Annotated in this window: 53 protein-coding genes and 1 pseudogene (2 of these 54 only partly in view); 30 read left to right on the top strand and 24 right to left on the bottom strand. The window is 61.5% G+C overall.

Annotated elements, in window-relative coordinates:
* The 6 genes from KSS91_RS03920 to KSS91_RS03895 form a co-directional block, all read left to right on the top strand.
* Positions 1-594: the 3' portion of a LysR family transcriptional regulator gene (locus KSS91_RS03920; RefSeq protein WP_015093347.1), read on the top strand. It extends 327 nt beyond the left edge of the window; only the last 594 of its 921 coding nucleotides appear in the window; its start codon lies beyond the left edge, outside the window; it ends in the stop codon at positions 592-594.
* A gap of 162 nt (positions 595-756) precedes the next feature.
* On the top strand, positions 757-1,407 hold the full coding sequence (locus KSS91_RS03915) for a TetR/AcrR family transcriptional regulator (RefSeq protein ID WP_217837118.1): 651 nt from the start codon (positions 757-759) through the stop codon (positions 1,405-1,407).
* A gap of 18 nt (positions 1,408-1,425) precedes the next feature.
* Complete coding sequence (locus KSS91_RS03910; RefSeq protein ID WP_015093345.1) at positions 1,426-2,007, top strand: IMPACT family protein; 582 nt, start codon at positions 1,426-1,428, stop codon at positions 2,005-2,007.
* A 581-nt stretch (positions 2,008-2,588) separates the two neighbouring features.
* Entirely contained in the window at positions 2,589-4,154 is a 1,566-nt protein-coding gene (locus KSS91_RS03905) for an ABC transporter ATP-binding protein (RefSeq protein ID WP_217837117.1), read from the top strand.
* A gap of 11 nt (positions 4,155-4,165) precedes the next feature.
* Positions 4,166-5,272: an ABC transporter permease gene (locus KSS91_RS03900; RefSeq protein WP_217837116.1), complete on the top strand. Its 1,107-nt coding sequence runs from the start codon at positions 4,166-4,168 to the stop codon at positions 5,270-5,272.
* Complete coding sequence (locus KSS91_RS03895; RefSeq protein WP_217837115.1) at positions 5,272-6,198, top strand: ABC transporter permease; 927 nt, start codon at positions 5,272-5,274, stop codon at positions 6,196-6,198. The genes KSS91_RS03900 and KSS91_RS03895 overlap by 1 nt, the downstream gene beginning before the upstream one ends.
* On the opposite strand, the gene KSS91_RS03890 is transcribed toward KSS91_RS03895, so the two are convergent.
* Positions 6,195-6,686, bottom strand: a complete 492-nt coding sequence (locus KSS91_RS03890; protein ID WP_217837114.1) for a hypothetical protein — start codon at positions 6,684-6,686, stop codon at positions 6,195-6,197. The two genes, KSS91_RS03895 and KSS91_RS03890, sit on opposite strands and share 4 nt — an antisense overlap.
* A 79-nt stretch (positions 6,687-6,765) precedes the next feature.
* Between KSS91_RS03890 and KSS91_RS03885 the strand changes: the two genes are divergently transcribed.
* The 3 genes from KSS91_RS03885 (at position 6,766) to KSS91_RS03875 (ending at position 9,251) form a co-directional block, all read left to right on the top strand.
* A complete protein-coding gene (locus tag KSS91_RS03885; RefSeq protein WP_217837113.1) occupies positions 6,766-6,924 on the top strand; it encodes a hypothetical protein in 159 nt (52 codons plus the stop codon).
* A 19-nt stretch (positions 6,925-6,943) separates the two neighbouring features.
* On the top strand, positions 6,944-7,633 hold the full coding sequence (locus KSS91_RS03880; RefSeq protein ID WP_217837112.1) for an SDR family oxidoreductase: 690 nt from the start codon (positions 6,944-6,946) through the stop codon (positions 7,631-7,633).
* Positions 7,634-7,892: 259 nt separating this feature from the next.
* On the top strand, positions 7,893-9,251 hold the full coding sequence (locus KSS91_RS03875) for an 8-oxoguanine deaminase (protein ID WP_126049096.1): 1,359 nt from the start codon (positions 7,893-7,895) through the stop codon (positions 9,249-9,251).
* A 124-nt stretch (positions 9,252-9,375) separates the two neighbouring features.
* Here KSS91_RS03875 and KSS91_RS03870 read toward each other — a convergent pair whose 3' ends face one another.
* Complete coding sequence (locus KSS91_RS03870) at positions 9,376-10,464, bottom strand: calcium:cation antiporter (protein WP_217837111.1); 1,089 nt, start codon at positions 10,462-10,464, stop codon at positions 9,376-9,378.
* 278 nt (positions 10,465-10,742) lie between these two features.
* Between KSS91_RS03870 and KSS91_RS03865 the strand changes: the two genes are divergently transcribed.
* The 3 genes from KSS91_RS03865 (at position 10,743) to KSS91_RS03855 (ending at position 13,971) form a co-directional block, all read left to right on the top strand.
* On the top strand, positions 10,743-11,825 hold the full coding sequence (locus KSS91_RS03865) for a BMP family ABC transporter substrate-binding protein (RefSeq protein WP_126049094.1): 1,083 nt from the start codon (positions 10,743-10,745) through the stop codon (positions 11,823-11,825).
* A gap of 144 nt (positions 11,826-11,969) precedes the next feature.
* The gene (locus tag KSS91_RS03860) at positions 11,970-12,935 is read left to right on the top strand and encodes an isopenicillin N synthase family dioxygenase (RefSeq protein ID WP_217837110.1); all 966 of its coding nucleotides are present in this window, start codon (positions 11,970-11,972) and stop codon (positions 12,933-12,935) included.
* A gap of 82 nt (positions 12,936-13,017) precedes the next feature.
* Entirely contained in the window at positions 13,018-13,971 is a 954-nt protein-coding gene (locus KSS91_RS03855; RefSeq protein WP_217837109.1) for an adenosine deaminase, read from the top strand.
* A 76-nt stretch (positions 13,972-14,047) separates the two neighbouring features.
* Here the strand turns inward: KSS91_RS03855 and KSS91_RS03850 are convergent, their stop codons facing one another.
* On the bottom strand, positions 14,048-14,782 hold the full coding sequence (locus KSS91_RS03850; protein WP_217837108.1) for an ArsR/SmtB family transcription factor: 735 nt from the start codon (positions 14,780-14,782) through the stop codon (positions 14,048-14,050).
* A 315-nt stretch (positions 14,783-15,097) separates the two neighbouring features.
* Positions 15,098-16,027: a transcription regulator VimR gene (vimR, locus tag KSS91_RS03845; protein ID WP_217837107.1), complete on the bottom strand. Its 930-nt coding sequence runs from the start codon at positions 16,025-16,027 to the stop codon at positions 15,098-15,100.
* Between the two features lie 125 nt (positions 16,028-16,152).
* On the opposite strand from vimR, the gene KSS91_RS03840 reads away from it, so the two are divergent.
* Together KSS91_RS03840 and KSS91_RS03835 are read left to right on the top strand one after the other, a co-directional pair.
* Positions 16,153-17,166: a zinc-binding alcohol dehydrogenase family protein gene (locus tag KSS91_RS03840; protein WP_217837106.1), complete on the top strand. Its 1,014-nt coding sequence runs from the start codon at positions 16,153-16,155 to the stop codon at positions 17,164-17,166.
* A 235-nt stretch (positions 17,167-17,401) separates the two neighbouring features.
* On the top strand, positions 17,402-17,575 hold the full coding sequence (locus KSS91_RS03835) for a hypothetical protein (protein ID WP_007971850.1): 174 nt from the start codon (positions 17,402-17,404) through the stop codon (positions 17,573-17,575).
* An 8-nt stretch (positions 17,576-17,583) separates the two neighbouring features.
* Here the strand turns inward: KSS91_RS03835 and KSS91_RS03830 are convergent, their stop codons facing one another.
* Positions 17,584-18,780 carry a multidrug effflux MFS transporter gene (locus tag KSS91_RS03830; protein ID WP_217837105.1) on the bottom strand — a complete coding sequence of 399 codons (1,197 nt, stop codon included), beginning with the start codon at positions 18,778-18,780 and terminating at the stop codon, positions 17,584-17,586.
* Positions 18,781-18,870: 90 nt separating this feature from the next.
* Positions 18,871-19,068 (bottom strand): cation transporter, encoded by a 198-nt coding sequence (locus tag KSS91_RS03825; protein WP_007996466.1) that lies wholly within the window; start codon positions 19,066-19,068, stop codon positions 18,871-18,873.
* A gap of 148 nt (positions 19,069-19,216) precedes the next feature.
* Between KSS91_RS03825 and KSS91_RS03820 the strand changes: the two genes are divergently transcribed.
* From KSS91_RS03820 to cueR, 3 genes are all read left to right on the top strand, one after another.
* On the top strand, positions 19,217-19,600 hold the full coding sequence (locus KSS91_RS03820; protein ID WP_102702253.1) for a hypothetical protein: 384 nt from the start codon (positions 19,217-19,219) through the stop codon (positions 19,598-19,600).
* 191 nt (positions 19,601-19,791) lie between these two features.
* Complete coding sequence (locus KSS91_RS03815; protein WP_217837104.1) at positions 19,792-22,185, top strand: heavy metal translocating P-type ATPase; 2,394 nt, start codon at positions 19,792-19,794, stop codon at positions 22,183-22,185.
* On the top strand, positions 22,182-22,595 hold the full coding sequence (gene cueR / locus KSS91_RS03810; RefSeq protein ID WP_015093328.1) for a Cu(I)-responsive transcriptional regulator: 414 nt from the start codon (positions 22,182-22,184) through the stop codon (positions 22,593-22,595). Before KSS91_RS03815 ends, cueR begins: the two co-directional genes overlap by 4 nt.
* A 182-nt stretch (positions 22,596-22,777) precedes the next feature.
* Here cueR and KSS91_RS03805 read toward each other — a convergent pair whose 3' ends face one another.
* Entirely contained in the window at positions 22,778-23,671 is an 894-nt protein-coding gene (locus KSS91_RS03805; protein WP_126049080.1) for a PA4780 family RIO1-like protein kinase, read from the bottom strand.
* A gap of 344 nt (positions 23,672-24,015) precedes the next feature.
* Here KSS91_RS03805 and KSS91_RS28695 point away from each other — a divergent pair.
* Positions 24,016-25,206, top strand: a pseudogene (locus KSS91_RS28695) (cache domain-containing protein); the annotation flags it as partial.
* Between the two features lie 90 nt (positions 25,207-25,296).
* Entirely contained in the window at positions 25,297-26,064 is a 768-nt protein-coding gene (locus KSS91_RS28690; protein WP_371319548.1) for a methyl-accepting chemotaxis protein, read from the top strand.
* Positions 26,065-26,188: 124 nt separating this feature from the next.
* On the opposite strand, the gene KSS91_RS03795 is transcribed toward KSS91_RS28690, so the two are convergent.
* Complete coding sequence (locus KSS91_RS03795) at positions 26,189-27,466, bottom strand: acetyl-CoA C-acetyltransferase (protein ID WP_217837102.1); 1,278 nt, start codon at positions 27,464-27,466, stop codon at positions 26,189-26,191.
* Between the two features lie 263 nt (positions 27,467-27,729).
* On the opposite strand from KSS91_RS03795, the gene KSS91_RS03790 reads away from it, so the two are divergent.
* Positions 27,730-29,082 (top strand): 3-oxoacyl-ACP reductase, encoded by a 1,353-nt coding sequence (locus KSS91_RS03790; RefSeq protein ID WP_217837101.1) that lies wholly within the window; start codon positions 27,730-27,732, stop codon positions 29,080-29,082.
* A gap of 2 nt (positions 29,083-29,084) precedes the next feature.
* The gene (locus tag KSS91_RS03785) at positions 29,085-29,939 is read left to right on the top strand and encodes a MaoC family dehydratase (protein ID WP_217837100.1); all 855 of its coding nucleotides are present in this window, start codon (positions 29,085-29,087) and stop codon (positions 29,937-29,939) included.
* A gap of 545 nt (positions 29,940-30,484) precedes the next feature.
* Here KSS91_RS03785 and KSS91_RS03780 read toward each other — a convergent pair.
* Together KSS91_RS03780 and KSS91_RS03775 are read right to left on the bottom strand one after the other, a co-directional pair.
* Positions 30,485-30,898: a response regulator gene (locus KSS91_RS03780; RefSeq protein ID WP_217837099.1), complete on the bottom strand. Its 414-nt coding sequence runs from the start codon at positions 30,896-30,898 to the stop codon at positions 30,485-30,487.
* Positions 30,899-30,960: 62 nt separating this feature from the next.
* A complete protein-coding gene (locus tag KSS91_RS03775; RefSeq protein ID WP_217837098.1) occupies positions 30,961-31,158 on the bottom strand; it encodes a Flp family type IVb pilin in 198 nt (65 codons plus the stop codon).
* Between the two features lie 323 nt (positions 31,159-31,481).
* Here KSS91_RS03775 and cpaB point away from each other — a divergent pair, with 323 nt between their 5' ends.
* The 5 genes from cpaB to KSS91_RS03750 all read left to right on the top strand — a co-directional run bounded on the left by cpaB (position 31,482) and on the right by KSS91_RS03750 (position 36,800).
* Entirely contained in the window at positions 31,482-32,426 is a 945-nt protein-coding gene (cpaB, locus tag KSS91_RS03770; protein ID WP_217837097.1) for a Flp pilus assembly protein CpaB, read from the top strand.
* Between the two features lie 119 nt (positions 32,427-32,545).
* Positions 32,546-33,736 (top strand): CpaE/TadZ family protein, encoded by a 1,191-nt coding sequence (locus KSS91_RS03765; RefSeq protein ID WP_217837096.1) that lies wholly within the window; start codon positions 32,546-32,548, stop codon positions 33,734-33,736.
* A complete protein-coding gene (locus KSS91_RS03760; protein ID WP_217837095.1) occupies positions 33,733-35,013 on the top strand; it encodes a TadA family conjugal transfer-associated ATPase in 1,281 nt (426 codons plus the stop codon). Before KSS91_RS03765 ends, KSS91_RS03760 begins: the two co-directional genes overlap by 4 nt.
* Positions 35,014-35,022: 9 nt before the next feature.
* Complete coding sequence (locus tag KSS91_RS03755; RefSeq protein ID WP_217837094.1) at positions 35,023-35,907, top strand: type II secretion system F family protein; 885 nt, start codon at positions 35,023-35,025, stop codon at positions 35,905-35,907.
* Positions 35,904-36,800: a type II secretion system F family protein gene (locus tag KSS91_RS03750; RefSeq protein WP_217837093.1), complete on the top strand. Its 897-nt coding sequence runs from the start codon at positions 35,904-35,906 to the stop codon at positions 36,798-36,800. Before KSS91_RS03755 ends, KSS91_RS03750 begins: the two co-directional genes overlap by 4 nt.
* Here the strand turns inward: KSS91_RS03750 and KSS91_RS03745 are convergent.
* The 3 genes from KSS91_RS03745 to KSS91_RS03735 all read right to left on the bottom strand — a co-directional run bounded on the left by KSS91_RS03745 (position 36,797) and on the right by KSS91_RS03735 (position 40,076).
* Entirely contained in the window at positions 36,797-37,060 is a 264-nt protein-coding gene (locus KSS91_RS03745; RefSeq protein WP_217837092.1) for a DUF6124 family protein, read from the bottom strand. The genes KSS91_RS03750 and KSS91_RS03745 overlap by 4 nt on opposite strands.
* A gap of 1,648 nt (positions 37,061-38,708) precedes the next feature.
* A complete protein-coding gene (locus KSS91_RS03740; RefSeq protein WP_126049055.1) occupies positions 38,709-39,491 on the bottom strand; it encodes a response regulator transcription factor in 783 nt (260 codons plus the stop codon).
* Positions 39,492-39,605: 114 nt separating this feature from the next.
* Positions 39,606-40,076, bottom strand: a complete 471-nt coding sequence (locus KSS91_RS03735; RefSeq protein WP_217837091.1) for a prepilin peptidase — start codon at positions 40,074-40,076, stop codon at positions 39,606-39,608.
* 75 nt (positions 40,077-40,151) lie between these two features.
* Between KSS91_RS03735 and KSS91_RS03730 the strand changes: the two genes are divergently transcribed.
* Complete coding sequence (locus KSS91_RS03730; RefSeq protein WP_217837090.1) at positions 40,152-40,592, top strand: TadE/TadG family type IV pilus assembly protein; 441 nt, start codon at positions 40,152-40,154, stop codon at positions 40,590-40,592.
* Positions 40,589-43,330 carry a PAS domain-containing sensor histidine kinase gene (locus KSS91_RS03725; RefSeq protein ID WP_217837089.1) on the top strand — a complete coding sequence of 914 codons (2,742 nt, stop codon included), beginning with the start codon at positions 40,589-40,591 and terminating at the stop codon, positions 43,328-43,330. The genes KSS91_RS03730 and KSS91_RS03725 overlap by 4 nt, the downstream gene beginning before the upstream one ends.
* Here the strand turns inward: KSS91_RS03725 and KSS91_RS03720 are convergent.
* The 5 genes from KSS91_RS03720 to KSS91_RS03700 form a co-directional block, all read right to left on the bottom strand.
* Positions 43,327-45,309, bottom strand: a complete 1,983-nt coding sequence (locus tag KSS91_RS03720; RefSeq protein ID WP_217837088.1) for a pilus assembly protein TadG-related protein — start codon at positions 45,307-45,309, stop codon at positions 43,327-43,329. The genes KSS91_RS03725 and KSS91_RS03720 overlap by 4 nt on opposite strands.
* Positions 45,310-45,458: 149 nt before the next feature.
* The gene (locus KSS91_RS03715) at positions 45,459-46,022 is read right to left on the bottom strand and encodes a DUF4136 domain-containing protein (protein ID WP_217837087.1); all 564 of its coding nucleotides are present in this window, start codon (positions 46,020-46,022) and stop codon (positions 45,459-45,461) included.
* Positions 46,023-46,059: 37 nt separating this feature from the next.
* The gene (locus KSS91_RS03710) at positions 46,060-46,662 is read right to left on the bottom strand and encodes a DUF4136 domain-containing protein (protein ID WP_217837086.1); all 603 of its coding nucleotides are present in this window, start codon (positions 46,660-46,662) and stop codon (positions 46,060-46,062) included.
* 12 nt (positions 46,663-46,674) lie between these two features.
* Positions 46,675-47,424, bottom strand: a complete 750-nt coding sequence (locus KSS91_RS03705; RefSeq protein WP_217837085.1) for a methyltransferase domain-containing protein — start codon at positions 47,422-47,424, stop codon at positions 46,675-46,677.
* The gene (locus tag KSS91_RS03700; protein ID WP_015093317.1) at positions 47,424-47,726 is read right to left on the bottom strand and encodes a MazG-like family protein; all 303 of its coding nucleotides are present in this window, start codon (positions 47,724-47,726) and stop codon (positions 47,424-47,426) included. Before KSS91_RS03700 ends, KSS91_RS03705 begins: the two co-directional genes overlap by 1 nt.
* A 260-nt stretch (positions 47,727-47,986) precedes the next feature.
* On the opposite strand from KSS91_RS03700, the gene KSS91_RS03695 reads away from it, so the two are divergent.
* Positions 47,987-48,280, top strand: a complete 294-nt coding sequence (locus tag KSS91_RS03695; protein ID WP_217837084.1) for a hypothetical protein — start codon at positions 47,987-47,989, stop codon at positions 48,278-48,280.
* Between the two features lie 176 nt (positions 48,281-48,456).
* Positions 48,457-49,806, top strand: coding sequence for an MATE family efflux transporter (locus KSS91_RS03690; RefSeq protein ID WP_217837083.1), 1,350 nt, complete (start codon positions 48,457-48,459; stop codon positions 49,804-49,806).
* Positions 49,807-49,817: 11 nt separating this feature from the next.
* Here the strand turns inward: KSS91_RS03690 and KSS91_RS03685 are convergent, their stop codons facing one another.
* From KSS91_RS03685 to KSS91_RS03660, 6 genes are all read right to left on the bottom strand, one after another.
* On the bottom strand, positions 49,818-50,618 hold the full coding sequence (locus tag KSS91_RS03685; protein WP_217837082.1) for a DUF4123 domain-containing protein: 801 nt from the start codon (positions 50,616-50,618) through the stop codon (positions 49,818-49,820).
* Positions 50,615-51,934 carry a type VI secretion system Vgr family protein gene (locus KSS91_RS03680; RefSeq protein WP_217837081.1) on the bottom strand — a complete coding sequence of 440 codons (1,320 nt, stop codon included), beginning with the start codon at positions 51,932-51,934 and terminating at the stop codon, positions 50,615-50,617. Before KSS91_RS03680 ends, KSS91_RS03685 begins: the two co-directional genes overlap by 4 nt.
* 231 nt (positions 51,935-52,165) lie before the next feature.
* Positions 52,166-54,079 carry an arginine decarboxylase gene (gene speA, locus KSS91_RS03675; protein WP_095964774.1) on the bottom strand — a complete coding sequence of 638 codons (1,914 nt, stop codon included), beginning with the start codon at positions 54,077-54,079 and terminating at the stop codon, positions 52,166-52,168.
* A 219-nt stretch (positions 54,080-54,298) separates the two neighbouring features.
* Positions 54,299-54,670, bottom strand: a complete 372-nt coding sequence (locus KSS91_RS03670) for a translation initiation factor Sui1 (RefSeq protein WP_007991289.1) — start codon at positions 54,668-54,670, stop codon at positions 54,299-54,301.
* Positions 54,671-54,996: 326 nt separating this feature from the next.
* Positions 54,997-55,530 carry an NUDIX hydrolase gene (locus KSS91_RS03665; protein WP_217837080.1) on the bottom strand — a complete coding sequence of 178 codons (534 nt, stop codon included), beginning with the start codon at positions 55,528-55,530 and terminating at the stop codon, positions 54,997-54,999.
* A gap of 3 nt (positions 55,531-55,533) precedes the next feature.
* Positions 55,534-56,309, bottom strand: the 3' portion of a protein-coding gene (locus KSS91_RS03660) for a DUF2333 family protein (RefSeq protein ID WP_217837079.1). It continues 292 nt past the right edge of the window; the window shows 776 of its 1,068 coding nt (coding positions 293-1,068); its start codon lies beyond the right edge, outside the window; the stop codon is at positions 55,534-55,536.

Here is a 56,309-nt window from a genome sequence, read left to right as displayed (position 1 = left end):
GGTCTGACGGACAACCTGGTCACCCTGCCCCACATGCGCATCACCCATGCCCTCGCGCAATTGAAAGAGCGCGGCCCGGACGTGCAGATCCAGATCCGCATGATCGCGCCCAACGAGGTCGAACAAGGCGTGCTCGACGGTCGTTTGCACGTCGGCGTGGTGCCGCAGGCAAGCGCACTGTCGGGGCTGGAGTACCAACCGTTGTATAGCGAACGCTCGCTGCTGTATTGCGCGGTCGGCCATCCGCTGTTTTATGTCGACGACAAACAACTGGACGACGAACGCCTGAACAGTCAGGACGCCATCGCACCCACCTTTCGATTGCCAGCGGAGATCCAGGCCCACTACCAGGCGCTCAATTGCACCGCCAGCGCCTCGGACCGCGAAGGCATGGCCTTCCTGATCCTGACCGGACGCTATATCGGTTATCTGCCGGATCACTATGCGAGTCTTTGGGTACAGCAGGGCCGGTTGCGAGCGTTGAAAGCCAAAACGCGCTTCTATGACCTGAGCCTGGCCTCGGTCACACGCAAGGGGCGTCGCCCGCATCTGGTGCTGGAGAGTTTTCTCGAGAGCCTGGCCGCGACGCGTTGAACAATTACCCCCCTGTAGGAGCTGCCGAAGGCTGCGATCTTTTGATCCTGAAAATCAAGATCAAAAGATCGCAGCCTTCGGCAGCTCCTACAGGGTTGTGGTGGTTTCGGTTTTACGCTATCAACGCACTGGCTGCACCCACCTACCAGTTCGGAAGTGCTTATGACCTTTGAAGTCCCAGCCCACGGCGCAAAACCCGTCAGCCGCATTCGTCAGAAGAACGAAGAGACCATCATCAAAGCCGCCGAAGACGAGTTCGCCCGTCACGGGTACAAAGGCACGAGCATGAACACCATCGCCCAGAACGCCGGGCTGCCCAAGGCAAACCTGCATTACTACTTCACCAACAAGCTCGGTTTGTACGTGGCGGTGCTGAGCAACATCATCGAGTTGTGGGACAGCACCTTCAACACCCTCACCGCCGAGGATGATCCGACCGAGGCCTTGACCCGTTACATTCGCGCGAAAATGGAGTTCTCCCGCCGCCAGCCGCAAGCCTCGCGGATTTTCGCCATGGAAGTCATCAGTGGCGGTGAATGCCTGACCGAGTATTTCAACCAGGACTATCGCGCCTGGTTCCAGGGCCGTGCGGGTGTGTTCCAGGCCTGGATCGACGCCGGTAAAATGGACCCGGTCGATCCGGTGCACCTGATCTTCCTGCTGTGGGGCAGCACCCAGCATTACGCCGACTTCGCCACGCAGATCTGCCGCGTCACCGGGCGCACCAGGTTGACCAGGCAAGACATGGAAGACGCCGGGGACAACCTGATCCGCATCATTCTCAAGGGCTGCGGCCTGAAACCTGCCATTTAAGTAGCCATTCAGGTACGTATGCCTTTTACCCTCAGCGGTTTTTGCGAATACCGCGAAGAGATTCGCAAGAGCCGCTTCATCACCTTCGCCGCGCCGATCTCCAGCCCGGCCGAGGCCCAGGCGTTCATTGAACAGCACAGCGACTTGAATGCCTCGCACAACTGCTGGGCGTGGAAGCTCGGCGATCAATATCGCAGCACCGATGATGGCGAACCCGGTGGCACGGCAGGTCGGCCGATTCTGGCGGCGATAGAGGCACAGGATTGCGATCAGGTCGCGGTGCTGGTGATTCGCTGGTACGGCGGCATCCAACTGGGCACCGGTGGTCTCGCCCGGGCCTATGGCGGCGGTGCGAACAAATGCCTGCAAGCGGCGCCAAAGGTTGAGTTGATCAGCCGGGTGCCGTTGCGATGCGCTTGCGGGTTTGCCGAGCTGGCGTTGGTCAAGCTGCGGGTGGCGGAGGCAGGTGGACTGGTTGTGGATGAAAGCTTCACCGCCAATGGTGTCGAGTTGCAGTTGGCGGTAGGCGATGCGCAGATCGATACCTTGCAGTCACAGCTGGCCGATTTGAGTCGTGGACGTATTCTCCTGCAGCGCTGAAAACAAGCGCAAAAGATCGCAGCCTTCGGCAGTTCCTACACGGAATCGTGCTGCGATCTTTTGGGGCACGCCGCTTTTCCACTTATTCCATATTTGCCCACATCTGCTGTGCACCCGGCTGTGGATAACCTGAGCACATACCGCTGTAACCCTTCTGTCATGCGGCTTTGCGGACTTTGCTCAATTTTCGTCCAATCTGCCATCAAGCGCATCAAATTCAAGCAAAAACAAACAGTTACGGCGATTTATCACCTTTAGAAGAAAGCCACCCAGTGCTTATGCCCATGCCTTGAGCTTGCGCACAAATACTGTGGAGCAATCTGTGGATAACCCGTTCATGGCCGTCTCGGCACCCTGCACGGTATGGCTTGTGGTCGATTGATCATTTTTTGAGCAAAATCCCACGAGCAAAATCGGGGCTTGATTTGCACCCTTGCCCCCATGTGGTGCCGGGCTCTGCTTGGCACATCTGAAAGCTGCGTACTCAACGCCCCGGCTCACAGGAGTCCGAAGTTTTTCTGACCGAGTGGCCAGAAAATTGCTTTATCCACAGGCACAAGTCCAACAGCACCGAGCCTGTCATGCCCAATCACGCTCCAATCCCGGATCCGGTTCCGCGCCTGCAACTGCGCAAAATCAGCAAACGCTACCCCGGCTGCCTGGCCAACGATGCCATCGACCTGACCATTGCCCCTGGCGAGATCCATGCCCTGCTTGGCGAAAACGGCGCGGGCAAAAGCACGCTGATGAAAATCATCTACGGCGTCACCCAGGCCGATTCGGGCGAGGTGGTCTGGCAAGGTCAGCGAGTAAGCCTGCGCAACCCGGCCCAGGCGCGAGGCCTGGGCATCGGCATGGTGTTCCAGCACTTCTCGCTGTTCGAAACCTTGAGCGTGGCGCAGAACATCGCCCTGGCCATGGGCGCAGCGGCAGGCACACCCAGACAACTTGAGCCGAAGATTCGCGAGGTGTCGCGACGCTATGGCATGGCGCTGGAGCCGGAGCGACTTGTCCACAGTCTGTCGATCGGAGAACGGCAACGGGTGGAAATCATTCGCTGCCTGATGCAGGACATCCGCCTGTTGATTCTCGATGAACCGACTTCGGTGCTGACGCCGCAAGAGGCCGACGACTTGTTCGTCACCCTGCGCCGGCTCGCCGCCGAGGGCTGCAGCATTTTGTTCATCAGCCACAAGCTCGGGGAAGTCCGCGCGTTGTGTCAGAGCGCGACGGTACTGCGCGGCGGGCGCGTGACCGGACATTGCGTGCCAGCCGACTGTACGGATCAGCAACTGGCGCGCCTGATGGTCGGTGAGGCGGCGCAGTTGAACGCAAACTATCCGAAGGTGACCGGGGGTGATGCGTTCCTTGATGTACGCGGATTGTCCTGGCACAACCCGGACCCGTTCGGGTGCTCGCTCAAGGACATCAATCTTGAAGTGCGAAGCGGTGAAATCGTCGGCATCGCCGGTGTCGCGGGCAATGGCCAGGACGAGCTGCTGGCCTTGCTCAGCGGCGAACAACGCCTCAATCGCAACGAAGGCGCAACCCTGTGCTTTGGCCAGGAACCGGTTGCCCACTTACACCCCGACGCACGTCGCAGACTTGGCCTGAGCTTCGTCCCTGCCGAACGCCTGGGCCATGGCGCGGTGCCAGAGTTGAGCCTGGCAGACAACGCACTATTGACCGCTTTCCAGCAAGGATTGGTGAGTAAGGGTCTGATCCGGCGCAGTAGAGTCGAAGTGTTGGCCGAGGAAATCATCCGCCGTTTCGGGGTCAAGACACCCGATAGCCAGACCCCGGCCCGCAGCCTGTCCGGCGGCAACCTGCAGAAATTCATCCTCGGCCGGGAAATCCTTCAGCAACCCAAACTCCTGATCGCCGCGCACCCGACCTGGGGTGTGGACGTCGGCGCGGCCGCCACCATTCACCGCGCCTTGATTGCCTTGCGCGATGCCGGCGCGGCGATCCTGGTGATTTCCGAAGACCTCGACGAACTGTTCCAGATCTGCGACCGCCTTGGCGCCTTGTGCAGCGGTCGCCTGTCGGCACTGAACGCCACGGTCGATACGCGCCTGAGCGATGTCGGCGGCTGGATGGCCGGCCAGTTCGCTGCCCCTCAATCACTCGCATCCGCCACGCGCTAACGGAGTGTCACATGCTGCTTTCTCTTGAACCCCGTGGCCAGCAATCGCAGCTGATGCTGTGGTGCTCGCCGTTGCTGGCGGCTGCGCTGACCCTGGGCTGTGGATCATTGTTGTTCATCGCGCTCGGGCATGACCCGCTGTTGACCTTGCACACGCTGCTGATCGCGCCGGTCAGCGACCTGTATGGCGTCTCTGAATTGTTGGTCAAAGCCCTGCCTATTCTGCTGTGCGCATTGGGCCTGGCCGTCGCCTACCAGGCGCGCATCTGGAACATCGGTGCCGAAGGTCAACTGCTGCTCGGTGCATTGGCCGGCAGTGCGCTGGCGGTCAACATCATCGATCTGCAAAGCCGCTGGGCGCTGGTGGCGATCCTGCTCACCGGCACCCTGGCCGGTGCTGCCTGGGCCGGCCTGACGGCGTGGTTGCGCACACGCTTCAACGCCAATGAAATCCTGACCAGCATCATGCTCAACTACATCGCGCTGAACCTGTTGCTGTTCTGCGTTCACGGTCCGTTGAAGGATCCCGCCGGGTTCAACTTCCCCGAGTCAGCGATGTTCGGGGATGCCAGCCGCTTGCCGCTCTTGATGGAGGATGGACGGGTTCACGCCGGGGTGTATTTCGCCCTGCTCGCCTTAGTGGCGGTGTGGGTGCTGTTGCAGAAAAGCTTTGTCGGCTTCCAGATCAAAGTGCTCGGGCTGGATAAGCGGGCCGCCGGTTTCGTCGGTTTTCGCGAGAAGCGCCTGATCTGGCTCGCGCTATTGATCAGCGGCGGTCTGGCCGGCCTTGCCGGTGTGTGCGAAGTCACCGGGCCGATCGGTCAGTTGGTGCCGCAGGTCTCGCCGGGCTACGGCTATGCGGCGATCACCGTGGCGTTTCTCGGCCGCCTGAATCCGCTCGGGATCCTGTTTTCCAGCCTGTTGATGGCGCTGCTGTACATCGGCGGTGAAAGCGCACAAATGAGCCTGAACCTGCCGCAAGCGATCACCCAATTGTTCCAGGGCATGATGCTGTTTTTCCTGCTGGCCAGTGACGTGCTGATTCTCTACCGGCCACGCTTGAACCTGCGCTGGAACCGTCGTGCCCAAGCCACCGCCGTACACGCAGGAGCGTTGTGATGGATATCGATCTGCTGAGCAATATTTTCTACGCCATGGTCCGCTGCGGTACGCCGTTGTTGTTGGTGGCGCTGGGGGAACTGATCTGCGAGAAAAGCGGCGTCCTCAACCTGGGCCAGGAAGGCATGATGCTGTTTGGCGCGGTGATCGGTTTCATCGTCGCGTTCAACACCGGGCACCTGTGGCTCGGCGTATTGCTGGCGATGTTCGCCGGGATGCTTCTGTCATCGCTGTTTGCTCTGGTGGCGCTGGTATTCAATGCCAATCAGGTGGCCAGCGGTCTGGCCCTCACGATTTTCGGCGTGGGCCTGTCGACTTTTGTCGGTGCGGCCTGGGTCGGCAAGCCGCTGGCAGGTTTCGAACCCTTGGCGATTCCCTATCTGAGCCAGATCCCGCTGATCGGGCGGATGCTGTTTGCCCAGGACCTGTTGGTCTATCTGTCGTTCGCACTGTTTGCGCTGGTGGCCTGGGTCATTCTGAAAAGCCGTGTCGGGCTGATCATTCAAGCCGTCGGGGAAAATCCCGCTGCCGCCAGTGCCATGGGTTTGCCGGTGTTGTCAGTGCGTACGTTGGCGGTGTTGTTTGGTGGCGCGATGGCCGGGTTGGCCGGGGCCTATCTGTCCCTGGCGTACACGCCGATGTGGGCGGAGAACATGAGCGCCGGGCGCGGCTGGATTGCCCTGGCGCTGGTGGTGTTCGCCAGTTGGCGGGTGTGGCGCCTGCTGCTCGGCGCGTACCTGTTCGGGCTCGCCAGCATCCTGCACCTGGTGGCGCAGGGATTGGGGCTGGCGATTCCGTCGAGCCTGCTGGCGATGCTGCCGTATGTCGCGACCATAGTAGTGCTGGTGCTGTTGTCACGGGATGCGCTGCGGACACGGTTGTATGCGCCGGTGTCGTTGGGGCAGCCGTGGCAGGCTGGGCATTAGGCTGTGCCTGTTCGGTCCCCTTCGCGAGCAGGCTCGCTCCCACATTTGACCGAGTTCACACCCATCCCATGTGGGAGCGGGCTTGCCCGCGAAGGGGCCCGAACAGGCAACACCTGAGCCACGCCCCACGCCAATTCAAACACCAGAAAAACCACAAGCAATGAACTCGCCCCCTGGATCAGGGCATAAGCCTGCCAGGCCGAGAACAGGAATCTGGCCACGGCGTCATACCGTCCGAAAACCTGCTGCGGATCACGAATCCGCAGCACCGCCCACACGCAGACGATCGAGCCCAACAGGTTCGCCATCAACATGTGCACCGGTTCGAACGGTGGCAGCTCACCCGGCAAACTCAACGCCTGGCTCAGCGCAGTCAAAACCCCATGCAACGCCGCAAAACTCCACGGCGTGACAAACGCCATCGTCACGATCAGGTCGTACCAGGCACTGCCTTGCACCAACCGGCGATATTGCGTTGTAGTCCACATCGTCATTGCTCCATCAATTCAGGGAGCAACAAGGCTAAAGCCTGGAGTATGCTCCAAGGTCAAGCCCCTTCGAGACGTCATGATACGCATCGTTGAATTAGCCCGGGCCAGCGCCGTCACGCAACGGCTGCAAGACAAACTCAAACTGATCGAAGCCCGCATGGCCGAACTCGGCGCGTTACGCGAAGAGTTGCAACAACGGCTCGGGCAACAGTGTCCATTGAATCCACGATCCTGAATTTTCAAGGAAGCCACTCATGTCCAAGGCAAAAACCGCACTCATTATCGGCGCCTCCCGGGGGCTTGGTCTCGGGCTGGTGAAAACCCTGCTGGCCGATGGCTGGCAAGTCACCGCCACCGTGCGCGACCCGCAAAAAGCCGAGGCCTTGCAGGCCCTGGGCAAGGTGCGGATCGAACAGCTCGACATGGACGATCAGCCCGCGGTGTCCGCCCTGAGCCAACAACTCAAGGGTGAGGTGTTTGACCTGTTGTTCGTCAATGCCGGGGTCAAGGGGCCGGATGTCCAGACACCCAACGGTGGCGCGACGATGGCCGAGGTCGGCCAGCTGTTTTTCACCAACGCCGTGGCGCCGATCAACCTGGCCCAGCGTTTTGTCGAACAGATCCGTCCGGACAGCGGCGTGCTGGCGTTCATGAGTTCGGTGCTGGGCAGCGTGACCATGCCCGATGCGCCGGAGCTGGCGCTGTACAAGGCCAGCAAGGCGGCGCTGAATTCCATGACCAACAGCTTCGTCACTCAGTTGGGCGATACAACGCTCACTGTCCTGTCGCTGCACCCGGGCTGGGTGAAGACCGACATGGGCGGTGAAGGCGCGGACATCGACGTCGAAACCAGCACGCGCGGCCTGGTTGATCAGGTGAATGCGTATGTCGGCAAGGGCGGACATCACTTCATCAATTACCGGGGTGAGACCATTCCCTGGTAATCACCGCCAACACACTACCCTGTGGGAGCGGGCTTGCCCGCGATGACGGCGGCACAACCAACAACGATTTGACTGACACACCGCTATCGCGAGCAAGCTCGCTCCCACAGGGTTTTTTGTTGTCCTGTCGGGCCGGGCTTGCCCATAACGGTATTTTGATCGACACTGCCCACCTCGCCTCCCCGGCGAACCTGGATCAGCAGACAGGGCAACACTGAGCTGGCAACCCTGAACCCAACTTTCAGAGGAGCCGGCCAACATGCCTGCGACCCGTACCTGGTTAAAAAATCCCCTCGCTATTTTCACCTCCAACGGTCTCGATGCCCGTGGCGGCCTGGTGCTGCAAGACGGCTTGATCGTCGAGGTACTCGGCGCCGGTCAACAACCATCCGCGCCGTGCAATGAAGTGTTTGATGCCCGCGAGCATGTGATCCTGCCGGGCCTGATCAACACCCATCACCACTTCTATCAAACCCTGACCCGCGCCTGGGCGCCGGTGGTCAATCAGCCGCTGTTTCCATGGCTGAAAACCCTGTACCCGGTCTGGGCACGCCTGACCCCGGAAAAACTCGCCCTCGCCACCAAGGTCGCACTGGCCGAATTGCTGCTGTCCGGCTGCACCACCGCCGCCGACCATCACTACCTGTTTCCGGAAGGTCTGGAAAATGCCATCGACGTGCAAGTCGAGAGCGTTCGCGAACTGGGCATGCGCGCCATGCTCACCCGCGGCTCCATGAGCCTCGGCGAAAAGGACGGTGGCCTGCCGCCGCAACAGACGGTGCAGGAAGGCGAAGTGATCCTCGCCGACAGCCAGAGACTGATCGCCGAGTACCACGAACGCGGTGACGGTGCACAAATCCAGATCGCCCTGGCACCGTGCTCGCCGTTCTCGGTGACCCCGGAAATCATGTCGGCCAGCGCCGAACTGGCGAACCAACTCGACGTGCGCCTGCACACCCATCTGGCAGAAACCCTCGACGAAGAAGATTTCTGCCTGCAACGCTTCGGCCTGCGCACCGTGGATTATCTGGACAGCGTCGGCTGGCTCGGCCCGCGTACCTGGCTGGCCCATGGCATCCACTTCAACCCGGACGAGATCGCCCGCCTCGGCGCCGCCGGCACCGGTATCTGCCATTGCCCGAGCTCGAACATGCGCCTGGCCTCGGGCATCTGCCCGAGCATCGATTTGACTGACGCCGGCGCCCTGCTGGGCCTGGGTGTGGACGGTTCGGCCTCCAACGATGCCTCGAACATGATGCTCGAAGCGCGCCAGGCCCTGTACATCCAGCGCCTGCGCTACGGCGCCGAGAAGATCACCCCGGAACGCGTGCTCGGCTGGGCGACCAAAGGTTCGGCCAGCCTGTTGGGCCGTACCGATATCGGTGAACTGGCGGTGGGCAAGCAGGCCGACCTGGCGCTGTTCAAGCTCGATGAACTGCGCTTCTCCGGTAGCCATGATCCGGTCTCGGCCCTGCTGCTGTGCGGCGCCGATCGCGCGGACCGGGTGATGGTCGGCGGCAAGTGGCGGGTGATTGACGGGCAGGTCGAGGGGCTGGATCTGAAGGGCTTGATTGCCGATCACAGCCAGGCGGCGCGACAGTTGATTGCAGGGACCTGATACAACGCCGATTGACACTGTGGGAGCGGGCTTGCTCGCGAAGGCGTTGGATCAGTCGATATTCATGTGACTGACACACCGCCTTCGCGAGCAAGCCCGCTCCCACATTGGTTTTGCGGTGCTCTTAGAGTCCCAGCAGCGACAACATGATAAACGTCGCAAACAACACGAAATGAGTCATGCCTTCGATGGCGTTGGTTTCGCCGTCGTTGAGATTGATCGCGCTGACGATCAGGGTGAGAAACACCATCACGGTCTGCACCGGGGTCATGGCCATCTGGAATGGCTGGCCGGTATAGAGCGCCATCGCCTCCATCACCGGCACCGTCAGGATCACCGTCGACAGTGACGCGCCCATGGCGATGTTGACCACCGACTGCATGCGATTGGCCAGTGCCGCGCGCAACGCGGTCAAGATCTCCGGCGCCGCAGAGATCGCCGCCACCAGGATCGCCGTAATCACCGGCGGTGCCCCCGTCCCTTCCAGCCCCAGATCGAGGGTACTGGACATCACTTCGGCCAGTGCGCCAATCACCACCACCCCGAACACCAAGGTGCCGATACTCAGCACCAGATTGACCGGCCGCGGCTCTGCGCCAGGCTCCTTCCGGCGGCGCTTGTCCGGGTAGCTGTAGCTGAAAAAATAACTGTGCGGCCCGACCTGCATGCGCAGGAACAAGGCGTAGAGCAGCACCATCGTGCCGATGGTAAAGGCCGAATAGAGCTTCCATCGCGCTTCGGGAATGAACTCCGGCACCACCATCGAGACACCCATGGCGGTGAGAATCATCACGCTGTAACTGCGCGCTGAATCGTCGTTATAGGACTGTTCGCCATGCTTGAGCCCGCCTATCAACGCTGCGAGGCCAAGGATGCCATTGATGTCGAGCATCACCGCCGAGTAGATCGTATCGCGCACCAGCGTGGCCGAGGCTTCGTTGCTCATCATGATCGCCAGGATCACCACTTCCACCAGCACGGCGGCCAGGGTCAGGATCATCGTGCCGTAGGGATCACCGACCTTCTCCGCCAGCAATTCGGCCTGATGGGCAACGCGCATGGAGGCGGCGACGATGAAGGCGATCAACACCAGCCCGCTGATCAATGCGATGACCTGGCCGCTGTGCAGCATCCAGTGCTCCAGCGGATAGGCCACGCACGCGGCGATCAAGGCCAACAGCAGGAAGCCTTCTTGCTTGAGGGTGGTGAGCATGGCGAGCCTTTTTGCCGAGTGGTGCCGATGAGCTACTGACTGCAGGGTGGCATTAACGTTTCGTTTTACCTTAGCGCACCAGAGGGTGGCGTGAGGTTGGTCAGATGCACTGCGTTGGTTCTGGTGTTGAAAAAGATCGCAGCCTTCGGCCACTCCTACAGAGCTACGCGAAGCCATGCAGGCGCTGCCGAAGGCTGCGATCTTTTGATTTTGTTGTCCGGTTGGTCAGCCATTTGCATTGCCCCTGCCAACCACAGAACAAAATGGAGCTCCAATTCATGCACAACCGTCCGTTGAAGAAGCTGCTTTGCGCCGTTACCGCCGCCATCGGCCTGAGCGCCAGCCTGAGTGCCAGCGCCAACGACCCGCTGAAAGTCGGCTTCGTTTACATCGGCCCGATCGGCGACCACGGCTGGACGTATCAGCATGAACAGGGACGCAAGGAGCTCGCGGAAAAATTCGGCCCGCAGATCACCACCAACTATGTAGAGAACGTCGCCGAAGGTGCCGACGCCGAGCGGGTGATCCGCAACATGGCCAAGGACAAATACGACCTGATCTTCACCACCTCCTTCGGCTACATGAACCCGACCGTGAAAGTCGCCAAACAGTTTCCTCAGGTGACCTTCGAACACGCCACCGGCTACAAGCAGGACAAGAACCTCGGCACCTACCTGGCACGCACCTACGAGGGTCGCTACGTCGGTGGCTTCCTCGCTGCGAAGATGACCAAGACCAGGAAGATCGGCTATGTCGCCTCGTTCCCGATCCCGGAAGTGATCCGCGACATCAACGCCATCCAGCTGGCCTTGAACAAGTACAACCCCGGTACCGAAATCAAGGTCGTGTGGGTCAATTCCTGGTTCGATCCGGGCAAGGAAGCGGATGCCGCCAACGCACTGATCGACCAGGGTGTCGACGTGGTGTTCCAGCACACCGACAGCCCGGCGCCAATCCAGGCCGCCGAACGTCGCGGCGTGTATGCGGTGGGCTACGCTTCGGACATGGCGCACTTCGGGCCGAAGGCGGTGCTGACCTCCATCGTCAACGACTGGGGCCCGCACTACATTCAGGCAGCCCAAAGCCTGCTTGATCATGACTGGAAGTCCCAGGACTACTGGGGCGGCCTGAAAGAAGGCACGGTTGAGCTGCCGATCAGCGACCTGGTGCCGGCTGCGGTGAAAAGCGAAGCCGAACAGCTCATCGCCAATATCAAGAGCGGTACGCTGCAGCCGTTCACCGGGCCGATCAAGGATCAGGCCGGCGTCGAAAAAATCCCGGCGGGCGTGAGCGCGACTACCGCGGAGCTGGCGTCGATGAATTACTACGTGGAAGGCATGAAGGCGGAAATACCGAAGTAACACTTCAACCACCACACAACCCCCTGTGGGAGCGGGCTTGCTCGCGAATGCGGTCTGTCAGACAACGGAGATGTTGGATGTACCTGCCTTTTCGCGAGCAAGCCCGCTCCCACATTGGAACCATAGTGTTTTCAAGGATTGCGCATGACCAGCCTCCCCATCATCGACATCGCCCCGCTCTACAGCGACGACCAGAACGCCTGGCCAGCCGTGGCCGCACAAATCGACCACGCCTGCCGCGAGTGGGGTTTCTTCTACATCAAGGGCCATCCAATCAGTGTCGCGCGCATCGACGCCCTGCTCGACCACGCCAAACGCTTCTTCGCCCAACCCACCGCCGAAAAACTCAAGATCGACATCACCCAGACCCGTCACCATCGCGGCTACGGCGCCATCGCCACCGAACAGTTGGACCCGAGCAAACCCAGCGACCTCAAGGAAACCTTTGACATGGGCCTGCACCTGCCGGCCGACCACCCCGACGTACTGGCGGAAAAACCCTTGCGCGGCCCCAATCGCCATCCCTCCCTGCCCGGTTGGGAAGCGCTGATGGAGCAACACTACGTCGACATGCAGGCCCTCGCACAAACGCTGTTGCGGGCAATGACCATTGCGCTGGGCATTGAGCGCGATTTCTTCGACACTCGCTTCAATGACCCGGTCAGTGTGTTGCGCCTGATCCACTACCCGCCGCGTCACACGGCCAGTTCCACCGAGCAGCAAGGCGCCGGCGCCCATACCGACTACGGCTGCATCACCCTGCTCTATCAGGACGCCGCCGGTGGCTTGCAGGTACGCAACGTCAAAGGTGAATGGATCGACGCGCCCCCCATTGACGGTACGTTCGTGGTCAACCTCGGCGACATGATGGCGCGCTGGAGCAACGACCGTTACCTGTCGACGCCGCACCGGGTGATCAGCCCCCTGGGCGTGGATCGTTATTCGATGCCGTTCTTCGCCGAGCCGCACCCGGATACCCGCATCGAATGCCTGCCCGGTTGTCAGGATGCACTGCACCCGGCGAAATACCCGGCCACCACCTGCGCCGGGTTTCTGCTCTCGCGCTTCGCCGATACCTACGCCTATCGACGGGAACAGGAAGCGGGGTGATGAACCGCCTGGTCAGGTTTTACCAATTGTTGCGGCAACCCTCTGTAGAATGGCGACCATTGCACCTGATGAGAAAAGAATCATGTATGACTGGCTGAACGCCCTGCCCAAGGCAGAATTGCATCTGCACCTGGAAGGCTCGCTGGAGCCCGAGCTGTTGTTCGCCCTGGCCGAGCGCAACAAGATTGCCTTGCCATGGAGCGACGTCGAAACTTTGCGCAAGGCGTATGCCTTCAACAACCTGCAAGAGTTCCTCGACCTGTATTACCGAGGTGCCGATGTACTGCGCACCTCCCAGGATTTCTATGACCTGACGTGGGCGTACCTGCTGCGCTGCAAAGAGCAGAACGTGATTCACACCGAACCGTTCTTCGACCCGCAGACCCACACCGACCGTGGCATCCCGTTCGAAGTGGTGCTCAACGGCATCGCCGCCGCGCTGAAGGATGGCGAGCAGCAGCTGGGTATCACCAGCGGTTTGATCCTGAGCTTCCTGCGCCATCTGAGCGAAGACGAAGCACAGAAAACCCTCGACCAGGCGCTACCGTACCGCGATGCGTTCGTCGCCGTGGGCCTGGACAGTTCCGAGATGGGCCACCCGCCAAGCAAGTTCCAGCGCGTGTTCGACCGTGCCCGTCACGAAGGCTTCCTGACCGTCGCCCACGCCGGTGAAGAAGGCCCGCCCGAGTACATCTGGGAAGCCATCGACCTGCTGAAAATCCAGCGCATCGACCATGGCGTACGCGCCATCGAGGACGAGCGCCTGATGCAGCGGATCATTGACGAGCAGATCCCGCTGACCGTATGCCCTCTGTCGAACACCAAGTTGTGCGTGTTCGATCACATGTCGCAGCACAACATTCTCGACATGCTAGAACGCGGTGTGAAAGTGACCGTGAACTCCGATGATCCGGCGTACTTCGGCGGTTATGTCACGGAGAACTTCCATGCCCTGCACACCCACCTGGGCATGACCCAGGACCAGGCCAGACGCCTGGCGCAGAACAGCCTCGATGCGCGCTTGGTGAAACCCTGAAGGCAAACGCAAACCTTGTAGGAGCTGGCTGCCAGCGATGCTGAATGGGAGGCCACCATCGCCAGCAAGCCGACGACTACAGTGCCATTTCCAACTCGGTTTCCAGGGCAAAGCGATGAATTTCGCGCTGCCCGGAGGCCGTCACCTGCAAGGCTCGGGAATCGTTGGGCAGGCTCAGCCACCCCGACTGCATGAACAACTGCAACAAGGCGGCCCCCAGCGAGCCGCCCATGTGCGGGCGTCTTTCGCTCCAGTCAGGGCACGCGCAGGCAACCCTGCCGTTGCGATGGGCCAGCGCCTGGATGAACACTCCCCGTGCCGCCAACTCCGTCGCGCCCTTGAGCGTGACCGTGACCCGCTGATCCGAATGCTCGATCCAGCCCGCTTCCAGCAGTCGCTGATACAGGTCGGCGGACAGAGTCCCCCCCAAGTGATCGTTGCACAGCCGGGCACTCAGCAGTGACGAGCGCACTGCCCGGGGTTTGACCAGTGGCGCATTGCGCTTGAACACCTCCGGAATATCCTGGTGCGCGCTGGCGAAGGTCGCGCTGGCCAGCGCTTCGATTGCCGCCCCTACCTCGGGGGCAGCCAGGCGGAAGAAGCGTTTGCGGCCGCGGCTTTCAACCTTTAACAGACCTCCAGCGGACAAACGTCCCAGGTGTGCACTGGCCGAAGACGGTGACAGGCCGGCCAGTAATGCCAACTCTTCGGTTGCTCGCGCCGAACCATCCATCAAGGCCCACATCATTGCGCTGCGCTTTGGGTCAGCCAGCAATGTGGCGATCTGGCTGATGCAAGGTGCATGTTCCATGTATTCACTCCCTGTTGAATCGTTTCGTCTTCTGACCAGAAACATCTTGACCAGTAATGTGTCGTCGGCCAATCCGTGGAAACTGCCATGAATCCGGCAACGCCTTGCTCACCCATTGGCGCTGCCTGGCCGATGCCGCGAAGGTCAGAAGGATGACCGTGCTGCCGGGCCGACTCGAACGTGGACCCGCCATTGGGGCTCGACGCTACTTACATGATGAGGGCGCTAGTATATGCGGGTTGGTCGGCGGATCCTGTCCTCCGCCCGGCATAGGTGGTGATAGTTCCTGAGGGAAATTTCTCTTTTTTTGTACGACTAATGATCGATATCCGAAAAGCCCGGAAATTGACTGCTCAACAGGGCGCATCGGCTGACAAGCATTTCGCGCAACAGGTTCACCGGCTTACTCAATTGCGCGCGATGGGCGCACAACAGATTCAACGGTGCGCGCTCGCAGAGCAGTTCCGGCATCAGCACCTTCAAGCGCCCGGCCAGTACATCGGCGGCGACATCGAGCCAGGATTTGTAGGCGATCCCGGCACCGGCCACGGCCCAAAGGCGAACGACGTCGGCATCGTCACTGAAGCGATCGCCGCTGACGGTCAGGCTGACTTCGCGTTTGCCGTCGTGAAAACTCCAGTGATCGTGGACCCTGCTGCCGAGCATGTACAACAGGCAATTGTGCTGTGCCAGTTGCTCCAGATGCCGCGGTTCGCCGTGGCGAGCCAGATAGTCGGGAGCGGCGCACAACACCCGGCGGTTCTGCGGGGCGATGGGCAGCGCCACCAGGCTGGAGTCCTCCGGTTCACCGTAGCGCAGGGCAACGTCTACCGGCTGGCGGAACAGGTCGGCGATGCGGTCCCCCAGCAGCAGGCGCACGGTCAGTTTCGGATGCTCGCGCTGAAACTGGTCAAGCCAGGGCAACAGCAGATTGCGGCCAAAGTCCGACGGCGCCGACAGTTGCAGAACCCCGCTGACCTGGTCCTGACCGCTGGCCAGTAATCGCCGGCCCTCGTCGAGATTGCTCAAGGCCGCGCGGGCGTATTCGAGAAAGCCCTCGCCCTCGGCGGTCAGGCGCAAGCTGCGGGTCGAACGGGCCAGTAGACGGGCGCCGAGTTGTTGTTCGATGCGCTTGAGCGCTGCACTGGCCACCGCCGCCGACATGTCCATGCCCCGCGCGGCGGCGGACAGACTGCCCAGGTCCGCCGCCCGCACGAACAACTGCAAGTCATCGAAACGCAGCATCAAGAACACCTATTATCAAAAAAACATTGAAAGAGACTGCTCTTTTAGCCGGTTTTATCTTCAGGAGAAATAGCCAATCATCTCCCCCCATCGAATCACTTCTTTATTAGTGTTCAGGAGTCCCCATGAAAGCCATTGCCTACTACGCCTCGTTACCGATCAGTGATGACAAAGCCCTGCAAGACATCGAGTTGCCGGAGCCGGTTGCCGGCCCTCGCGACTTGCTGGTGGAAGTCAAAGCCATCTCGGTCAACCCGGTAGACACCAAGGTGCGCCAGAACGTCCAACCCGAAGGCGGCGCGGCCAAGGTGCTGGGCTGGGACGTGGCTGGCGTGGTCAAGGCTGTGGGCAGTGAGGTGACGCTGTTCTCGGTCGGCGACAAGGTGTTTTACGCCGGCTCCATCGCGCGGGCGGGTGGCAACAGCGAGCTGCATGTGGTGGACGAACGCATCGTCGGCCATATGCCCAAGACCCTTGGTTTCGCCGAGGCCGCCGCCCTGCCGCTCACCGCGATCACGGCCTGGGAACTGTTGTTCGAACGCCTGCAAGTGCGCGAAGGCAAAACCGACGAAGGCCAGAGCCTGTTGATCGTCGGCGCGGCAGGTGGCGTGGGCTCGATTCTTACGCAGCTGGCTCACCAGCTGACGGCCCTGAAAGTCATCGGCACCGCTTCGCGCGCGCAGACTCAAAGCTGGGTAAAAGAGCTGGGTGCCGATCTGGTGATCGACCATGGCCAGCCACTGAGCGAAGCACTCAAGCTGGCCGGTGTGGATCAGGTCACCCACGTCGCCAGCCTGACCCAGACCGACCAGCACCTGGACCAACTGGTCGAGGCATTGGCGCCCCAAGGCAAGCTGGCACTGATCGATGACCCCAAGTCGCTGGACGTGAGCAAGCTCAAGCGCAAGAGCCTGTCGCTGCACTGGGAGTTCATGTACACCCGTTCGCTGTTTGAAACCGCGGACATGATCGAGCAGCACAACCTGCTCAATCGCGTCGCCTGGCTGATCGATGCCGGAACACTGAAAACCACGGTGGGCGAACACTTCGGCACGATCAATGCGGCCAATTTGCGCCGTGCCCATGCCCTGCTGGAAAGCGGCAAGGCCAAGGGCAAGATTGTGCTGGAAGGGTTTTGAAACGCTGTAAAAAACCCTTTCCGGTTTCATCCTTTCTGCGTTTTTCGTCTGCGACCGGAACGTCCCGGTCGCAGACAACCCATTTGGACGCCATCGAAAAGTCGTGTTTTTTTTGGTTACAAACCGTCAGTCCGACAGTTGATCCTTGTCACAATGCTGCTCCTATTCAGGACTACAATCGAATCTCCTGCGAGGCAGTCTTTTGCGTAACGTCTTTTACAAGAGGAGTTCGGCTGTGAAGATCCTGATAAAAGAATTGGCAAAATCCCAGTGGCAAGTCCGCTTAGACCAGCATGCGGTGACCTTCCGCAGCGAAGCAGAAGCTCGCGCTTTCACGCGTACCCTCGAAGCCCGTATCCAGGCCCCTCACCAGATCCCCATCCTCCACCCGCAGCGCGCTGCCGGCTGATTCCGGCCTCAAACCTGGGCTTGCGCCAGCGCCCGGGCATTTTGCAAACGCCGGGTGAGCACCGCAGCGCTCACCACCAGAACTCCGCACAGGCTGATGACCATGGCCATCGGCACGGCGCTGCCATCGTGCAAAACGCCCACCAGCGCGGAGGCACCGGCCGCCACGCTGAACTGCAGGCAACCGAGCAGCGCCGAGGCGCTACCGGCCCGTGAGCCCTGCCCGTTCATCGCGCAGGCGGCGGCGTTGGGGCTGATGCAACCGAGGCTGGAAATACAGATGAACAATGGAATCAGCAGCGGCCACAGCTGGGCCGTGTGCAAAGCGCTGACAGCGAGCAGGGTCAGACCGGCCGCGAGATAAACCCACACCGCGCGCTCCAGCAAGAAGGTCGGGCCACGTTTGGCCAGCAGCCGCGCGTTGACCTGCGCCACCAGAATGAAGCCCGCCGCATTGGTGCCGAACAACCAGCCGAAATGCTCGGCCGGAACGCCGTAGAGCTTGATGATGATGAAGGGTGAACCGGCGATGTAGGCAAACATCCCGGCGATGGCGATGCCCCCGGTCAAGGCATGGCCAAGAAATATCGGGTCGGCCAGCAACCGACCGTACTGGCGCAGCGCGCCCGACAGCGGTTGGCGCGGTATGTGGGCCGGCAAGCTTTCCGGCAATCCCGTGGCCACCGCCAGCCCCGCCAACGCACTGAACCCGGTCAAGGCCAGGAAGATCGACTGCCAGCCTGTGGTGTTGACCAGCAACCCACCCAGCAATGGCGCGAGGATAGGCGCAAGCCCCATCACCAGCATCAACTGTGAAAAGACTTTCGCCGAGCCCACTGCATCACACTTGTCGCTGACCACCGCCCGGGAAATCACCATGCCCGCGCAGCCACCCAACGCCTGGACGAAACGCGCACCGATCAGCCATTCCAGATTCGGCGCATAGGCGCACGCCACCGAGGCCGCGGTGAACAGACCGACACCAATGAGCAACGGAATGCGTCGCCCGAAACGATCCGCCACCGGGCCATAGGCCAACTGACCGATGGACAAGCCGAGGAAGTAGGCCGCCAACGTCATCTGGACGTGATTTTCGTCCGTACCAAAAGCCAGCGCCATGGCCGGGAAGGCCGGCAGGTAGAAATCGATCGCCAGCGGACCGAAAGCGCTCAAGGCGCCGAGAATCAGAATGGTACGGAAGTTCATCAGGCATCCAGTGAGGCAGGAGTCGGCAGCCCGACAGTCTAGCCGCGCATGGACGCCTTGAACATTCCGGTAGCTCGCTAACTATCAAAATCAGGCCAGTTTGACGCCATACCCCTCTTCGCTGATCGCCTCGATCACTTGCTGGGCAGTCAGCGCACTTTCGACACCGACTTCTTTAGCCGCCAGATCGACCCGCACACTGGCTGCCGGGTCCTTGGCCTGCACGGCCTGAGTGATGGCCTTGACGCAGTGGCCACAAGACATGCCTTCAACGTTGAACACTTGCATGGGATGACTCCTTTTCCGAGGGTTGAGTCCAGTTTCGAGCTTGCCACCATGGCAAGGTCAAGTTCTGAAGATTGCTGCCGGGCTGGCAATCGGCGCTACGCTCGGCCAAGCTGCGTCCATCAATGACTCGAACTCAGGAGATTCAGCCATGCGCTGGTCGGTTTTCAGCCTGTTTGGCTTTCTCAGCCTTTTCGCCGCCGTGCCTTCGGTCAATGCTGCCGGTCAGGATTATGGCGTGCTGATCATTTCCCGCGAACGCCTGGAAGTCGCGACCAGCTGCGAGATCGGTGTGTACATCCAGGATCAATTGGCGGCGCGGCTGTTTCAGGAGCAGAGCACCTCGTTCAACCTGCCGCCCGGCATCGTCTCGCTGCGCCTCAAGTTGCTCCCTGGGCAGATGCCGGGTTGCAATCCGGGCATGCTCGCGCCGGGATCGCAGGATATCCAGCTCAAGGCCGGGGATGTCCTCAAATACCGGATCGCGATGACGCAGGAAGGCATGTATCTGAAACGCGCCGGTCTCGGCTACTGACACACAGCCCTTGTGGGAGCGGGCTTGCTCGCGAAAGCGGTGTGTCATGCAACATTGATGTCGACTGACACGACGCCTTCGCGAGCAAGCCCGCTCCCACATTCAATCAGTGACACGTCTAAGATTGGCACTTGACCTTGCCAGCATGGCAAGGTTGATCCTGTGGTCATCTACTACAGGGAGTGCGACCGATGTCCGAATCCACCACGTTCGACCTGCCGATTGCCGGCATGACCTGCGCCAGTTGCGCCGGGCGTGTCGAGCGCGCCTTGAGCAAAGTCATTGGCGCCAGTGCCGTCAGCGTCAACCTCGCCACGGAACAGGCCCGGGTCCAGGCACCCAGCGACAGCCTTCCAGCCCTGATGGATGCCGTGGCCAAGGCCGGCTACAGCGTGCCACAGCAAAATCTGGAACTGAGCATCGACGGCATGACCTGCGCGTCCTGCGTCGGTCGGGTCGAGCGGGCACTGGGCAAGGTGGCGGGCGTGAAAAGCGTCAGCGTCAACCTGGCCAACGAACGCGCCCACCTTGAACTGCTCGGCCAGGTCGATCCGCAAACCTTGATCGCGGCCGTGACCAAGGCAGGTTACACCGCCAGCGTATGGGAAGCCGAACACCCACTGGCCGACAATCAGCAACAGCGCCTGCATCGCGAACGCCTGGCCTTGATCATGGCCATCGTCCTCGCCTTGCCGCTGGTCTTGCCGATGCTGCTGCAACCGTTCGGCGTGCACTGGATGCTCCCGGCCTGGGCGCAATTCGCCTTGGCCACGCCGGTGCAATTCATCTTCGGTGCACGATTTTACGTCGCGGCCTGGAAAGCCGTACGCGCCGGGGCCGGCAACATGGATTTGCTGGTGGCCCTGGGCACCAGCGCCGGTTATGGCTTGAGTGTGTATGAATGGGCCACCGCCGCCGGGCGCATGCCGCACCTGTATTTCGAAGCCTCGGCGGTGGTGATCGCCCTGGTATTACTGGGCAAGTACCTGGAAAGCCGCGCCAAGCGCCAGACCGCCAGCGCCATCCGCGCCCTCGAAGCCTTGCGCCCGGAACGGGCGATTCAGGTGCTCGATGGCCGTGAGCAGGAAGTCGCCATCAGCGCCCTGCGCCTCAATGACCTGGTGATGGTCAAACCCGGTGAGCGCTTCCCGGTTGATGGCGAAGTGATAGAAGGCCAGAGCCACGCCGATGAAGCACTGATCAGTGGCGAGAGCCTGCCCGTGCCCAAACAGCCCGGCGACAAAGTCACGGGCGGCGCGATCAACGGTGAAGGCCGGTTGCTGGTGCGTACCCAGGCCCTCGGTGCGGAAACCGTACTGGCACGGATCATCCGCCTGGTGGAAGACGCCCAGGCCGCAAAGGCGCCGATCCAGAAACTGGTGGATAAAGTCAGCCAGGTGTTCGTGCCCACCGTACTGCTGATTGCCCTGGCAACCCTGATCGGCTGGTGGCTGTATGGCGCGCCGATGGAAACCGCGCTGATCAACGCCGTGGCGGTGCTGGTGATCGCCTGCCCTTGCGCACTGGGCCTGGCCACGCCGACGGCGATCATGGCCGGCACCGGCGTTGCGGCACGCTACGGGATTCTGATCAAGGACGCCGAAGCCCTGGAGCGTGCCCATGAAGTCAGCGCGGTGGTATTCGACAAGACCGGCACCCTGACCTCCGGCGCCCCGCGCATTGCTCATCTGAGTGCCATCGACGGCAATGAAGCGAGCCTGCTGCAACTGGCCGGCGCCCTGCAACGCGGCAGTGAGCATCCGCTGGCCAAGGCTGTTCTGGATGCCTGCGCCGAACGCCACTTGAAGGTGGCCGACGTCAGCGACAGCCAGTCCCTGACCGGCCGCGGCATTGCCGGCACACTGGAAGGTCGTCGCCTGGCCCTGGGCAATCGTCGCCTGCTGGAGGACAGCGGCTTGAACGCCGGACCGTTGGCCGACTCGGCGATCGCGTGGGAACAAGAAGGCCGGACCTTGTCCTGGTTGATCGAACAATCCCCCGAACCCCAGGTGCTGGGCCTGTTCGCCTTCGGTGACACCCTCAAGCCCGGCGCGCTGCAAGCGGTGCAGCAACTGAACGCACGGAACATCAGCAGCCACCTGCTGACCGGCGACAATCGCGGTAGCGCCAAGGTGGTGGCCGAGGCGCTGGGCATCCAGGACGTGCATGCCGAGGTGCTGCCGGCGGACAAAGCCGCCACCGTCGCCGCTCTGAAGGAAACCGGCGTGGTGGCGATGGTCGGCGACGGCATCAATGACGCCCCGGCACTGGCCGCCGCCGACATCGGCATCGCCATGGGGGGCGGCACCGACGTCGCCATGCACGCGGCCGGCATCACCCTGATGCGCGGCGATCCGCGACTGGTACCGGCTGCATTGGAGATCAGCCGCAAGACCTACGCCAAGATTCGGCAGAACCTGTTCTGGGCCTTTGTCTATAACCTGATCGGCATTCCGCTGGCGGCGTTTGGCTTCCTCAATCCAGTGCTGGCCGGTGCAGCCATGGCGTTGTCGAGCGTCAGCGTGGTGAGCAATGCGCTACTGTTGAAAACCTGGAAACCCAAGGACCTGGAGGACAACCGATGAACATCGGCCAAGCGGCCCGCCACAGCGGCCTGAGCGCAAAGATGATCCGTTACTACGAATCCATCGGCCTGCTCAAGGCGGCCCATCGCACCGACAGCGGTTATCGAGTGTATGGCGATGACGATCTGCACACGCTGGCGTTCATCAAGCGCTCGCGGGACCTTGGGTTTTCCCTGGAGGAAGTCGGCAAGTTGCTGACCCTCTGGCAAGACCGCCAGCGCGCCAGCGCCGATGTGAAGGCTTTGGCCCGTCAGCATATCGATGAGCTGAACCGGAAGATCCGTGAACTGGGGCAGTTGCGCGACACGCTGCAGGATCTGGTTGAGCACTGCCATGGCGATCACCGGCCGGATTGCCCGATTCTGAAGAATCTGGAGTCGGGGTGCTGTGCCACCCCGGCCCGCGCGTGATTGCAGGGCACCGCAAAACCCTGTGGGAGCGAGCTTGCTCGCGATAGCGGTGTATCTGATACATCAATGCTGGATGTGCCGACGTCATCGCGAGCAAGCTCGCTCCCACAGGTATGGTGTCTGTCACATTGAATCTGTAACCCACAAAAAACCCGGCCGAAGCCGGGTTTTTCTTTAGCCGATCACTGCATCCACGGCGGAGGCGGTTCTTCGGTCTTGCCCGGCGGCGCATCGTCCGCCGCGCGTACGGCTTGCTTGCGCTCTTCATCCAGGCGTGCGGCCTCGATTTCGCGCATGATGCCGCCCACATCGGCCAGCTCTTCCGTATCGGCGAACTCGCCGGTCAGGACACTGGCCGGGTGCAAGGTGCCGGCCTCGTACAAGGCCCACATTTCCTTGGCGTATTTGGTCTTTTTCAACTCCGGCGCAAATCGCCCGAAGTAGGACGCCATGTTGCCCACGTCGCGCTCCAGCATGCTGAACGCGTGGTTGTTGCCCGCCGCATCAACCGCTTGCGGCAGGTCGATGATCACCGGGCCGGTCGGCGTCAGCAGCACGTTGAACTCGGACAGGTCGCCATGCACCAGACCGGTACACAACATCAGCACGATCTGCGAAATCAGGAACGCGTGATATTCGCGGGCCTGGTCCGGTTCCAGCACCACATCGTTCAGGCGCGGCGCGGCATCACCGTACTCGTCGGCCACCAACTCCATGAGCAGCACGCCTTCAAGGAAGTCGAACGGCTTGGGCACCCGCACACCGGCATTGGCCAGGCGGAACAGCGCCGCCACTTCAGCGTTCTGCCAAGCGTCTTCGGTTTCCTTGCGGCCAAACTTGGAGCCCTTGGCCATCGCCCGGGCCTGACGGCTGTTGCGCACCTTGCGGCCTTCCTGATACTCGGCCGCCTGACGAAAACTGCGTTTGTTCGCCTCCTTGTAGACCTTCGCGCAACGTAACTGGTTACCGCAGCGCACCACATAAACAGCTGCTTCTTTACCACTCATGAGTGGGCGCAGCACCTCGTCGACCAGACCGTCCTCGATCAGGGGTTCAATGCGTTTTGGAGTCTTCATCAGCTTTTATTGTGGGTCCTTTATTACCAAACACGCGAAAGTCATTCGTTATACGGCAATCCACTCACGGGGGGGAGGGGTTGCCGACTTATGAACATTGCACAAGCACACAATGTGCCGATTTCAACGGGTAAAACCGACGACCGCCACGGGTCACTCCGGATCATAGCCGAGCCTGCGTCACTTGTTGTGCAAGGACATTGAGGGCAATTGCGACAGAAGCCGACACCACTTCTGAATCCTTCCGTAGGATTTTTCCCAACAGGCCTCAATTTCCTCCGACAACAGCCGAAGTCCTTAGTGACAAAGTGATTTGTCCGACAATCGCAGCCACAACAAAAGCGATGCCGCACTCAAGGACCCGGGTTGACCAAGAACGTTTACGGCAGCCAATAAACCGCGAGTCATCTGCACTGCGTGGGCCTACAAGAAAATCTGGAGCGCGGATGAACATCAAACAGAAGTTGACCTGGGCGTTTGCAATCATCGCCTGCCTGCCCGTGGTGCTGGTCGCCACCCTCGTTGTGCTGAACCTGCGCAGTGATGCCAGGGACGAATTTATCGACGGCAGTGCCCGCGAGATTCGTCAGGTCAGCAACGCCATGCAATTGTTCTTTGACAGCATCAGCCAGAACGTCGATTACCTGGCCAGGCAGCCGCTGATCCGAAACTCCGACGACAGCCTCAAGACTTACATGGCTGCCAACGCCGAGAGCGTTCCCCAGGGCGAGATGGACAAGAAGGTCTTCACCCTGCTCCAGGACCTGGGCAACAGCCACCCGTCCTACGCCTATGCCATCCTCGGCACGGCGGCGGGCGGCTACGTGTCGTGGCCGGATGATCCGAAGCTGAACAACTACGACCCGCGCCAGCGCCCCTGGTACAAGGCCGCCCAGGCCAAGCCGGGCAAGCCGTTCCGCACCGAGGCCTACTACTGGGCCCAGGACGACGCGACCTACGTCAGCACCGTGCGCACCATCGACAACAAGTTGGGCACCAACGGTGGCGTGGTCAGCATCGACGTGACGCTCAAGCAGCTCACCGAAATCGTCAAACAGATCAAGCTCGGTGAAACCGGCTACCTGATGCTGCTGGAAAACACCGGCACGGTCCTGGTGGATCCGAAACAACCGGAACACAACTTCAAACCGCTGAACAGCCTGGGCGAGGGCTACGCGCAACTGGCCAAGGCCGGCAAGGGCCTGGTGGAAGTGGAGTTGAACGGCGAGCGCTACATGGCCAACGTCTGGCCGTCGGAGCAACTGGGCTGGACCTTCATCGGCCTGATCAAACAGAACGACGTGATGAGCTCCGCGACCCGGTTGACCTGGTTGATCGCCATCATCGCCGCCGTCCTGGCCGTCATCTTCGCCATCGTTGGCGCCAGTTTTGCCAGTCTCATCGTGCGTCCGATCCGCAGCGTGGCCAGCGGCCTTGAGGGCATCGCCCAAGGCGAAGGCGACCTGACCCAGAACCTGCAAATCCGTGGCAACGACGAAACCGCGCAGCTGGCCAACTGGTTCAACCAGTTCCTGACCGCGATTCGCAACCTGATCCAGAACATCGGCGGCGCGGCGGGCAAGATCCTCGCCACGTCCAAGAGTTCGACCCAGGTCTCCAGCGACATGGCCGAAGCCGCCGGACGCCAGCGTGAAGCGGTGGACATGGTGTCCACGGCATTCCACGAAATGGTCGCCACCGCCAACGAAGTTGCGCGCTCTTGCAGCCAGGCGGCGGAATCCGCCGACAGTGGCCAGCGCCAGGCGCGCGAAGGTCAGCAACAGATCGATGCGGCGGTGAACAGCGTTGATCGCCTGAGCCAGGAAATCGAACAGTCAGCCCAGTCGATGCAACAACTGGAGCGCGACAGCAACGACATTCAGTCGATCCTGGGGACCATCCGTTCGATCGCCGAACAGACCAACCTGCTGGCGCTGAACGCCGCGATCGAAGCGGCCCGGGCCGGTGAACAAGGCCGCGGCTTTGCCGTGGTGGCCGACGAAGTACGAGCCCTGGCCAAGCGCACGGCCGACTCCACGGCGGAAATCGACGGACTGCTGGGCAACCTGGCCAAACGCACAAGCCAGGTGACCCAACAGATGCACGCCAGTCTGGAAGTGTCCCAGCAATCGGTGACGCGCATCGGTGAGGCGCGCAACAGCTTCGGGCAGATTCGCGAGTCGGTGGACGTGATCCGTGACATGAACACCCAGATCGCCACGGCGGCGGAACAACAGCATCAAGTGGCCGAAGACATCAACCGGCACATCAGCCAGATCCATGGCGATGCGCAACTGGTGGCGGAACTGGCCAACTCGGCACGCCTGGACTCCCAGAGCCTGGCCGGGCTGTCGAACGAACTGGACGGGCTGGTGCGCAGGTTCCGTACCTGATCAGCCGGCACACCCCCAAACCCTGTGGGAGCGAGCTTGCTCGCGATGGCGGTATATCAGGCAACATAGATGTTGAAGCTGATGGCCTCATCGCGAGCAAGCTCGCTCCCACAGTTGTTTTAACTCAACGTTCGATGATCGCGGTCACCCCCTGCCCGCCCGCCGCGCAAATCGAAATCAGCCCCCGCCCCTTGCCCGCCGCATCCAGCAACTTCGCCAGGTTGGCGACGATGCGCCCGCCCGTGGCGGCAAACGGATGCCCTGCCGCCAGTGAACTGCCCTTGACGTTGAGCCGACTGCGGTCAATAGAGCCCAACGGCGCATCAAGCCCCAGACGGGTTTTGCAGTACTGCGGATCCTCCCACGCCTTCAATGTGCACAGCACCTGCGCGGCGAAAGCTTCGTGGATTTCGTAGTAGTCGAAGTCCTGCAAGGTCAGGCCATTGCGCGCGAGCAAGCGCGGCACAGCGTAGACCGGCGCCATCAACAACCCTTCGGCACCGTTGACGAAATCCACCGCCGCCGCCTCGCCGTCACGCCAATACGCGAGAATCGGCAGACCGCGCTCCTTCGCCCATTCCTCGCTGCCCAGCAGCACCAGTGACGCCCCATCGGTCAGCGGCGTGGAGTTGCCCGCCGTCAGGGTGCCCTTGGCGCTTTTCTCATAGGCCGGCTTGAGTGCGGCGAGCTTTTCCAGGGTCGAATCCGGGCGCAGATTGTTGTCGCGGGTGAGTTCCAGGAACGGCGTCATCAGATCGTTGTGCCAGCCTTCGGCATAGGACGCCGCCAGTTTCTGATGGCTCTCAAGCGCCATTTGATCCTGGGCTTCACGCGGGATGTTCCAGGTCTGGGCCATCAGCTCGCAGTGCTGCCCCATGGACAACCCGGTGCGTGGCTCGCCGTTGCGCGGGAACTCGGGGATCAGATGCTTCGGACGCAATTGCAGGAAGGTTTTCAGTTTGTCGCCGGTGGTTTTCGCGCGATTGGCTTGCAGGAGGATTTTGCGCAGACCTTCGCTGACACTGATCGGTGCATCCGAGGTGGTGTCCACGCCACCGGCGATACCGCAATCGATCTGGCCCAGGGCAATCTTGTTCGCCACCAGCAACGCCGCTTCCAGCCCGGTGCCGCACGCCTGCTGGATGTCATAGGCCGGGGTGGCGGGCGACAACCGCGAGCCGAGTACGCACTCGCGTGTGAGGTTCATGTCCCGCGACAACTTGAGCACGGCGCCGGCGACCACTTCGCCGATGCGCTGGCCATGCAGGTTGTAGCGCTCGATCAGGCCTTCGAGGGCAGCGGTGAGCATCACCTGGTTACTGGCAGTGGCGTAGGGGCCGTTGGAGCGGGCGAAAGGAATCCGGTTACCGCCGATGATCGCGACGCGGCGCAGCTGGGTCATAAGAACTCCTGATGAATTATCTGAACTGAACACTGCCCCTTGTGGGAGCGGGCTTGCTCGCGAAGGCGTCGTGTCAGTCGACATCAATGTTGCATGACACTCCGCTTTCGCGAGCAAGCCCGCTCCCACAGGGACAGCGTTGCACCATAAATCCTGCGACAAACTAATCTGCTGTAACCAAGCGTAGGCCTTATCTCGTGGATCGAACGACTGATCGCCATTCATGGTCCACACTTTGAACCCAAGCTTTCGGAGCGCGTTCCATGTCTGACCGCTATATCGACTTCGCCAATTCGTCCATCGGCCATCGCCTGGTCGGTGCCCTGGGATTGCCGACACCGACTCGACTGGAGCGCTGGCAGGCAGGCCGGCTGCGCCCCGTGGAAGGTGCGCTACTGATCGGAGGCGGGCCATTGGCGGAACACGTCAGTGCCTTCGCCAACCGCCTGACCGACGCGATCTACAGCTACGGCACCGAACCTTCGATGGCCACGGCCTGGATTCCCGGCCATGGACCGAAACTCAAGGCCGTGGTGTTCGACGCCAGTGACCTGCTGCACACCGATCAGCTCAAGCAACTGCGCGAGTTTTTCCAGCCGTTGATGAAGAACCTCGATCACTGTGCGCACCTGGTGATTCTCGGACGCGATCCGCAAAGCCTGCGTGACCCGTTCGCCGCCAGCGCCCAGCGTGCCCTGGAGGGATTCAGCCGTTCCCTGGCCAAGGAGTTGCGCAGCGGTGGCACCCTGCAATTGATCTACGTCGGCGAAGGGGCCGAGGCGCAACTGGAAGGCCCGCTGCGGTTTTTCCTCTCGCCCAAAAGCGCCTTCGTGTCCGGGCAGGTCATTCGCCTGAATCCGTGCTCGACGCCCGTCAGCGACTGGACGCGCCCGCTCGCCGGGCGCAAGGCACTGGTTACCGGCGCGGCGCGCGGCATTGGCGCCGCCATCGCCGAGACCCTGGCCCGTGAAGGTGCCGACGTCATCCTGCTCGATGTGCCGGCGGCCAAAACCGATCTCGATGCCCTCGCCGCACGCCTTGGCGGACGAAGCATCAGCCTCGACATCTGCGCCGAAGATGCAGCCTCGCAGTTGATCGAACAATTACCCGACGGCCTCGACATCGTGGTGCACAACGCCGGCATCACCCGCGATAAAACCTTGGCCAATATGACCCCGGACTTCTGGGACGCCGTACTGGCAGTCAACCTCAACGCACCGCAAGTGCTGACCAAAGCCCTGCTCGATAGCGGCGCCCTGCACGACAACGCCCGGGTGATTCTGCTGGCCTCCATCAGCGGCATCGCCGGCAATCGCGGGCAAACCAACTACGCCGCGAGCAAGGCCGGGCTCATTGGCCTGGCGCAAGCCTGGGCGACGCTGCTCACCGAACGCGGCATCAGCATCAACGCCGTGGCACCGGGATTCATCGAAACACAGATGACCGCGCACATACCCTTCGGCCTGCGCGAAGCCGGACGGCGCATGAGCTCCCTCGGCCAGGGCGGCCTGCCACAGGACGTCGCCGAAGCCGTGGCCTGGCTCGCGCAACCGGGCACCGGCGCATTCACCGGGCAAGCGTTGCGCGTATGCGGGCAAAGCGTTCTGGGGGCTTGAGGATGATCACCGACTGGCACACTCTCAACCGCGAACCGAGCCTCCCGGGGTTGTACGCTCGAGCGGCGACACGGCGAAAAATCACCGGCACCACCCTGCCCGATTCGGGTTTGCGCTGCTGGGTCGACGTCGATCCCAAACGCCTGGCGGCCTATCGCAAGGTCTGTGGCTTCGCCGACAACGGCCTGCTGCCGCCGACCTATCCTCATATCCTCGGCTTTGCCTTGCAGATGCAATTGCTCACGGCCAGGGACTTCCCGTTCCCGCTGCTGGGCCTGATTCACCTTAGCAATCGAATTCGTCTGCTACGCCCTATGGGTGGGGTAAGTCGGGCGCGTGTCGGCGTTCAGGTGCAGAACCTGCAACCCCATGCAAAAGGCGCGACGTTCGATTTGCTGACCACCCTCGACGATCAACTGGGGCCGTTGTGGGAGGCACAAAGCCGGATGCTCTGCCGCGGCGTCAAACTCGAGGGCGAACCGCTTGAGGAGAACCTGGTAACGAGTCTGGACATGAACGAAGTCGAACACTGGAAAGCGCCCTCGGACATTGGTCGGCAATACGCCAAGGTGTCCGGCGACTACAACCCGATCCACCTGAGCGCGGCCAGCGCCCGACTCTTCGGCTTCCCGACCGCCATCGCCCATGGCCTGTGGAACAAGGCGCGCACGTTGGCTGCTCTGGCCGGGCACCTGCCTGTGGCGAACGTCGAGATCGCGGTGCAGTTCAAGAAGCCGGTACGTCTGCCCGGTGAGGTGACGCTGCTGGCCAGCGAGCCGGGGGCGAGCGGGGACTTTCAGTTGGTGGGTGTCGGGGAACTGGAGCACATGGTCGGGCACTGGCGGCCGGTGGCCTGATAAGTCCGATGTTTGTGGCGAGGGCTTGCTCTCGCCGGGCTGCGTACATCCAGATAATCAGGCCGGCCGGTAGGCCGCCTTCGCGAGCAAGCCCGCTCCCACAGGGTCGAGGTACATCCGCCAGGTTCAGGTCGGCTGTCAGGCCGCCTTCGCGAGCAGGCTCGCTCCCACAGAAGAGCAGAGCAAAAGCAGATCCGCATACCCCCACGCGCCTCACCACTCAACAGGCCGAGCGTTAGCTCGCCTGCCGCTTTTGATCTTGATCCACCCGCCCCCTCGGCAGGCTGAGCGCAGGTGTTCATCCGGGGATGGGCGCGCAGCGCCGTTCGACGCAGTCGAACTCATTGCATGTAGGTCGAAGCGAAGCCGACCGGAGGGCAATGCCCCCGGATGAATACCGGAGCGAAGGAACCCCGAGCCTAAGCGAGGGGCCGTACGTAAGGGGCGAGACCTTTTGGTTACTTTTGGGGCGTTTGCCAAAAGTGACCCGCTGTAAGAGCGGAACCATAAGCCGCCGTTACCGCAGAAATGGATATGTACTCACCTCACCCCTTGACCAAATAAACCTGCGGCAACGGAAACAGATTATTCAACGTCTCCAACAACCGCACGTGATAAATCGGCTTGCGAAAAAGATCCAGCACCTGCAAGCGCAACATATCACTGACATCATCCATACCCGCATGCCCCGACATCACAATCACCGGCAAATGCTCACGAGACGTATGCTCGCGCAACCGCCTGATCAACGACATGCCGCTCTCCTCCGGCATGCGCAAATCAGTGATCACCAAAGCGATATCGGGATGCCGGGTCAGATGCTGCAGTGCAAGCTTGACCGAAGTGGCGGTAAAACAATTGAACCCCTCACCCTCCAGCAACTCCGCCAACTCAAGCAATGCGTCCTCTTCGTCATCCACCAGAAGCAGCTGTTGGCGTGGCTGTGCGTGAACGTTCATGAGGTGATACCTGCAAGGGACGAAGCGCTGACGTTAGAAACCCTGAATTGTCGACGTCCTTGTCACAGCGCCGCTTGAATAGTGTTGAACGTGTTCGTGATGGCGGTCTGGACACCCGTGCTGAAACCGGCGAGCACCACCGCGACCATGGCGGCAATGATCGCGTACTCGATACCGGACGCACCCTCGGTATCCTTGGCCAGGCCCTTGTAAAAAGCGATCCCGGATTTGACCTTCTCAACAAGCTTGGAAAAAGACATGACATTTCTCCTGGACGACGACGGGTGTTGCACCGACGCAACATGATTCCCCAGTGCCAGCACCAGCATTGTCGGCATTCCGCAGCCCAACAACTGTAAATACGCATTAACACTAAAGTATTAACCGTTTCGTTGACGTCAAAAAACGGGTCGTTTTATCGCAACTTTGCACTTTCGTTAGATATTTTCCACGCGCTAATGGCATTTTGCTCTACCTGCGCTACGGTCAAATAGCGAAATAGTTCCATGTTCATAGCTGCCTGATTGCGAAGTTTTCTCGTTGGACTTGACGGGGTTTGCGCAGCAGGAAAGGGAGAGCCTTCATGAACAGCCGTGTCACTCTGGGTCTCGCCGGATTGTTTCTGGTCGGTGCCATCATTACCGGTTACTGGGGACTCACATTGAGTCGCCAACCGGCTCCCGAGGCCGTTGCCCAGTCCACCGTCAATGCACCGCAGGTCATCGCACAGGCGCCACTGTCGACAAATGACCCGACCCGCCATCCCGTGGTCGTGCTGGTCAACGATGTCGCGCCCTATACGCCGATCACCGCCGCCGATGTCGTGCTGGAACAGTTGCACACTGCTCCGGCCGGCAGCCTGACCAGCCTCGACCAGGCGATTGGCCGCACCCCTTGGCGCGCCCTCACCGCCGGCAGCTGGCTCAACGACGAAAGTTTCGAAGCCGGCAGCAAGCTGTCGCGGATGATCCGCCCCAATGAACGCGCCCTGGCGGTCGCCACGGACGAAGTGGTCATTGTCGGCGGGCAACTGACGCCGGGCGATTATGTCGATGTGCTGCTGTTTCTGCGCATGGACACCCTCAACCCTCAGCCGACGGCCCAACTCGTGGTGCCGGCCTTGCGGGTGCTCGGGGTCGGCGAGCAGTTGGGGTTGACCAACGACGGCCAGCCTTCCAGCCCGGCACGCAACGCCGAGGAAAAACTCAAACAGGATCAATCGCGCGCCGCGGCCCGAACCGTGTTGCTCGCCGTTCCTGAACAACTGGTGAGCCGCCTGATGCTCGCGACCCAGGCCGGCGTGCTGCGCCTGGCCGTGCGCAGCGCCGATGAGAAACGCCTGGCGCGCTACTGGGCCGGCGAAAGCAACTCTGCCGCCAACCTGGCCAATGCCAACCGCGAGTTGTTGCAATTCAGCCAGCTGGCCATGACCGGTCCACCCAAACCTGTCACCAACTCTGTCGCCGCGCCGCGCAAGCAGAGCGTGGAAGTCATTCGCGGTAACGAGATCACTCAACAAACACCCTGAGTCGAGCAAGGATGCCTTTCCATGCGCAGACCTTTTACGCCATTGTTCAACGGCTTGATCCGGGCCACTTTGCCCGGCGGCCTGCCGGCAGGTGCGATATCACGTAGCGAGTTATCGCAATGAGCCAGAACCTGAGTCAAACCTTCCTCGCGATCACGCGCAACAGCACCGACCTGGAATGGCTGCAAGGTGCCCTTGCGCCCTTGGGCCAGGTGGTCAGCGCCGGTGGCGGCAGCCTCGACGAACTGTTGGCACTGGTGGACGTGACCTGCGCCAGTCTGGTGTTCATCGGCCTGGACCGCGACCACGTGGTCACCCAAAGCGCCCTGATCGAAGGCGCGCTGGAAGCCAAGCCGATGCTGGCGATCGTCGCGCTGGGCGACGGCATGGACAACCAGCTTGTACTCAATGCGATGCGCGCCGGGGCCAGGGATTTCGTGGCCTATGGTTCACGCTCAAGTGAAGTCGCGGGGCTGGTGCGACGCCTGAGCAAACGCCTGCCCGCTGTCGCGCCGAACACGCACCTGGGCCGCCTGACCGTGCTGTATGGCGTGCAGAGCAGCGCCGACGGCGCGCTGCTCTGCACGCACATGGCGCAAGTGGTGCAAAAAAGCGGACAGCACACACTGCTGCTGGACCTTGGATTACCCCGGGGCGATAGCCTGGCGCTGCTGGGCCTTGAAAGCTCGTTTCATTTCGGCGATGCATTGCGCCATTTGCGACGCCTGGACGCGACACTGATCGACAGCGCCTTCACCAGTTGCGAAGCCGGGCTGCGCATCCTTGCCTACGCCAGTGGCGATGAACCGCTGGAGCACACCAGTGCCGCCGAGCTGTACATGTTGCTCAGCGCCCTGCGCCAACACTTCCAGCACATCGTGGTAAACCTCACCGGCCAACCCGACAGCGAAGCGCTGCGCACCTTCGTCAGCCATTGCGACAAACTGCTGTGGTACACCGATCAGAACGTGCTCGACTGCCGCCGCAACCTCACGGTGCTCAACTTTTGGCGCGAAAAAGGCATGAAGCTCGATCACGCCAGACTGCTCGTGGACCGCTACCTGCGCAACGTCGCACCGGACGCCGACACCCTGGGCAAGACGTTCGGCCTGGAGATCATCGCCACCCTCGCCTACAGCCCGGAAGTGCGGCTCAACGCCAAGAACCAGGGCCTGACCTTGTTCGAACTGGCCCCGCGCGAGGGCCTCACCCAGAGTCTGCGCGCACTCGGCGAGCGCCTGGCCAGGCACTCCGAAGGCCTGGTCAAACCCAAGACCGGCTGGTTCAACCGCTTGAGGGGCGCACAATGAGCAGTGAAAAACTCTTCGGCTCCCCCCATCGCGGCGCGGTCGGCAATACCGACCACGAAGGCCTGAAACTGGTGCTGCACCGCTACATCATCGACGCCATCGAAGAGTCGGGGAAAAACCTGCTGGAGGGCACGCGCCAGGCACTGTCGCAATTCGTGATCGACAAGGTGGCCGAGTACATCGCGCGCTTGCACCTGGCGATTTCCCGCTATGAAATGGAGCGTCTGGCCGAGGAGATCGTCGACGAACTCACCGGTTTCGGCCCGTTGGAAGTACTGCTGCGCGACCCGGCGGTGACCGAGATCCTGGTCAACGGTCCACACCGGGTATTTGTCGAACGCGAAGGCTTGCTGCATCTGAGTGACTTGCGCTTTATCGATTCGCACCACGTCGAACGTGTCATGCAACGGATTCTCGCGCCCCTGGGCCGGCGGCTCGACGAGTCTTCGCCCATGGTCGACGCGCGTCTGCCGGACGGCAGCCGGGTCAACGCCATCATTCCGCCAATTGCCCTCGATGGCCCGTGCCTGTCGATCCGCAAATTCCGCCAGGACATGCTCAAAAGCTCCGACCTGGTGGCGATGCAATCCATCGATCACGCGATCTTCGAATTCATTCAGGAAGCCGTAGGCAAACGCTGCAACATTCTGATCAGCGGCGGCACCGGCACCGGCAAGACCACGCTGCTGAACATTCTCAGCCAGTTGATCAACCCTCAGGAACGCCTGGTCACCATCGAAGACGTCGCCGAACTGCAACTGGGCCACCCTCACGTCGTACGCCTGGAAACCCGTCCACCGAATGCCGAAGGCCATGGCGAAGTAAAAGCCAGCGACCTGATTCGCAACGCCCTGCGGATGCGTCCGGACCGGATCATCCTCGGCGAGATTCGCGGAGTCGAAGTGGTCGATGTGTTGACCGCGATGAACACCGGCCACGACGGCTCGATGAGTACCGTACACGCCAACAACGCCCAGGATGCGCTGCTGCGCCTGGAGACCCTGGTGGGCCTGACCGGCCGCAGCATCGCCGAGCGCACCCTGCGGCAGATGATCTGCGCGGCGCTCGACGTGGTCATCCAGCTCACGCGCATGCCCGACGGCCGCCGCTGTGTCAGTGAAGTGGTGGAAGTCGTCGGTGTGCGCGACGACGTGTATGTCACCAACACGCTGTTCCGTTTCGACCGCCACACCGGGTTCGGTTTCCTGCGCGAAGCCGTGAACCCGGCTGGCGACAAATTGCGCCGGGACTCGGCGCTGTCTCCCTCGGCGTACTGAGGCCACGGCATGCTCAAACCGGCGCTGCTCACCCTCGTTTGCCTGATCTTTCTCGGCCTGGCTCTGCGCCTGTTCTATGACGGCTTACGCCAGACCGGCAACGAACGAATTCTGGGACGCCTGAGCCAGGGGCTACCGCTGCGGGTCGAGCACAAGTCGTCATGGGCGGGCCTTGAGCGGGCGTTCCTGCGCGCAGGACTCGGACGGCCCACCGAACGCCTGGGTCAATGGCTGCTGTTCTGGATGCTCGGCGTGCTGCTGGGGATTGCCCTGGGAGGCTGGATCGGCGCGCTGCTGGTGCTGCTGGTGCCTCCGGTGGCGGTACGACTGTTCGTCAGCTGGCGTTACCAGCGTCGCCTCAGTCGCATGATCGAACAGCTGCCGATGTTGCTCGACCATGCCGTACGCAGCCTGAAGTCCGGGCGGACCCTGGCCGATGCCGTGCTCGGCGCCATCGATGCGGCCGAAGACCCGTTGAAAAATGCCATGGGCCGGATTCAACGCAATGTGCAACTGGGGGTCAACCTGGCAGACGCCGCTTCGGACTTCGCCGAGCTGTACGAAAAAGACGAACTGCGCCTGTTCGCACTCGGCTTGAAGGTCAACCACCGTTACGGCGGCAATGCCAGTGAGCTGCTGGAAAACCTGATCAAGATGATCCGCGAACGCGAGCAAGCGGCACGCCAGTTGAAGGCCATGACCGGCGAAACCCGCATCACCGCCGTGGTCCTGGCCCTGCTGCCGGTCTCGGTCGCAGGCTATTTTCTACTCACCAATCCGACCTACCTGCTTTCCATGTGGCACGACAGCTCGGGGCAAACCATGCTGGCGAGTGCCTTCGGATTTCAGGTGATCGGTTGCCTGGCGCTTTGGCGCATGTTGCGTAGCCTATGAATACGAAGATGCTCTTGCTGGTGAGCGCGCTGCTGCTTTTCGGGGCTGCACTGTTGTTGCTCAGCGCTTTGCTGGAGCAAAGTCGACGGGCACGCCAGGTGGCCCAGCGACTCGATGGCAAGGCACCGGGTGATAGCCACCTCACCCAGCTTCTGCAAGCCCTGGGCGCCAGCCGCCTGGGGCAACAGTCGGTCAAAATGGACAACGAAACCCAGACCCTGCTCAACCGCCTGGGCTGGCGCAGCGTACGCCAACGCTCACTGTTCGCCGCCTTGCAAGTAGGCGTGCCGGTACTGGCGCTGTCCTTGTGCCTGTTGATCCAGGGGCTGTTCTACCCGAATGTGGAGAACCACTGGATCGCCCCGATGCTAGCCACCTGCATGGGCTATCTGTTGCCCAAGCGCTGGCTGGCCGCCGCTGCACAGCGTCGGCAAAAACAACTGGCCACTGAAACCTCGACCTTCATCGCGCTGCTGCGCACCCTGTTCGAATCGGGCATGGCGGTGGAGCAATCCCTGCGTGTGCTGAGCCAGGAGGGCAGGCAGTTGCTGCCCGCCCTGACCCATGAACTGCGTCTGATTCTGACCCGCGTCGATTCAGGCCTGGAACTGGGCGAAGAGCTGAACAAGACCACCCGCTTGCTTGCGGTAGACGAGTTCACCGACACCTGCGTGATCCTTCAACAATTGATCCATCAGGGTGGCGGCGCGATGAAGTCCCTGCTGGCGCTCAAACAGTTGCTCGACGACCGGCGCCTGACGCGCCTGCAGGAATACATCTCCAAGATGTCCGCCAAAATGTCCGTCGTGATGATGCTGTTTCTCTTCCCGGCGTTACTGATCGTCCTGGCCGGCCCGGGCTTCACCGCCCTGGCCCGGTCCTTTGGCCACTAATCCTGCGGATCGAGATTATCCAGCGCCCGGTTCACCGCCAGCTCACCCAGCATGATCACCTGCGCAATCCCCAGCATCGTATTGCGCTGTGAGCCCTGCAGAAACCCCGCGAAATCACTCGCCATCACACTCGCCGACGCCAGTGATTCACAGGCGTGGGCCAGCAGGGTTTCGGTGTCGATGTCCGGGGCGATGACGAACATCGTGCTGGGTTTGCGGGGGACAGATTGTTTGGGGGGATTTGGGGTGGGTTTGATCATGGTGAAGCTCCATTCTTGGATTGGAGTTCGCCATCACTGCGACCAAGCAGAAGGGTGGCGAACTGTACGCAGGTTGGTCGACCAGGGAATGGAAACCCGGCAGGGCCTGGGCCCTCCCACGCACGGCTCGCCATTAAGCAAGCACAAAAATGCCGCTCGCGCGGCACTGTGCGCCATTCTAAACCCGGGCGACCAAACCCGATCACTGAATTTGCAGTGACCGACAAAGGCTAGAGATCGCGCTTCCGACGGACAACCTGAAAAGCGTGTCGGAGATTTCCTGGGGATTTGAGGAAAACTACACAGGAATGTGTCGACTGGAAGGACGTCATCGCGGGCAAGCCCGCTCCCACAGGGTCGAGGTACATCCGCCAGATTCAGGTCGGCCGGTAGGCCGCCTTCGCGAGCAAGCCCGCTCCCACAGGGTCGAGGTACATCCGCCAGATTCAGGTCGGCCGGTAGGCCGCCTTCGCGAGCAAGCCCGCTCCCACAGGGTCGAGGTATATCCGCCAGATTCAGGTCGGCCGGTAGGCCGCCTTCGCGAGCAAGCCCGCTCCCACAGGGTCGAGGTACATCCGCCAGATTCAGGTCGGCTGGCAGGCCGTCTTCGCGAGCAGGCTCGCTCCCACGGGTCGAGGTACATCCGCCAGATTCAGGTCGGCCGGCAGGCCGCCTGCGAGCAAGCCCGCTCCCACAGGGTCGAGGTACATCCGCCAGATTCAGGTCGGCCGGTAGGCCGCCTTCGAGCAAGCCCGCTCCCACAGGGTCGAGGTACATCCGCCAGATTCAGGTCGGCCGGCAGGCCGCCTCGGAGCAAGCCCGCTCCCACAGGGTCGAGGTACATCCGCCAGATTCAGGTCGGCCGGTAGGCCGCCTTCGCGAGCAAGCGCTCCCACAGGGTCGAGGTACATCCGCCAGATTCAGGTCGGCCGGTAGGCCCTCGCGAGCAAGCCCGCTCCCACAGGGTCGAGGTATATCCGCCAGATTCAGGTCGGCCGGCAGGCCGCCTTCGCGGGCAAGCCCGCTCCCACAGGGTCGAGGTACATCCGCCAGATTCAGGTCGGCCGGTAGGCCGCCTTCGCGAGCAAGCCCGCTCCCACAGGGTCGAGGTATATCCGCCAGATTCAGGTCGGCCGGTAGGCCGCCTTCGCGAGCAAGCCCGCTCCCACAGGGTCGAGGTACATCCGCCAGATTCAGGTCGGCTGGCAGGCCGTCTTCGCGAGCAGGCTCGCTCCCACGGAAGAGCAAAAGCAGAGCAGCCCACACCGCGCCGCTTCTCACCACTCATCAGGCCGAGCGTTAGCTCGCCTGCAGCTCTTGATCTTGATCCACCCGCCCCCTCGGCAGGCTGAGCGCAGGTGTTCATCCGGGGACGGGCGCGCAGCGCCGTTCGACGCAGTCGAACTCATTGCATGTAGGCCGAAGCGAAGCCGACCGGAGGGCAATGCCCCCGGATGAATACCGGAGCGAAGGAACCCCGAGCCTAAGCGAGGGGCCGTACGTAAGGGGCGAGACCTTTTGGTTACTTTTGGGGCGTTTGCCAAAAGTGACCCGCTGTAAAAGCGGAACCGTAAGCCGCCGTTACCGCAGGAATGGATATGTACTCAACTCAAACCACCAGCATGGTCGGCCCAGAGGCCGCCAAGCCTCAGTGCGCCGTAACCCGCTGCCGCCCCCCGGAACCATTGGGCGACAAAGCCAACGCCAACTGCGTCCGATTATGCATATGCGTCAACCGCAAAACCTGCGACACATACAACTTCACCGTGTTCTCGGTAATCCCCAGCTCACAGGCAATCTGATAATTGGTCTGCCCCTTGCCCACCAACCGCGCCACTTCCAGTTGCCGCGGAGACAGCTGATTGAAAATCGCCGGAACCTCCACCGCATCAGTATCAGCAACACCCCGGCCACCCGCGTCTGCCGCCTGCGGCCCGCGCCGAACCTTGTCCAGGTCCTGGTACAGATCATCGATCGACTCGGACAAATACTGCAGCTTCTGGTTCAAATGCCCCAACTGCAGGTTCTTGTGCCTCTCCTGCAAGGCCACTTCCTGGCGCTGCAAACCTTCGAACAACTCATTCAGATCGATCGGTTTCTGGTAATAGTCGGACACGCCAGCGCGCAAGGCCTTGATCACGTCCTGCTTGTCGGCACACCCGGTGAGCATGATTGCCTCGAACGCCCGGTGCTTGCCTGACAATCGTTGCAGCTCCTGCATCAGCTCGATGCCGTCCATGCCCGGCATGTGAAAGTCCAGCAACACCAGGCCGATATCGAGGTCTTCGCTGAAACGCTTGATCGCCTGATAGCCCGATTCGCAGGGAACACAGCGGTAACCTTTGCCTTCCAGAAATTCGCAAAGCTCTTCAACGATCAATGGCGCATCGTCGACCACAAGGACTTTTACTGCCGAAGTAAACTTGCTCACGAGCAACTCCCTGTCAGGTCAAAGGTTGACCCGTCCCCCACCGACAGCCAGCGGCTGTACAACTTCTGTCTGAAAAGTAGACGTACTTTCCGGCTCTGTACACAAAAGGGTCGACTAGTGGAACCAGGCCAATGTCAGCATCAGCCCCGCCAGTACGAAGGGTGCAAATGGCTGCTTTTTTGACATTTCGGGCGCCATATAAAAAAGATGGGTTCTAAGCCCTTGACTCATATGAAGCCAGACTCTTGGCGCCAGCAGCAGCCAGAAAACGCTGGCCAATCCGGCGCCAATAAACGTGCCGAGCACGTGCATACCGTCCGTCGCAAGACCCAGAGCGGCCATGAGTTTCACGTCCCCGCCGCCCATTCGCTTCATGGCGTAGCCCGGCAGCGTGAAGCCCACGGCCAACAAAAAAGCCCAGCCGCCCTGTTGCGCTTCGGCCCCCAGCCAGGTCGTGCCGTTCCACAACAACCACGCCAGGGCCAGGGCGCCGGCGCCCAGGGTCAGACCATTGGCGATGTGCCGTTGCCGGGCATCCTGTGCGGCGCAAAGCGCCAGCCAGATCAATAGGACAAAGCTCTGCATTCGGTAAAAAACGTCCGTTTTGGCTGAATGATTCTATGCTGACATTACTCAGTGTTGGTCAGGGTAGACGCACTCATGAAAGCCAGCCTCCCCCACAAACAAAAAGGCGCCGCCGCGATTGAATTCGCCCTGGTGTTCATCATTTTTTTTGGCGTTTTCTACGGCATCGTCAGCTATAGCCTGCCGCTGCTGTTGATGCAGTCATTCAACCAGTCGACCGCCGAAGCCGTGCGCCGCAGCGTGGCGCTGGACCCGGCCACCCCCGATTACAGCACCGCGCTGATCGCCCGCGCCACGACGGAGCTGACCACGCAAACGGCCTGGATTGCGCCGGCCCTGAATTTCAATGTCGCCACCGACGCCAACATCACTTACGTGGGTGGGTTGCTGACAGTCCGCATCAGTTACCCCACCAATAAAATCAGCGCCGTCATTCCGTTCCTGAACCTGCCCGGCATCGGTCGGGTACCCAATCTGCCGGCGACCCTAACGGCCAGTGCGAGCCTGCAATTTTGAGTGCCGGGGATAAATTGTTCGGGCGCCTGCTCCACCGCCACCCGCCGCCCCCACCGGAGCCGCCGGAAGCACTGCGGGTGCACAGCTTCGGATTGCAGATACAGCTCAATGCCGATGGGCGTGTCGTTCAATTGAGCGGTCCGCTGCGGCACTTGCTGGCCCAGCATCCCCCCGGCGCACAGGAACCACACCTGCTCGACTACCTGTTGCCCCACAGCGGCCTCGTCATCGAAGGCGCGCCGGCGCACTGGCAGGGACAAACCCTGGACCTGGACTTCTACAGTCTCAATGGTCCGCCCTTGCATTTGCGCGGTTGGGTGCAACCCTTGGCCGACGCCTGGCTGCTGCAGATGCTCGACATCGGTGACTTGTTGCTCGAGCGCCGGCAATCGCGCAACCGTGAGCAATGCCAGGCGCTGGTGCTGCAAATCGCCGAACAGTTGCGCCTGTGCAGCCTGACACGCCTGCCCGAAATGCTGGGCGAACAACTGCAAAGCCTGGCCCAGCGTTTTCAGATCCCCTGCATTGCCCTGGCCTTGCTCGATGAGCAGGAACAGGGTTGGCAGATTCACCAGCACTACACGGCTTTCGATGCACCGCAGCTATGGCAAAACGACCAGCGCCTGGGCACGGGGCTGGACAGTTTGAGCGGCTCGGCACCCCAGTACCTGATCCCGCGCGAACATCCGCGCCTGCAAGGCACGTTCGGCAATACCGATGGCTTCGCCGTGCCCTACCACGATGCGCAAGGGGTGGTCGCCTGGTTGCTGTGCGGTTTCTACACGCCGCAACAACGCGCCCCCGATGTCACCGAACGCGACTGGCTGCAAATCACCGCCGCGCTCGCCAGCCCCTTGCTCGAACGCCTGCGCGAGCACCGGCATCACCTGCAACTGGAACGCCTGGAATCGCTGCAAGCGTTGCTGGGCACAGGCTGGTGGGAAGTTTTCAGCGACAGCGAAGAAGTACAGTTGGCACCTTCGCTGGCGACGACCCTGAACCTTGGAACGTCGCGTTTATCCGTACAAGACTGGCTCGACCAGGTGTATCCCGCCGACCGCGAAGAGCTGCGCATCCGTCTGCAGGACTTGCAGGTGTCGGGCATGCCGCTGCTGTTGTGCGTGCGCCTGTATCGTCCCGACGATGCACTCGAACCCGTCTGGTATCGCCTGCAAGGCCAGGCACTGGGCGTGGGCAAAAACCGTCGGCTGGTGGGTTTCATGCACGACATCAGCGACATCAAGAATCAGCAGCAGAGCGCCGCCGCCGCCCATGCACGCCTGGACAATCTGATCGCCAGTTCACCGGCGGTGATTTATGTACAGCGCTATGAAGAAGGCGCACTGCGACCGGTGTTCTTCAGCGACAGCCTGCTCCCGTTGCTCGGCTGGACCCTGGCCGACTGCGCACCCGGGGCGCTGGTGGAGCGGGTGCACCCCGACGACCGCCTGCAGTACTTCGAACGCACGCGACTGTTGCTGCGTGAAGGCTCGGTGCGCGCCCGCTATCGGTTGCGCGACAGTCAGGGTGACTATCACTGGCTGCTCGATGAAGCGAAGTTGTTGCGCGACGACCTCGGCTTGCCGGTGGAGGCCGTGGGCTTGTGGCTGGACGTCACCGAAGCGACCCTGGCTGCCGAGCAGGTCCGGCAGAGTGAAGAACGCTACCGGATTCTGGTGGAAGACTCGCCGGCGATGATCTGCCGCTACCAGCCGGACCTGACCCTGACCTTCGGCAATCGCCCGCTGGCCACCTATCTTGAATTGGCGCCCGAGCAATTGCCGGGGGTGAATCTGGGCAACTGGATGTCCGGGGAACAGCGCGAGGCATTCACCCGGCGGCTGAACCAGTTGAGCCCGGAGTTTCCGGTCAGCACCGCCGAGATCAACCTGCAACTGCCCGGCCGCGAACACGCCTGGTGGGTCTGGTCCGATCGCGGGGTATTCGACGAACAGGGCCGCTTGCTCGAGGTCCAGGCCGTGGGGCGCGACAACACCGAGGTACGACGCTCGCAGCAGCAGCTCACACAAAGCGCGAAAATGGCCACCCTCGGCGAAATGGCCACCGGCCTGGCCCATGAGATCAACCAGCCGTTGAACGTAATGCGCATGGCCATCGTCAATGTCCTCAAGCGCCTCAACAACGGCGACGTACAGGTCGATTACCTGATCGACAAGCTCACCCGTATCGACAGCCAGGTGCAACGCGCCGCGCGGGTGGTGGACCACATGCGGGTGTTCGGCCGCCGCTCGGAAATCGAGCAGCAACCGTTCAACCCGGCCCAGGCCATCGAAGGCACGCTGGCGCTGTTGTCCGAAGGGATGCGCGGCAAAGGTGTCGACCTGCGCATCAGCGAGACCGGTTTTGATGTGCTGGTGCGCGGCTACGTCGATCAGCTTGAGCAGGTGCTGATCAACCTGATGGTCAACGCCCGGGATGCATTGCTCGGCAAGCGCCAGGCCAACCCCGATTTCAAACCGTGGATTTCGGTGTACGCCGAACGGGATACACACGCGGTACGCCTGTGGGTCGAGGACAACGGCGGCGGTATCGACCCGCGTTTGCTGGAGCGGATTTTCGAGCCGTTCTTCACCACCAAACCGGTGGGTGTCGGCACCGGCCTGGGACTCTCGGTGAGCTACGGCATCGTCGAGAACATGGGTGGAAAACTGAGCGTGCAAAACGCCACCGAGGGTGCGCGTTTCTGCATTGAACTGCCGATAGTGAATCCGGACTAGTTCACCAGCGTCGCTCGACCCGAGTGACAACTGAGGTTGGCACCCACCTCGACTTTGTTCAGGTCGATCCCCAGGCTCGCCAGCAACGTATTGATCAGCGTATCCAGTAAAGGACTGAGTACCGTATTGATCGCATTGACCAACGCAGTCGTGACCTCACTCAAAATACTGCCCAGGCCACCGACGATACTGCCCGACGGCCCGTACATGTTCACGCCAAGGTCGCTCACGGTAGTGCTCAGGCTGTTGACGATGTTGGTCGTGGTGTAGGCGTAGTAAAACGGCGGCTGATTGATCTCCGGCAAGTTGGTGGCCGCCGGCGCGGAATAGACGTGAGGCATGTTGGCATTCTGGACAACCGCGGTGTTGACCATGATATCGACGCTACCGCCAACGCCAGGCTGATGGTTGTAACAGGTTGGCGGCAAGATCAGCAGCCGCTGGCAGGTCTTCACGCCGATATCGATGACCTTCAAGGGATTGACGTTGTTGCTGGGTGGAACAGTGGGCGAGCCAAACACATCGGCAGGGTTGATCTGCCCGATCTTCAAGCCGATCAGTGTGGTGGTGGTGTTGGTCGTCAGGCTTTTGTTCGTCGCACTCACACAACTGTAAGCCGTGACATGACTCCAGCCACCGGCCGCCTCCAGCGCCACGTCGATGCGTATCGGAGATGGCAAGAGCTTGATGTCCGGCGTGTCGCACGGCACGAGCAACGCGCAGGTCAATGAGTTGACGACGCCCACCAGGTCCAGATCAAACAATGCGTTCAACGTGTTGGCCAGGGGGGCTGCGAGATCGATGACAGCGTTGACCAGAGGCGTGATGGCGTCCAGCACGGGCAGGTTGATCGATAACAATGTCTTGACCTGAGCCGTGCGTACATAGATGCGGTTGGGGCCCAGAGGGGCCAATGCCGCGTTTTTCGGATTGCCGATGGCCGACAATTGCGGCGGCTCCATCACCTGCACCCGTGCAGTGATCTGCGCCAGGCCCGCGATGTTGATCGGCAAAGTCGCGACCAAGGCGTTCTTCTTGTTGGCCAGTTGCACAAAACCTTCGATCAGATCAAAGGCTTTGAGATTCACGGCAAGGGTCGAGATGTCGGTGCCACTTTCAACATGCAACATGTTACCCAGCACAACGGACGTCGTACCCGCGGCCACCTTCAACGCTTGCAGGCCGACAATGGCTTGGGATGCTGCAAGTGTGCCGTTGGTGCCCAGGACGTTGATCGCGGTCTGGATCAACTGGCTGACATTGACCGTGCTACCCAGTACCTGATCGTAGCCGCCAGCAGTCAGGCCGAGGTCAACTTTCAACCGATTGAGGTAGCTGAGCAGGCTGATGTCGGTATTGACCAAACCGTTCCAGCCCACCGCACTGATACTGACATTGCCTCCCAGCAATCCCCCGAACAGCAGACTGGTAATGGCCGCCTTGCTGTCATCGAAGGTCAGGGCCGCACTGCGGATCGTCAATGAAGCCACAGGGGGCGGCAGCGCAGCGACCGCCGTAGCGCTCAGCGTCAACGTCGAGCCAGCCGGTGCACCGCCGGCCAGCGCGCCGATACCACCGGCAATGCTCTGTTGCACGACATGGCTGGCGATAACCCGGATAGCTTCGCTTTTGCTTGGGTCTGCACCGAATACCCGAAGGTTGTCGGCATCCAGGGTCAGCGTGCCACACGCCACCGCCAATGCTCGTCCAGTGGAGGGAATGGCGAAACCATTTCGTTGCGCGCTGGCCGTGGCATAGGTGTTCGCGGTTGAGCCGGAGGAACAGTCTCCTCCCCTTGTGGCGGCCTCAAGGGCGGCCATGTCAGCCACGCGCTGCAAACTGCGTTTTTCCAGGTACAGCCTGCCGGTATCGACCACCAACAACATGAATGCCAAAGCCAAAGTCAGGGTCAAAGCGGCCATCAAGCCGATCGCCCCCCGTTGCCGGGCCGGGCCGCGAAACTGCAGGCGGGGAGACATGGCGCACTCCTTTGCCGGCGCACTGCCGGGCGCAACCTCCGTTGGTGAAAAGCAGTGTAGACAAGGGTGGCCGAGACCGCTGGCAACTCGCCAGCGCAGGCAACAAAAAACCCCTGTGAGGCACAGGGGTCTTTATGAGCTGGCTGATTCTAGGAGGCGTGCGGTGGATAGTTCGCCAATATCCGCGTGACCGTTTCCCAGATGGCATCGCGTCGATCCGAGGGGTTCGGCGTGCGGCTCAATATCTGTTCGTCACTGCCACGCCACACCAGTTTGCCGTCCTTGCCATCGAGCAGGTCGATCTGGATGGTCGCTACCTTGTAGCTGACATTACGGGTTTCGTTATACATGGGCGCGCCATAGTAGCCATACCACGGGTACCCCCACCCGCCGCCGTAATTGGTGGTCACCTGCTGTTGCCGCTCTTCGACAATCAGGTAGGCCTGCACATTCAAGTCACCCTTGGCACCCGTGGCGGCCGGGCGCAGACCGCGCTGGTCCAGTTGATCGGCAACCGCCTGGCGGATGCGCTGTTCGGTCAGGTCGCTCTTGATCCGTGGATCATCGGGACGGTATTGCAGGGCGGGTTCTTTCCACGTCCAGCTGCGATAGGCAGCAAAGTCGCGGCTGGCGTCGAAGTCATGATTGACCTGGTTGGCGGCGCAGGCACTGAGCAGCGCGACCATGGCCAGTAGTATGAAACGGCGGAACATGATGGTTCTCCTGCGAAATGCTTCTTATCTACAGAAGCTAACTGGGAGGATACGCCGACATCGCCTTTTCCACAGCCTCCCGTATGGCATCGGCGCGCTCGCTTTCGCTGCCCCGGTTGCCGGTTTCAGCGCTGGAGCTCCATATCGGCTGACCGCTCTTGGCGTCAAACATATCCACCTGAACCACCACGACCTGTTCCGAATAGGTGCGCACGACTGGCACGCTGCCGTACATGCCGTATCCCGGACCGTAGCCACCGTAACCGCCGTAGTAACCGTAATCGTCCTGAACCTGGCGCAAGCGGGTTTCCAGGCGCAGGTCGGCGCTGACAAACAGGTCGGCCGGGCGATTGTCGTGCAACGGGCGCAAGCCGCGCTGGTCCAGCGCATTGCTGACCGCTTCGGCAATCTGTGCGGAATCAGCCCAGGCCGTGCCCGGTGGCAGGTGCCCGTCGAGCCAGGCCCAACTGCGGTAGCGCCCATAGTCACGGGGTGCTGCCGGATAAGCGCTGCGGTCGAAGGTCTTGGCGGCCTGTGGTGGCGCCGGAGGCAAAGGGTTGGACGTGGCGACATAAGGGTTGCTGCCCTGACAGGCCGCCAGCCCCAGGCAGAACAGCAGTACACCTGAATGACTTTTCATTGCGTGCTCCGATCACACAGGCCGACAGATCCAGTGCAAGTAACGCCCAAGTCCGGCATAGGCAGGATGGCGGCGGTGGGCCAGTTCCATTTCCAGCAGGTCCACCAGCTCGGCGCGAGCCTGGAATTCCACCGGCATGTAATCGTGAAAAACCCGCACGCCACTCTGGGTTTCGACCCGCCATAGCCCCTCAAGTTGCGTCGCCAGTTCGCGTGGATCAAGGGGCTGCTGCGGGGTCAGGCTCTGCTTTTCACCGGCCATGTCGTTCTTGCGCATCTTGCGGAAATGGCCCTTGAGCAAGTTGCGGTAGATCAGCGCATCGCGGTTGTAGAACGCCAGGGACAGCCAGCCGTCCGCCTTGGTCAGTTGATGCAGCACCGGCAGGATGGCGTGGGGTTCGGCCAGCCATTCCAGCACGGCGTGGCACAGCACCAGGTCGTAGGGTTCGGTGAGCTGCCCGAGCAGTTCCTGCCAGGGTGCCTGTATGAAGGTGGCGCTCTGCCCGGCTTCGGCAAAACGTTGGCGGGCGCCTTCGAGCATCGGTTCGGCAGGTTCGGCGAGGGTCACCTGATGGCCACGCTGGGCCAGCCACAACGACATGTGGCCAAGGCCTGCGCCGATGTCCAGCACGCGCAGCGGGCGGTCGGGCAAGGTTTCGGCCAGGTCGGCCTGCAATACCGCCAGACGGATCGCACCTTTGGCACCGCCGTAGATTTTTTCGGCGAAACGGGTCGCCAGTTGATCGAAATGACGGTCGCTCATCAGCTGAACCTCCGCTCGCTGTCCGCCAGTTTGCTGCGCACCACGGCCTCCATGTCCAGGCCCAGCTCGCCGCACAACAGCAACAGATAAAGCACGATGTCACCGACTTCCTGCCCGGCATGGGCGAGTTTGTCCGCCGGCAACTGGCGTGACTGGTCTTCGCTCAGCCACTGGAAAATCTCCACCAGCTCAGACATTTCCACGCTCGCGGCCATGGCCAGGTTTTTCGGGCTGTGAAATTGCCGCCAGTCATTGCGGTCACGGATGGCGTGCAGGCGTTCGGTCAGTTCAACAAGGTTCATCGGGTTCTCCTGAAGGCGTATAGCTTCGGGGGGATGACGAGTGAAGGCAAGTGACAAAGATTGAGCGGTTGGCATTGTTTTTTTGTGGGAGCGGGCTTGCTCGCGAATGCGGTTGTCCAGTTAATAATGATTCGACTGACACGCCGCCTTCGCGAGCAAGCCCGCTCCCACAGTTGCGGTGCAACGCTCTATGCTTGTGGGAACTCGGCGCATGATCGACAGCCCAAGGCTCAATTCTCTTTGATCAGGACGTTCACTCAATGCAGGTAGAAGGTTTTTCCGAATGGCTCGGCCAGGTACTCGGCTCGATCATCCGCTTCATCGTTGATGGCCTCAGTGGGCTGTTCAATCTGTTGAGCAACGCCAGCAGCAATTTTATCGAAGGCTTGTCCCAGGCGCTGGGCATGGAGACTTCGGTCATCAGCATCGTGACCTTGATCCTCGGGCTGATCCTGCTGTGGACGGCGATCCGCGCCTTTCTCAATGCGTCGTTCATCATGGGGATCATCTGGTTGATGCTGGGGCTTTGGCTGCTCAGCTGGATCATCCACTGACCCCACCGAACACTGTGGGAGCGGGCTTGCTCGCGAAGAGGGAGTGTCAGTCGAATCAATATTGACTGGACGACCGCTTTCGCGAGCAAGTCGGATCGCCGCACCGCCGCTCCCACAATTGAACACGGCATGCTCTGAATGTGCCGCTACAATGCCCGCTCCCCCAAGGAGCCTGCATGTCCAACCTGACCGCCGACTGGCGCGACCGCCCTACCCATCGCCGGGTCTGGGCACTTGCCGCGCCGATGATTCTTTCGAACATTTCCGTACCGCTGGTGGCACTGGTCGACAGCACCGTCATCGGTCACCTGCCCCACGCCCACCAACTCGGCGCCGTCGCGGTCGGGGCCAGTCTGTATACCTTCCTTGCCTGGGCCATGGGTTTTCTGCGCATGGGCTCCACCGGGTTCGCCGCCCAGGCGGCCGGGCGCGGGGATGGCGCGGCCTTGCGGCAGATTCTGTTGCAAGGCCTGTTGCTCGCCTTCGGCCTGGCCCTGGTCCTGGGTGCTGTGGGCGTACCGTTGAGCACAGTGGCGCTGCACTTCATGCAACCGTCGGCGGAGCTCGATCAGCTGACCCGCGAGTTTTTCCACACCCGCCTGTTCGGACTGCCCGCGGCGCTGGCCAGTTATGCACTGGTCGGCTGGTTTCTCGGCACCCAGAATGCCCGGGCACCGCTGGCGATTTTGCTGAGTACCAACCTGGTCAATATCGCCCTGAACCTGTGGTTCGTCCTCGGCCTCGAATGGGGCGTGGTCGGTGCCGCCCGAGCCTCGGTGATTGCCGAATGGACGGGGGCGCTGATCGGCTTGCTGATGACCCGCAAGGCCCTGCGCGCCTATCCCGGGCATATCGTCTGGGCGGCATTGGCGCTGTGGCAGAGTTGGCGGCCATTGCTGGCGGTCAACCGCGACATCTTCATCCGCAGCCTGGCGCTGCAATCGGTGTTTTTCCTGATCACGGTGCAGGGCACGCGGCTGGGCGACGCCACGGTCGCGGCCAATGCCCTGCTGCTCAACGGTTTGCTGCTGACCGCCCACGCCCTCGATGGCCTGGCCCACGCCGTGGAAGCGTTGTGCGGGCATGCCCTCGGTGCCCGCGACCGCGATGCCCTGCGTCGTTCATTGGTGGTGGCGGGCGGCTGGTCGTTGTTGGCGAGCCTGGGCTTTGCCGCGCTGTTTCTGCTCGCCGGGCATTTGTTCATCGAAATGCAGACCGACATTCAGAGTGTGCGCGACACCGCGTTCATCTACCTGCCCTACCTCGCCGTATTGCCGCTGATTGCCGTCTGGAGCTACCTGCTCGACGGCCTTTTCATCGGCGCCACCCGCGCCAGGGAAATGCGCAACGGCATGCTGCTGACCGTGGTGCTGGTGCTGCCTTTCGGCTGGGCACTGCAAGGCTGGGGCAACCATGGCCTGTGGATAACCTTTTTGCTGTTCATGCTGCTGCGCAGCCTGACCCTCGGCGTGATCGCCTGGCGCCTGCGCCGTCACGATGGCTGGTTTGCCGGCAGCACTCACTGAGCGGGTCGAGCTCATGGCCAGGGGCGGTCGTTCTGCCACAGGTGGCGCAGGCTATCGAGGCGCTCCTGCTGAGTCCTGCCCGGCAATGGCTGCACGGGCACGGCGTCGGGATACTGCAAACGTAGCCATATCCAGCCATCAAGCACCGGGCGCTCGCTGAAACCCAGCGCCAGCCCTTCCTGCACATGGGCCCACAGGCGGGAGAAATCGGCCCCGGTGGATCGGTTCCAGCGCCAGGCATGTTGTTCGAGCAGGCAGGTTTGCAGTTTTCCCTGTTGCCCGGCACTGAGGCTCTCCTCGACGGCCAACGGGCTGACCGCCAGCCCGGGGTTGGACAAGCGCTGCCACCCCTCACATCCCGTTGCGCGATCTGCCCAACTGCCGCCGAACCAACGCAACTGCTGGATGGGCCCTAGCCAGCGACTCAGTTCAGCGGCATCGCAAGCATCGAAAAAATAGCTGGCCGTGATCGGGTTGTAATAGTTCAAAAGGGCCCGGTGCAAGCCAAGCGTAACCGTGAGCATGCGCCGTAAATGCGCCAGCAACGACGCAGCGCCGGCCTCGCTGACCATCAGCAATCCGGGCCAGCGCTGGCCATCGACGATGCACAGATCGGCCAGTGCCGGGCAGGTGCGCAGATCGACCAGAACCGGCCCCTGCTCTCGCAGTGCATGCCACTCCGTCCTTTCGAACAACCCATACCACCGGGCTTGTGCAAACATCTGCCGAAGCGTGACACCCGCCTGCGGCGTGCCCGGCACATCCAGCAACAACCACTGCGGGGGCGCCTCGGGCGTGCGCGTGACGATCATGCTCCAGAGCTCTGGCCAAGCTGCGTCGCCAGACGACAGGTGCACAACGACTGTGCGCAATGATTGAAACTGCCACCGCCGGGCAGCAGGCATAGCATCAGCAGCGGCTCTGCCGAGTGCAACCATTGTTCCAGGCCCTCATCAGGGGTACAGATGACCTGGGGAGCGTCCGCGTTCATCTCCTCGATCGTTGCCGGCGCATGCAACACCCCGGTTATCTGCGGCTGATCGGGATCACCTTCGACAAAACTCACGACCAACTCGGTTCCTTCGCGCAATGGCGAGTACGTCTCGGCCTGCAACGGCCCGGCCAATGGCAGCCAACAGTGACTGGGCGCTGCCCCTTCGCCCTGGTAAAGCCAGTCGAATTGCACCGGTACCGGCCTTGCCGGGTCGGAGCCTTGCTCATCGACCTCGACGACCCACGCCCGCTGCAGGCTGTGCATCCGGGGTTTGCTCGTCGCGCAGGGCGGCTCGAAGCGGGCCGCCCATTGCAGGGCACGGGCCTGGTTGTAGTAAGGCGTCGCCGTATCCTGGCTGCCCCAATGTTCAACGTGGGTCACCAGCCAGAGCCGATTGCAATCGGCAACCGGATGACCGGACAGCGGCATCACCCGACCGCTGCGCAAGGTCGCCAGGTCTGTCCGGCATTCGACACATTGCGCCGCTGTCGCAGCGCTACTCTGGCGTTCGAGCTGCCGCACTGCCGGCCGATCACCCTCGCTGCGCATTACCGCAGGCTCACCGGTTCGAAAATGTTGCTGATCGTCGCTGAACACCACGCAGCCCCCCCCGACCCGGTTTTCGAAGTGGTAATGCAGTCCTTCCTGGGCGCAAAGTCGCTGGAGAAACTGCAGGTCCGACTCTCGATATTGCGTGCAGAAATCCCGGGGCGGGTGGTCGCCGCTCAGCGCCAGGCGTCGGTCTTTACCGGTGATGCCGTGCTCCTTGAGCACCTGATCGAGGATTTGCGGCACCGAACGGGCACTGAAGATTCGTTGGCTGAAGCGCTGGGCCAGACAAGCCAGTCCTGGTCCCAGGCGCACCTGGCAGAGTCGGGGCCCCGAGGCATGATCACGCTGGACGAGTTCATGCAATTGTCCATGCACATGGTTTCCGGCTGGCCCGAAATGCAAGGAGGCCGGGCGGTACAGCAAACTGGCAAGGTCAAGCACCGGGTCATCGATCAGCAGCTCCAGGTCGAACACGAACGGCTCGCTGATGGCTTCTCTACCGGTAAAGGCCAGGACCTCAAGGGAGTCGGGCAAACCTGCAACATCCAGACGAAATAACGGTTCGCTGACTGGATTGAACATCGGCGTTTCTCTACGGGAGGGGCGGCCGGGGATTCTCGCTGAGAGACATGGCCGAGTAGAGTGCCGAAATACAACTTAGGAAATAACCTACGCGAAAAGAAGACCAAATGCGCTAAGTAGTCGAAACGCAGGTAATTTCCCATGGAATCGGAGAATTGCCGCACCAGGTCATCTGAAATTTCCGAGGCAAAAGGAAAATTTTCAGACAACCTGGTGAGCGTGTAACTTACCTCAGGAAGACAGGTAAGACGAACGGGTCAGCCCCAGACGCAAGGCATCGAGGAACTGCGTGCGCTCGGTTGCACTGATGCGGGCACTGGCGCACTTGTCGCGGTAGTGAGTCATCAACTCCTCCGGCGACAAGTGCACGTAACGCAACATGTCTTCGATGGTGTCGTGGGTTTCGATACCGGCGTGGTACACGCTGCCGTCGGCGTTCTGGTAGATGTTCACCGAGTCGGTGTCACCGAACAGGTTGTGCATGTCGCCAAGAATTTCCTGGTAGGCACCGACCAGGAACACACCCAGCAAGTAGTCCTCACCTTCCTTCAGCGCGTGCACCGGCAAACTGGTTTCGATGCTTTGCTCGTCGACGTACTGGTTGATCTTGCCGTCGGAGTCACAGGTCAGGTCTTGCAGCACCGCACGACGCAACGGCTCTTCGTCGAGGCGGTGCAGCGGGATGATCGGCAGGACCTGATCGATGGCCCAGGTGTCCGGCAGGCTCTGGAACACCGAGAAGTTGCAGATGTATTTGTCGGCCAGTTTGTCGTTGAGTTCGTCCAGCACCTGACGGTGGGAACGCTGGCGCGCCTTCAGCGAGTTGTGCAGGCGGCGGCACACGGCGAAGTAGCATTGCTCGGCCAGGGCTTTCTCGGCCAGGGTCAGCTTGCCGTCGGCGTACTGTGAGGCAACATCGCTCATGTAGTGCGTGGCGCGCCAGTAGGTTTCGGTGACCATCTCGATGTCGGTCGGACCCAGAAGGTCCACCAGCCACTGTACGGTTTCCGGCAGCGCTTCCTTGTTCTCGATCTGTGGCACGTCGTCGTTGTGTTTTTCGACGTCGGTCACCTGGATCACCAGCATGGCGTGGTGCGCGGTCAGGGAACGGCCGCTTTCGGAGAAGATGTTCGGGTGCGGCAGGCTCTGCGCATCGCAGAACTCCTTGAGCATCCCGACCACGACACCGGCGTAATCGTCCATGTCGTAGTTGATCGAACTGGCGTTACGCGAGTGCGTGCCGTCGTAGTCCACGCCCAGGCCGCCACCGACATCGATGTGGTCCACCGGCAGGCCGAGGTTGCGCAACTCGCCGTAGTAACGGATCGCTTCCTTGAAGCCGTGCTGGTAGTCCGCCAGGTTGGCGATCTGCGAGCCCATGTGGAAGTGCAGCAGGCGAATGCCCTGGTCCAGGCCGGCCGCGCGGAAACGCTCGACCACCGACAGCAGTTGTGCCGCCGACAGGCCGAACTTGGATTTCTCGCCGCCGGTGTCTGCCCACTTGCTCGACGCCAGAGATGACAGGCGCACGCGCAGGCCGACCTGAGGCTTGACCTTGAGCGAGGCCGCTTCTTCGATCACCAGGCCGACTTCGGATTCTTTCTCGATCACGATGAACACGTTGTGGCCGAGCTTCTGGCCCATCAGCGCCAAGCGGATGAACTCACGGTCCTTGTAACCGTTGCAGACGATGGTGCCGCCCTTCGGCGCCAGTGCCAGCACGGCCAGAAGTTCAGGCTTGGAACCGGCTTCCAGACCGATGGAAACGTTCTGGGTGGCGATGATGTTTTCAATCACCGCCTCCTGCTGGTTCACCTTGATCGGATACAGTGCGGTGTACTTGCTCTGGTATTCCAGACGCTCGATGTTGGCATCGAACGCGCCGGTCAGCTGACGCACGCGGTCTTGCAGAATGTCCGGGAAACGGACCAGCAACGGCAAGGACAGGCCGCTTTTGCGCAGCTGGTCGACTTGCTCGAACAGGTCGATAGGCGAGCTGCTCGGACCGTTCGGACGAACTTCGACGCGACCGGCGTCATTGATCGCGAAATACCCGGCCCCCCAATGGCGAATCCCGTAAACACTGCGGCTGTCCGCAACTGTCCATTGGCTGCCATCGTCTTTGCGTGTGCGTCGTACGGACATCGAAGTCCCCTATAAAGAAGTCATAGTGCGTCGCCTGGATTCAGGCCGGCGCAGTCTAAAGAATGAAAATGACGGTTCGTCAACGAGGCAATAGACCCCGCCGACCGCAGTGAGTTTAGAAACCGGTCATGAACAGGCTCTGTGAAAACCATGTGGACGGCGCCAGGCCTGAATGCCATCAGGACCGGATCAAGCCGAGGGTGGTTTTCACAGAGGCTGCTAGCCGCCGGACTTCTTCGCCTTGAAACCGAGCTTGATCAGTTCTGCCAAGAGTAGCTCGACATGATCGCCCTGGATTTCGATGACACCGTCTTTCAACGCCCCACCGGTACCGCAACGCTTCTTCAACGTCGTGGCCAGTTCCTTGAGCGCATCTTCAGCCAATGGCACGCCGGTGATGGTGGTCACCGTCTTGCCGCCACGGCCCTTGCTTTCGCGACGCACGCGCGCAATGCCGTCGCCGGCCGGGATAACGGTCTGTTTGCAGATGCAGGCGTCCACCGGTTTACTGCATTCCGGGCAATGACGACCTGCGTCGGTGGAAAATACCAGGCCGCCCAAGGCGGCGAAGGATGCGGCTTTTTTGGCCACCGGCAATCCTCTTCGGAGGACAAAGACTGGTCGCAGCACTTGGGAAGGCTATCGACCGCGAAGCCCCACTCAGGCAGGGGCAGCGCTACTGAAACGGTACAACATTCACTTCACTGTGGGAGCGAGCTTGCTGGCGATGAACTCAAAGGCGACGCGTTCATTCTGGATGCCCGCGTAATCGTTGACGTCCATCGCGAGCAGGCTCGCTCCTACAGCAACAACCAGCGATACCGTTACAGTTTAAAAAGGTCGCGCAGTGTAACGGCAAAAACGCCGATTGCTAAGAGCCAATCGGCGCCAATTTATAGTTGTTTTGCGACGTTGCTTTATTGAGCCTTCAGATAGCGCGTCAACGCTGCCAGAGAGTCCGGGCAATAAGGCTTTTGCTTGATCTCCAGCATGACCTGATCGATGGAGATAAAGCGTGCTTCGAGTACCTCTTCCGGTTGCAGGGTCAACGGGCCGTCCCACACCGCCGAGAACACCGAGCACCACAGGCGATTGCCAGTGTCCTCGAAGAAGAAATGGTCATGGGCGGTCAGCTCCACGCCACTCACGCCCAGCTCCTCTTCCAGTTCCCGGGCCGCCGATTCGGCGTAGGTTTCACTGGCGAGCACCATGCCCCCCGCCGCCACGTCCCAGTAACCGGGATAGATCGCCTTGCTCAGGGTGCGGCGATGCACGCACAACTCGCCAGCGGAGTTGAACAACATGATGTAGGTACCGCGCCCGATCAGCCCGCGCTCGCGCAAATCGGAACGGACCAGGGCGCCGAGCAGGTTGTCCTGCTCGTCGACCCAGGCGATCTGTTCGGCATCGGAAGCCGCACGGTGCGCGGCTTCCCTGGTGTTTTCGACCATGACTCAGCCCTGATTGAGCAGTTGACGCAAATCGATCACCGCGGCGTTGGCCCGGGAAATGTAGTTGGCCATGACCAGCGAGTGGTTGGCCAGTACGCCGAAGCCACTGCCGTTAAGGATCATCGGGCTCCATACCGGCTCCTGCGAGGCCTCCAGCTCACGAATGATCTGGCGCACGCTGACCGTGGCGTTTTTCTTGGCCAGTACATCGGCGAAGTCGACTTCGATGGCGCGCAACAGGTGCGACAGCGCCCAGGCCTGGCCGCGGGCTTCGTAGAATACGTTGTCGATCTGCAGCCATGGAGTTTCGACGATTTCCTCGTCGACTTGCGGCGCCACACCCGGTGTCACTACCTCGGTCTTCAGCGCAGTGTTGAGCTTGACCCGACCCACACTGGCCGACAGCCGTTGCGACAGCGAACCCAGGCGGGTACCGACATCACCCAGCCAGTTGTTCAGGTTGTCGGCACGGGCATAGAACAGCGCGCTCTTCTGGCTCGGATCGGACAGGCGCGCCTGATAGCGGCTCAGGGAGTTGATGCCTTCCTGGTACTCGGACTCACTGGATGGCAGCACCCAACTCTTGTTGTCGAAGTTGAAACGCGGCTCGGCCTTGGCCAAGTCGGCGTCTTCGGCGGACTGCGACTGCGAACGGGCGAAATCTTTGCGCAACGCCCGGCTCAGGTCGCGGACTTGCACCAGCACGCCATATTCCCAGCTCGGCATGTTGTCCATCCACAGGCCTGGCGGGAAACGGTCGTTGGATATATAGCCGCCTG

This window comes from Pseudomonas azerbaijanorientalis, assembly GCF_019139795.1.
Taxonomy (GTDB): Bacteria; Pseudomonadota; Gammaproteobacteria; order Pseudomonadales; family Pseudomonadaceae; genus Aquipseudomonas; species Aquipseudomonas laurylsulfatiphila.
The sequence above is the reverse complement of the archived record's forward strand: the minus strand, read 5'-3'. Positions and strand labels throughout refer to the sequence as shown.

Excerpts from the sequence above, each read along its gene's own strand:
- KSS91_RS03880 (WP_217837112.1), top strand. The coding sequence starts at position 6,944 with ATGTCCAAGGCAAAAACCGCACTCATTATCGGCGCCTCCCGGGGGCTT.
- KSS91_RS03875 (WP_126049096.1), top strand. The coding sequence starts at position 7,893 with ATGCCTGCGACCCGTACCTGGTTAAAAAATCCCCTCGCTATTTTCACC.
- cueR (WP_015093328.1), top strand. The coding sequence starts at position 22,182 with ATGAACATCGGCCAAGCGGCCCGCCACAGCGGCCTGAGCGCAAAGATG.
- KSS91_RS03820 (WP_102702253.1), top strand. The coding sequence starts at position 19,217 with ATGCGCTGGTCGGTTTTCAGCCTGTTTGGCTTTCTCAGCCTTTTCGCC.
- KSS91_RS03885 (WP_217837113.1), top strand. The coding sequence starts at position 6,766 with ATGATACGCATCGTTGAATTAGCCCGGGCCAGCGCCGTCACGCAACGG.
- KSS91_RS03730 (WP_217837090.1), top strand. The coding sequence starts at position 40,152 with ATGAAAGCCAGCCTCCCCCACAAACAAAAAGGCGCCGCCGCGATTGAA.
- KSS91_RS03910 (WP_015093345.1), top strand. The coding sequence starts at position 1,426 with ATGCCTTTTACCCTCAGCGGTTTTTGCGAATACCGCGAAGAGATTCGC.
- KSS91_RS03895 (WP_217837115.1), top strand. The coding sequence starts at position 5,272 with ATGGATATCGATCTGCTGAGCAATATTTTCTACGCCATGGTCCGCTGC.
- KSS91_RS03735 (WP_217837091.1), bottom strand. The coding sequence starts at position 40,076 with ATGCAGAGCTTTGTCCTATTGATCTGGCTGGCGCTTTGCGCCGCACAG.
- KSS91_RS03710 (WP_217837086.1), bottom strand. The coding sequence starts at position 46,662 with ATGAAAAGTCATTCAGGTGTACTGCTGTTCTGCCTGGGGCTGGCGGCC.
- KSS91_RS03865 (WP_126049094.1), top strand. The coding sequence starts at position 10,743 with ATGCACAACCGTCCGTTGAAGAAGCTGCTTTGCGCCGTTACCGCCGCC.
- vimR (WP_217837107.1), bottom strand. The coding sequence starts at position 16,027 with ATGCTGCGTTTCGATGACTTGCAGTTGTTCGTGCGGGCGGCGGACCTG.
- KSS91_RS03855 (WP_217837109.1), top strand. The coding sequence starts at position 13,018 with ATGTATGACTGGCTGAACGCCCTGCCCAAGGCAGAATTGCATCTGCAC.
- KSS91_RS03680 (WP_217837081.1), bottom strand. The coding sequence starts at position 51,934 with ATGTTCAATCCAGTCAGCGAACCGTTATTTCGTCTGGATGTTGCAGGT.
- cpaB (WP_217837097.1), top strand. The coding sequence starts at position 31,482 with ATGAACAGCCGTGTCACTCTGGGTCTCGCCGGATTGTTTCTGGTCGGT.
- KSS91_RS03805 (WP_126049080.1), bottom strand. The coding sequence starts at position 23,671 with ATGAAGACTCCAAAACGCATTGAACCCCTGATCGAGGACGGTCTGGTC.
- KSS91_RS03720 (WP_217837088.1), bottom strand. The coding sequence starts at position 45,309 with ATGTCTCCCCGCCTGCAGTTTCGCGGCCCGGCCCGGCAACGGGGGGCG.
- KSS91_RS03840 (WP_217837106.1), top strand. The coding sequence starts at position 16,153 with ATGAAAGCCATTGCCTACTACGCCTCGTTACCGATCAGTGATGACAAA.
- KSS91_RS03760 (WP_217837095.1), top strand. The coding sequence starts at position 33,733 with ATGAGCAGTGAAAAACTCTTCGGCTCCCCCCATCGCGGCGCGGTCGGC.
- KSS91_RS03790 (WP_217837101.1), top strand. The coding sequence starts at position 27,730 with ATGTCTGACCGCTATATCGACTTCGCCAATTCGTCCATCGGCCATCGC.
- KSS91_RS03755 (WP_217837094.1), top strand. The coding sequence starts at position 35,023 with ATGCTCAAACCGGCGCTGCTCACCCTCGTTTGCCTGATCTTTCTCGGC.
- KSS91_RS03780 (WP_217837099.1), bottom strand. The coding sequence starts at position 30,898 with ATGAACGTTCACGCACAGCCACGCCAACAGCTGCTTCTGGTGGATGAC.
- KSS91_RS03705 (WP_217837085.1), bottom strand. The coding sequence starts at position 47,424 with ATGAGCGACCGTCATTTCGATCAACTGGCGACCCGTTTCGCCGAAAAA.
- KSS91_RS03690 (WP_217837083.1), top strand. The coding sequence starts at position 48,457 with ATGTCCAACCTGACCGCCGACTGGCGCGACCGCCCTACCCATCGCCGG.
- KSS91_RS03785 (WP_217837100.1), top strand. The coding sequence starts at position 29,085 with ATGATCACCGACTGGCACACTCTCAACCGCGAACCGAGCCTCCCGGGG.
- KSS91_RS03750 (WP_217837093.1), top strand. The coding sequence starts at position 35,904 with ATGAATACGAAGATGCTCTTGCTGGTGAGCGCGCTGCTGCTTTTCGGG.
- KSS91_RS03825 (WP_007996466.1), bottom strand. The coding sequence starts at position 19,068 with ATGCAAGTGTTCAACGTTGAAGGCATGTCTTGTGGCCACTGCGTCAAG.
- KSS91_RS03715 (WP_217837087.1), bottom strand. The coding sequence starts at position 46,022 with ATGTTCCGCCGTTTCATACTACTGGCCATGGTCGCGCTGCTCAGTGCC.
- KSS91_RS03815 (WP_217837104.1), top strand. The coding sequence starts at position 19,792 with ATGTCCGAATCCACCACGTTCGACCTGCCGATTGCCGGCATGACCTGC.
- KSS91_RS28690 (WP_371319548.1), top strand. The coding sequence starts at position 25,297 with ATGGCCGAAGCCGCCGGACGCCAGCGTGAAGCGGTGGACATGGTGTCC.
- KSS91_RS03850 (WP_217837108.1), bottom strand. The coding sequence starts at position 14,782 with ATGGAACATGCACCTTGCATCAGCCAGATCGCCACATTGCTGGCTGAC.
- KSS91_RS03860 (WP_217837110.1), top strand. The coding sequence starts at position 11,970 with ATGACCAGCCTCCCCATCATCGACATCGCCCCGCTCTACAGCGACGAC.
- KSS91_RS03905 (WP_217837117.1), top strand. The coding sequence starts at position 2,589 with ATGCCCAATCACGCTCCAATCCCGGATCCGGTTCCGCGCCTGCAACTG.
- KSS91_RS03915 (WP_217837118.1), top strand. The coding sequence starts at position 757 with ATGACCTTTGAAGTCCCAGCCCACGGCGCAAAACCCGTCAGCCGCATT.
- KSS91_RS03775 (WP_217837098.1), bottom strand. The coding sequence starts at position 31,158 with ATGTCTTTTTCCAAGCTTGTTGAGAAGGTCAAATCCGGGATCGCTTTT.
- speA (WP_095964774.1), bottom strand. The coding sequence starts at position 54,079 with ATGTCCGTACGACGCACACGCAAAGACGATGGCAGCCAATGGACAGTT.
- KSS91_RS03900 (WP_217837116.1), top strand. The coding sequence starts at position 4,166 with ATGCTGCTTTCTCTTGAACCCCGTGGCCAGCAATCGCAGCTGATGCTG.
- KSS91_RS03870 (WP_217837111.1), bottom strand. The coding sequence starts at position 10,464 with ATGCTCACCACCCTCAAGCAAGAAGGCTTCCTGCTGTTGGCCTTGATC.
- KSS91_RS03890 (WP_217837114.1), bottom strand. The coding sequence starts at position 6,686 with ATGTGGACTACAACGCAATATCGCCGGTTGGTGCAAGGCAGTGCCTGG.
- KSS91_RS03685 (WP_217837082.1), bottom strand. The coding sequence starts at position 50,618 with ATGATCGTCACGCGCACGCCCGAGGCGCCCCCGCAGTGGTTGTTGCTG.
- KSS91_RS03665 (WP_217837080.1), bottom strand. The coding sequence starts at position 55,530 with ATGGTCGAAAACACCAGGGAAGCCGCGCACCGTGCGGCTTCCGATGCC.
- KSS91_RS03765 (WP_217837096.1), top strand. The coding sequence starts at position 32,546 with ATGAGCCAGAACCTGAGTCAAACCTTCCTCGCGATCACGCGCAACAGC.
- KSS91_RS03745 (WP_217837092.1), bottom strand. The coding sequence starts at position 37,060 with ATGATCAAACCCACCCCAAATCCCCCCAAACAATCTGTCCCCCGCAAA.
- KSS91_RS03695 (WP_217837084.1), top strand. The coding sequence starts at position 47,987 with ATGCAGGTAGAAGGTTTTTCCGAATGGCTCGGCCAGGTACTCGGCTCG.
- KSS91_RS03830 (WP_217837105.1), bottom strand. The coding sequence starts at position 18,780 with ATGAACTTCCGTACCATTCTGATTCTCGGCGCCTTGAGCGCTTTCGGT.
- KSS91_RS03700 (WP_015093317.1), bottom strand. The coding sequence starts at position 47,726 with ATGAACCTTGTTGAACTGACCGAACGCCTGCACGCCATCCGTGACCGC.
- KSS91_RS03795 (WP_217837102.1), bottom strand. The coding sequence starts at position 27,466 with ATGACCCAGCTGCGCCGCGTCGCGATCATCGGCGGTAACCGGATTCCT.